General features: G+C 67.1%; 58 protein-coding genes and 1 tRNA gene (2 of these 59 only partly in view). 30 read left to right on the top strand and 29 right to left on the bottom strand.

What is annotated here, in order from left to right; genetic code table 11:
• The 4 genes from Ga0102493_RS15330 to Ga0102493_RS15315 all read right to left on the bottom strand — a co-directional run.
• Positions 1-208, bottom strand: the 5' portion of a protein-coding gene (locus tag Ga0102493_RS15330) for a nuclear transport factor 2 family protein (protein WP_034902607.1). It extends 203 nt beyond the left edge of the window; only the first 208 of its 411 coding nucleotides appear in the window; its start codon is at positions 206-208; the stop codon falls past the left edge of the window.
• Positions 209-231: 23 nt separating this feature from the next.
• The gene (locus Ga0102493_RS15325; protein WP_034902946.1) at positions 232-2,055 is read right to left on the bottom strand and encodes an AMP-dependent synthetase/ligase; all 1,824 of its coding nucleotides are present in this window, start codon (positions 2,053-2,055) and stop codon (positions 232-234) included.
• Between the two features lie 184 nt (positions 2,056-2,239).
• On the bottom strand, positions 2,240-3,973 hold the full coding sequence (gene ggt, locus Ga0102493_RS15320; protein ID WP_034902605.1) for a gamma-glutamyltransferase: 1,734 nt from the start codon (positions 3,971-3,973) through the stop codon (positions 2,240-2,242).
• 11 nt (positions 3,974-3,984) lie between these two features.
• A complete protein-coding gene (locus tag Ga0102493_RS15315) occupies positions 3,985-5,028 on the bottom strand; it encodes a quinone-dependent dihydroorotate dehydrogenase (RefSeq protein WP_034902602.1) in 1,044 nt (347 codons plus the stop codon).
• A gap of 386 nt (positions 5,029-5,414) precedes the next feature.
• On the opposite strand from Ga0102493_RS15315, the gene Ga0102493_RS15310 reads away from it, so the two are divergent.
• The 13 genes from Ga0102493_RS15310 to Ga0102493_RS15250 all read left to right on the top strand — a co-directional run bounded on the left by Ga0102493_RS15310 (position 5,415) and on the right by Ga0102493_RS15250 (position 15,690).
• A complete protein-coding gene (locus Ga0102493_RS15310) occupies positions 5,415-7,253 on the top strand; it encodes a DUF885 domain-containing protein (protein ID WP_034902599.1) in 1,839 nt (612 codons plus the stop codon).
• Positions 7,250-8,152 carry a helix-turn-helix domain-containing protein gene (locus tag Ga0102493_RS15305; protein ID WP_034902597.1) on the top strand — a complete coding sequence of 301 codons (903 nt, stop codon included), beginning with the start codon at positions 7,250-7,252 and terminating at the stop codon, positions 8,150-8,152. Before Ga0102493_RS15310 ends, Ga0102493_RS15305 begins: the two co-directional genes overlap by 4 nt.
• Before the next feature lie 116 nt (positions 8,153-8,268).
• Positions 8,269-8,709, top strand: coding sequence for an SUF system Fe-S cluster assembly regulator (locus Ga0102493_RS15300; protein ID WP_034902594.1), 441 nt, complete (start codon positions 8,269-8,271; stop codon positions 8,707-8,709).
• The gene (gene sufB / locus Ga0102493_RS15295; protein ID WP_034902591.1) at positions 8,706-10,223 is read left to right on the top strand and encodes a Fe-S cluster assembly protein SufB; all 1,518 of its coding nucleotides are present in this window, start codon (positions 8,706-8,708) and stop codon (positions 10,221-10,223) included. The genes Ga0102493_RS15300 and sufB overlap by 4 nt, the downstream gene beginning before the upstream one ends.
• Positions 10,220-10,714 carry an endonuclease domain-containing protein gene (locus Ga0102493_RS15290; protein WP_034902588.1) on the top strand — a complete coding sequence of 165 codons (495 nt, stop codon included), beginning with the start codon at positions 10,220-10,222 and terminating at the stop codon, positions 10,712-10,714. Before sufB ends, Ga0102493_RS15290 begins: the two co-directional genes overlap by 4 nt.
• On the top strand, positions 10,711-11,250 hold the full coding sequence (locus Ga0102493_RS15285; protein WP_034902585.1) for a hypothetical protein: 540 nt from the start codon (positions 10,711-10,713) through the stop codon (positions 11,248-11,250). The genes Ga0102493_RS15290 and Ga0102493_RS15285 overlap by 4 nt, the downstream gene beginning before the upstream one ends.
• Complete coding sequence (sufC, locus tag Ga0102493_RS15280; RefSeq protein WP_174544546.1) at positions 11,237-11,992, top strand: Fe-S cluster assembly ATPase SufC; 756 nt, start codon at positions 11,237-11,239, stop codon at positions 11,990-11,992. Before Ga0102493_RS15285 ends, sufC begins: the two co-directional genes overlap by 14 nt.
• On the top strand, positions 11,992-12,309 hold the full coding sequence (locus Ga0102493_RS15275; RefSeq protein ID WP_034902583.1) for a hypothetical protein: 318 nt from the start codon (positions 11,992-11,994) through the stop codon (positions 12,307-12,309). Before sufC ends, Ga0102493_RS15275 begins: the two co-directional genes overlap by 1 nt.
• The gene (locus Ga0102493_RS15270) at positions 12,306-13,079 is read left to right on the top strand and encodes a SufD family Fe-S cluster assembly protein (protein WP_034902581.1); all 774 of its coding nucleotides are present in this window, start codon (positions 12,306-12,308) and stop codon (positions 13,077-13,079) included. The genes Ga0102493_RS15275 and Ga0102493_RS15270 overlap by 4 nt, the downstream gene beginning before the upstream one ends.
• A complete protein-coding gene (locus Ga0102493_RS15265) occupies positions 13,076-14,302 on the top strand; it encodes a cysteine desulfurase (RefSeq protein ID WP_034902579.1) in 1,227 nt (408 codons plus the stop codon). The genes Ga0102493_RS15270 and Ga0102493_RS15265 overlap by 4 nt, the downstream gene beginning before the upstream one ends.
• A 30-nt stretch (positions 14,303-14,332) precedes the next feature.
• Positions 14,333-14,845, top strand: a complete 513-nt coding sequence (locus Ga0102493_RS15260) for an SUF system Fe-S cluster assembly protein (protein WP_051697816.1) — start codon at positions 14,333-14,335, stop codon at positions 14,843-14,845.
• Positions 14,845-15,204: a HesB/IscA family protein gene (locus Ga0102493_RS15255; RefSeq protein ID WP_034902578.1), complete on the top strand. Its 360-nt coding sequence runs from the start codon at positions 14,845-14,847 to the stop codon at positions 15,202-15,204. Before Ga0102493_RS15260 ends, Ga0102493_RS15255 begins: the two co-directional genes overlap by 1 nt.
• Before the next feature lie 6 nt (positions 15,205-15,210).
• The gene (locus Ga0102493_RS15250) at positions 15,211-15,690 is read left to right on the top strand and encodes a hypothetical protein (protein ID WP_034902575.1); all 480 of its coding nucleotides are present in this window, start codon (positions 15,211-15,213) and stop codon (positions 15,688-15,690) included.
• Positions 15,691-15,693: 3 nt separating this feature from the next.
• Here the strand turns inward: Ga0102493_RS15250 and Ga0102493_RS15245 are convergent, their stop codons facing one another.
• The 3 genes from Ga0102493_RS15245 to Ga0102493_RS15235 all read right to left on the bottom strand — a co-directional run bounded on the left by Ga0102493_RS15245 (position 15,694) and on the right by Ga0102493_RS15235 (position 17,830).
• Positions 15,694-16,635 carry a hypothetical protein gene (locus Ga0102493_RS15245; protein ID WP_034902572.1) on the bottom strand — a complete coding sequence of 314 codons (942 nt, stop codon included), beginning with the start codon at positions 16,633-16,635 and terminating at the stop codon, positions 15,694-15,696.
• A gap of 72 nt (positions 16,636-16,707) precedes the next feature.
• A complete protein-coding gene (locus tag Ga0102493_RS16060; RefSeq protein WP_069297571.1) occupies positions 16,708-17,115 on the bottom strand; it encodes a hypothetical protein in 408 nt (135 codons plus the stop codon).
• Positions 17,108-17,830: an EI24 domain-containing protein gene (locus Ga0102493_RS15235; RefSeq protein ID WP_034902569.1), complete on the bottom strand. Its 723-nt coding sequence runs from the start codon at positions 17,828-17,830 to the stop codon at positions 17,108-17,110. Before Ga0102493_RS15235 ends, Ga0102493_RS16060 begins: the two co-directional genes overlap by 8 nt.
• 131 nt (positions 17,831-17,961) lie before the next feature.
• Here Ga0102493_RS15235 and Ga0102493_RS15230 point away from each other — a divergent pair, with 131 nt between their 5' ends.
• Positions 17,962-18,969, top strand: coding sequence for an adenosine kinase (locus Ga0102493_RS15230; protein WP_034902566.1), 1,008 nt, complete (start codon positions 17,962-17,964; stop codon positions 18,967-18,969).
• 1 nt (position 18,970) lies between these two features.
• Here Ga0102493_RS15230 and Ga0102493_RS15225 read toward each other — a convergent pair whose 3' ends face one another.
• Positions 18,971-19,315 carry a hypothetical protein gene (locus tag Ga0102493_RS15225; RefSeq protein ID WP_051697812.1) on the bottom strand — a complete coding sequence of 115 codons (345 nt, stop codon included), beginning with the start codon at positions 19,313-19,315 and terminating at the stop codon, positions 18,971-18,973.
• Between the two features lie 38 nt (positions 19,316-19,353).
• Positions 19,354-20,634, bottom strand: a complete 1,281-nt coding sequence (purD, locus tag Ga0102493_RS15220; protein WP_034902560.1) for a phosphoribosylamine--glycine ligase — start codon at positions 20,632-20,634, stop codon at positions 19,354-19,356.
• Between purD and xseA the strand changes: the two genes are divergently transcribed.
• The 4 genes from xseA to Ga0102493_RS15200 all read left to right on the top strand — a co-directional run bounded on the left by xseA (position 20,633) and on the right by Ga0102493_RS15200 (position 24,209).
• Complete coding sequence (gene xseA, locus Ga0102493_RS15215) at positions 20,633-22,117, top strand: exodeoxyribonuclease VII large subunit (protein WP_034902557.1); 1,485 nt, start codon at positions 20,633-20,635, stop codon at positions 22,115-22,117. The two genes, purD and xseA, sit on opposite strands and share 2 nt — an antisense overlap.
• 24 nt (positions 22,118-22,141) lie before the next feature.
• Positions 22,142-22,345 (top strand): DUF2093 domain-containing protein, encoded by a 204-nt coding sequence (locus Ga0102493_RS15210; protein WP_034902935.1) that lies wholly within the window; start codon positions 22,142-22,144, stop codon positions 22,343-22,345.
• Positions 22,342-23,256, top strand: coding sequence for a M23 family metallopeptidase (locus Ga0102493_RS15205; RefSeq protein ID WP_034902554.1), 915 nt, complete (start codon positions 22,342-22,344; stop codon positions 23,254-23,256). Before Ga0102493_RS15210 ends, Ga0102493_RS15205 begins: the two co-directional genes overlap by 4 nt.
• Before the next feature lie 224 nt (positions 23,257-23,480).
• Positions 23,481-24,209 (top strand): esterase-like activity of phytase family protein, encoded by a 729-nt coding sequence (locus tag Ga0102493_RS15200; protein ID WP_051697810.1) that lies wholly within the window; start codon positions 23,481-23,483, stop codon positions 24,207-24,209.
• Positions 24,210-24,291: 82 nt separating this feature from the next.
• On the opposite strand, the gene rpmB is transcribed toward Ga0102493_RS15200, so the two are convergent.
• A complete protein-coding gene (gene rpmB, locus Ga0102493_RS15195; RefSeq protein ID WP_034902930.1) occupies positions 24,292-24,579 on the bottom strand; it encodes a 50S ribosomal protein L28 in 288 nt (95 codons plus the stop codon).
• A gap of 217 nt (positions 24,580-24,796) precedes the next feature.
• Between rpmB and Ga0102493_RS15190 the strand changes: the two genes are divergently transcribed.
• Both Ga0102493_RS15190 and Ga0102493_RS15185 read left to right on the top strand, forming a co-directional pair.
• Entirely contained in the window at positions 24,797-25,018 is a 222-nt protein-coding gene (locus Ga0102493_RS15190; protein WP_034902552.1) for a hypothetical protein, read from the top strand.
• Positions 25,019-25,099: 81 nt separating this feature from the next.
• The gene (locus Ga0102493_RS15185; RefSeq protein WP_034902927.1) at positions 25,100-25,528 is read left to right on the top strand and encodes a nucleoside deaminase; all 429 of its coding nucleotides are present in this window, start codon (positions 25,100-25,102) and stop codon (positions 25,526-25,528) included.
• Between the two features lie 10 nt (positions 25,529-25,538).
• Here the strand turns inward: Ga0102493_RS15185 and Ga0102493_RS15180 are convergent, their stop codons facing one another.
• The 16 genes from Ga0102493_RS15180 to Ga0102493_RS15105 form a co-directional block, all read right to left on the bottom strand.
• Positions 25,539-26,285 (bottom strand): SpoIIAA family protein, encoded by a 747-nt coding sequence (locus Ga0102493_RS15180; protein ID WP_051697808.1) that lies wholly within the window; start codon positions 26,283-26,285, stop codon positions 25,539-25,541.
• A 17-nt stretch (positions 26,286-26,302) separates the two neighbouring features.
• Positions 26,303-27,019 (bottom strand): ribonuclease T2 family protein, encoded by a 717-nt coding sequence (locus Ga0102493_RS15175; RefSeq protein ID WP_034902549.1) that lies wholly within the window; start codon positions 27,017-27,019, stop codon positions 26,303-26,305.
• Positions 26,997-27,428, bottom strand: coding sequence for a hypothetical protein (locus tag Ga0102493_RS15170; protein ID WP_034902547.1), 432 nt, complete (start codon positions 27,426-27,428; stop codon positions 26,997-26,999). The genes Ga0102493_RS15175 and Ga0102493_RS15170 overlap by 23 nt, the downstream gene beginning before the upstream one ends.
• Before the next feature lie 3 nt (positions 27,429-27,431).
• Positions 27,432-28,301: a carboxylating nicotinate-nucleotide diphosphorylase gene (nadC, locus tag Ga0102493_RS15165; protein WP_034902544.1), complete on the bottom strand. Its 870-nt coding sequence runs from the start codon at positions 28,299-28,301 to the stop codon at positions 27,432-27,434.
• A 202-nt stretch (positions 28,302-28,503) separates the two neighbouring features.
• Entirely contained in the window at positions 28,504-29,301 is a 798-nt protein-coding gene (locus tag Ga0102493_RS15160; protein ID WP_034902541.1) for a LytR/AlgR family response regulator transcription factor, read from the bottom strand.
• On the bottom strand, positions 29,298-30,593 hold the full coding sequence (locus Ga0102493_RS15155) for a sensor histidine kinase (RefSeq protein ID WP_034902539.1): 1,296 nt from the start codon (positions 30,591-30,593) through the stop codon (positions 29,298-29,300). Before Ga0102493_RS15155 ends, Ga0102493_RS15160 begins: the two co-directional genes overlap by 4 nt.
• Positions 30,594-30,734: 141 nt before the next feature.
• Positions 30,735-31,727: a M48 family metalloprotease gene (locus tag Ga0102493_RS15150; protein ID WP_034902536.1), complete on the bottom strand. Its 993-nt coding sequence runs from the start codon at positions 31,725-31,727 to the stop codon at positions 30,735-30,737.
• 5 nt (positions 31,728-31,732) lie between these two features.
• The gene (locus Ga0102493_RS15145) at positions 31,733-32,446 is read right to left on the bottom strand and encodes a DsbA family protein (protein WP_034902534.1); all 714 of its coding nucleotides are present in this window, start codon (positions 32,444-32,446) and stop codon (positions 31,733-31,735) included.
• A gap of 45 nt (positions 32,447-32,491) precedes the next feature.
• Positions 32,492-33,886: a M48 family metalloprotease gene (locus Ga0102493_RS15140; protein WP_051697806.1), complete on the bottom strand. Its 1,395-nt coding sequence runs from the start codon at positions 33,884-33,886 to the stop codon at positions 32,492-32,494.
• Between the two features lie 12 nt (positions 33,887-33,898).
• Complete coding sequence (locus Ga0102493_RS15135; protein ID WP_051697805.1) at positions 33,899-34,849, bottom strand: alpha/beta hydrolase; 951 nt, start codon at positions 34,847-34,849, stop codon at positions 33,899-33,901.
• Positions 34,850-34,857: 8 nt separating this feature from the next.
• Complete coding sequence (locus Ga0102493_RS15130) at positions 34,858-36,018, bottom strand: phosphatase domain-containing protein (protein ID WP_051697803.1); 1,161 nt, start codon at positions 36,016-36,018, stop codon at positions 34,858-34,860.
• A 72-nt stretch (positions 36,019-36,090) separates the two neighbouring features.
• Complete coding sequence (locus tag Ga0102493_RS16430) at positions 36,091-37,815, bottom strand: PAS domain-containing protein (RefSeq protein WP_034902532.1); 1,725 nt, start codon at positions 37,813-37,815, stop codon at positions 36,091-36,093.
• Between the two features lie 111 nt (positions 37,816-37,926).
• Positions 37,927-38,361, bottom strand: a complete 435-nt coding sequence (locus Ga0102493_RS15120) for a DUF2141 domain-containing protein (protein ID WP_081845588.1) — start codon at positions 38,359-38,361, stop codon at positions 37,927-37,929.
• Entirely contained in the window at positions 38,358-39,182 is an 825-nt protein-coding gene (locus Ga0102493_RS15115; RefSeq protein ID WP_069297570.1) for a sterol desaturase family protein, read from the bottom strand. Before Ga0102493_RS15115 ends, Ga0102493_RS15120 begins: the two co-directional genes overlap by 4 nt.
• 82 nt (positions 39,183-39,264) lie before the next feature.
• Complete coding sequence (locus Ga0102493_RS15110; RefSeq protein WP_034902529.1) at positions 39,265-39,792, bottom strand: MmcB family DNA repair protein; 528 nt, start codon at positions 39,790-39,792, stop codon at positions 39,265-39,267.
• Positions 39,793-39,884: 92 nt separating this feature from the next.
• Entirely contained in the window at positions 39,885-40,265 is a 381-nt protein-coding gene (locus tag Ga0102493_RS15105; protein ID WP_034902526.1) for a hypothetical protein, read from the bottom strand.
• 154 nt (positions 40,266-40,419) lie between these two features.
• Here Ga0102493_RS15105 and Ga0102493_RS15100 point away from each other — a divergent pair.
• Positions 40,420-40,496: transfer RNA gene (locus Ga0102493_RS15100), tRNA-Arg, on the top strand.
• 746 nt (positions 40,497-41,242) lie between these two features.
• On the opposite strand, the gene Ga0102493_RS15095 is transcribed toward Ga0102493_RS15100, so the two are convergent.
• Together Ga0102493_RS15095 and Ga0102493_RS15090 are read right to left on the bottom strand one after the other, a co-directional pair.
• Positions 41,243-42,292, bottom strand: coding sequence for a LacI family DNA-binding transcriptional regulator (locus Ga0102493_RS15095; RefSeq protein ID WP_034902523.1), 1,050 nt, complete (start codon positions 42,290-42,292; stop codon positions 41,243-41,245).
• Between the two features lie 162 nt (positions 42,293-42,454).
• Complete coding sequence (locus Ga0102493_RS15090; protein WP_034902520.1) at positions 42,455-43,654, bottom strand: M20 metallopeptidase family protein; 1,200 nt, start codon at positions 43,652-43,654, stop codon at positions 42,455-42,457.
• A 230-nt stretch (positions 43,655-43,884) separates the two neighbouring features.
• Between Ga0102493_RS15090 and Ga0102493_RS15085 the strand changes: the two genes are divergently transcribed.
• Complete coding sequence (locus tag Ga0102493_RS15085; protein ID WP_034902518.1) at positions 43,885-44,931, top strand: diacylglycerol/lipid kinase family protein; 1,047 nt, start codon at positions 43,885-43,887, stop codon at positions 44,929-44,931.
• A 15-nt stretch (positions 44,932-44,946) separates the two neighbouring features.
• Positions 44,947-45,891, top strand: a complete 945-nt coding sequence (locus Ga0102493_RS15080) for a hypothetical protein (protein ID WP_051697801.1) — start codon at positions 44,947-44,949, stop codon at positions 45,889-45,891.
• Between the two features lie 25 nt (positions 45,892-45,916).
• Here Ga0102493_RS15080 and Ga0102493_RS15075 read toward each other — a convergent pair whose 3' ends face one another.
• Entirely contained in the window at positions 45,917-46,480 is a 564-nt protein-coding gene (locus tag Ga0102493_RS15075; protein ID WP_150132498.1) for a DUF2141 domain-containing protein, read from the bottom strand.
• A gap of 264 nt (positions 46,481-46,744) precedes the next feature.
• Between Ga0102493_RS15075 and rpe the strand changes: the two genes are divergently transcribed.
• The 7 genes from rpe to dxs form a co-directional block, all read left to right on the top strand.
• On the top strand, positions 46,745-47,407 hold the full coding sequence (gene rpe / locus Ga0102493_RS15070; protein WP_034902902.1) for a ribulose-phosphate 3-epimerase: 663 nt from the start codon (positions 46,745-46,747) through the stop codon (positions 47,405-47,407).
• Positions 47,407-49,299 (top strand): heparinase II/III family protein, encoded by a 1,893-nt coding sequence (locus tag Ga0102493_RS15065; protein WP_081845587.1) that lies wholly within the window; start codon positions 47,407-47,409, stop codon positions 49,297-49,299. Before rpe ends, Ga0102493_RS15065 begins: the two co-directional genes overlap by 1 nt.
• 12 nt (positions 49,300-49,311) lie before the next feature.
• Positions 49,312-50,925: a bifunctional phosphoribosylaminoimidazolecarboxamide formyltransferase/IMP cyclohydrolase gene (gene purH, locus Ga0102493_RS15060; protein ID WP_034902515.1), complete on the top strand. Its 1,614-nt coding sequence runs from the start codon at positions 49,312-49,314 to the stop codon at positions 50,923-50,925.
• A 193-nt stretch (positions 50,926-51,118) separates the two neighbouring features.
• Entirely contained in the window at positions 51,119-51,313 is a 195-nt protein-coding gene (locus Ga0102493_RS15055) for a hypothetical protein (protein ID WP_034902511.1), read from the top strand.
• Positions 51,310-52,002: a peptide-methionine (S)-S-oxide reductase MsrA gene (msrA, locus tag Ga0102493_RS15050; RefSeq protein ID WP_034902508.1), complete on the top strand. Its 693-nt coding sequence runs from the start codon at positions 51,310-51,312 to the stop codon at positions 52,000-52,002. The genes Ga0102493_RS15055 and msrA overlap by 4 nt, the downstream gene beginning before the upstream one ends.
• A 69-nt stretch (positions 52,003-52,071) precedes the next feature.
• A complete protein-coding gene (locus tag Ga0102493_RS15045; protein ID WP_034902897.1) occupies positions 52,072-52,572 on the top strand; it encodes a Fur family transcriptional regulator in 501 nt (166 codons plus the stop codon).
• Positions 52,573-52,653: 81 nt separating this feature from the next.
• Positions 52,654-54,380 carry the 5' portion of a 1-deoxy-D-xylulose-5-phosphate synthase gene (gene dxs / locus Ga0102493_RS15040; RefSeq protein WP_034902505.1) on the top strand. Its footprint extends 208 nt past the window's final position, so only the first 1,727 of its 1,935 coding nucleotides appear in the window; it begins with the start codon at positions 52,654-52,656; the stop codon falls past the right edge of the window.

The raw sequence follows: 54,380 nt of genomic DNA, 5'->3' as shown, positions 1-54,380 counted from the left end.
GCCCTGCGAAGCGCGCGAAGAGCGGGCCGACGAGATCGCGCGTCACGGCTTCGAGGCCTTGGGCATGTTTCGACCATGCGCTCGAACCCATCACCCGCCATTCGATCGTTTCGTCGAACAGCGGTATGAAATCGGTCGGATCGCCCTCGGCGAGGCCGTCGAAAGCCTTTGCGATGAGTGCGCGGTTTGTCTCGGTCGGCTTGTCCATGGTTCCCCCTCTCGTCGGTTACGTCACCCCTTGTACATTCCGTCGATCCGGTCCTGATACCGTTCGCGGATCTTGTGACGCCTGATCTTCATGCTCGGCGTCATTTCCTCGTTCTCGATCGCGAAGGCCTCGTCCGCGAATTCGAACTTCCTCACCTTCTCGATCACCGAAAGATCGGCATTGGTCCGGTCGACCGCCTCGCGCACGGTCTTACGAAAGGCGGGGAGGTCCTGCAGCGCCTTAATGTCAAACTTCTCGTCATTGGCGCGCGCCCATTCCAGCGCCCATTCGGCATCGGGAACGATCAGGCCGACGACATAGGGTCGTTTGTCCCCGCTCACCATCGCCTGCGCGATCTCAGGCTGGAGCGTCAGCATCCCTTCGATCTTCTGCGGCGCGACGTTGTCGCCCTTGTCGTTGACGATGAGGTCCTTCTTGCGGTCGGTGATCCGGATCCGGCCCTTTTCGTCGATCTCGCCGATATCGCCGGTGTGGAGCCACGGGCCGCTATCGGGGTCCGCCGGGTCGGGCTTGATCGTGCGCGCGGTTTCGGCGGCGTTCTGCCAGTAGCCGTGCATGACGAGCTCGCCCCGGCACAGGATTTCGCCGTCTTCCGCAATGCGCACCTCGACCCCGCGCAGGGGCGGGCCGACCGTGTCCATCTTCAATCCGACCTTGGGCCGGTTGCAGGCGATCACCGGCCCCGCTTCGGTCTGGCCATAGCCCTGCAGCATGGTGAGGCCCATCGCCTCGAAGAAATTGCCGACTTCGGGGTTGAGCGGCGCCCCGCCCGAAACCATCGCCTTGATCCGTCCGCCGAATTTTTCGCGAATCTTGGGGCGCAGGGTTCTCTCCACCAGGAAATCGAGCGGTCGGTCGCGCAGGCGTTTCTTTCCTTCCTTCGAATGGTCGGCGATGCGCATCGCCGCATCCATCATGAAATTGGCGACTTTCCCCTGCTTTTCGACCTGTTTCATGATGCGGCTGCGCAGGACTTCGAACAGGCGCGGGACGACGACCATGATGGTGGGCCGGGTCTCCTCGATGTTCGAGGCGAGCTTTTCGAGGCCTTCGGAATAGAAGATCTCCGCCCCCACCCCGATCGGGAGATATTGCCCGCCGGTGTGCTCATAGGCGTGGGAAAGCGGGAGGAACGAAACGAAGCGTTCGTCGGTGATGCCGAAATCCTCGATCAGCACTTCGGCCGCGCCCGCCACATTGCACAGGATCGCGCCGTGATGCTGCATCACCCCGCGCGGCGCGCCGCCGGTGCCGCTCGTATAGATGAAGCAGGCCGTGTCCTCGCGCTTGATCGCGGCGATCCGCGCCTCGACCGCCAGCCGGGCGGCGGCGGCATCGCCTTGCGCCATGCTGTCCCAGTCGTGGTAGTCGAAGCTGCCCGCCTGCTGGCGGCGCAGGTTCTCCATTCCGATGACATGCTCGATCATGCCGGTCTGGCCGATCGCGCCGACCAGCGGGCCCAGCAGTTTCTCGTTCGAGACGATCACGCCCCTCGCGCAGGAATTGTCGAGGATGTGCGCGTGATCGCGGCGGGTATTGGTCGTGTAGGTCGGCACGGTGATGCAGCCTGCTGCCATGATCGCAAGATCGGCTATGCACCATTCGGGCCGGTTCTCCGAGACGAGCGCGACCTTGTCGCCATCTCCGAGGCCGATCCGGCGCAGGCTTTCTGCGAGCAGGCACACCCGCTCCGCGACCTCGCGCCACGTCAGCGTGCGCCATTCGCCCTCGATCTTCGCGCCGAGAAAGGGAGCATCGCCCTTTTCATCGGCGCGCTTCAGGAACAGCTCGACGAGATTGTTCGCGTTGTCGATGTCCTTGAGCAGCGGGTCGTCGGACGGTTTGCTCACGGTCTTCGAGGCGGAAGCCGACGGGTTCGTGGCGTGCACTTGGCTGAGCTCCTCATCCCCTGGTGGGGATTGTATAATCGGACCGCGCAGGGCCCCGTTTCTCCGGAGAATTAGGGACAGATTGCCGTAGCGGCAAGCTTGGCGCGGGCGGGACGGCGCTTCATTCGTAGCCCAGCTTCGGTTCGATCCGCGGATCGCGCGCGCTTTCCCAGCCATCGCCCGTGCGGCGCAGCGCATTGGCCTTTAGCGAGGGCGCAAAACTGCGGATCTGTTCGTGGCCCAGCGCTTTCAGCTGCTCTGTCATGCCGGTGAGCACGGTGTCCTCCTCGATGATGACGGTCGAGCCGAACGCCATGATGAGCGGCAGGCCGAGCGCTTCGGACGCGCTCATGCCAAAATCGACCACGCCGACGATCGAGCGCGAGACCTGCACCGGGATGGTCGGTCCGCCCGCCGCGCCGATGACGAGGACGATGTCCCCGTCGGCGTCATAGAGAACCGTCGGCGCCATGGACGAACGCGGCCGCTTGCCCCCCTCGACCCGGTTGGCGATGGGGACGCCGTCCTTTTCGGGGGTGAGGCTGAAATCCGTCAGTTCGTTGTTGAGATAGAAGCCGCCATGGAACAGGCCCGATCCGAACGCGCCCTCGATCGTGGACGTGTAGCTCACCGCATTGCCCTCGCCGTCGGCCACCGCGAAGTGCGAGGTGCCGTTTTCGGCCGGTTCGTCCCCGTCGGCGCGGGCCATAGGGGCGCCCGGCGGAGTGCCCGGCTCCGCGACCTTTAGCGCGCCTGCCGGATCGATCAGGGCCGAACGGCGTGCGAGATAGGCGGGATCGAGCAGTCCCTCGACCGGCACCTCCACGAAATCGCTGTCGGCGACATAGACTTCGCGGTCGGCATAGGCGAGCCGCTGGGATTCGAGAAAGAGATGCCAGAAGGTGACGCTCTGCGGGCCGAGCCGCGCAAGATCGAACCGTTCGAGCTGGGCGAGGATCTGCGCCACCGCGATCCCGCCCGATGACGGCGGGCCCATCCCGCATACGCGGTAGGCGCGATAGGGCGTGCAGACCGCCTCGCGTTCCTTCGCCGAATAGGAGGTGATGTCGTCGGCGCTCATCCTGCCGTCCTGCGGCGTTTCCTGCGCGACATGGGCGGCCAGCGCATCGGCCCGCGTGCGATAGAACGCGGCCGCGCCGCTTTCGGCAATCGCCTCGAGCGTGTCGGCTAGCTCGGGCACGGTGATCCGGGTGCCCACAGGCAACGGTTCGCCGTCGGCGCCGAAGAACACCGCCCGCGCCGCGGCGTCGCGGTCGGCGCGGCCCTCGGCCTCGTCCAGCGATCCGTTGAGGCGCCGGTTCATCACGAAGCCTTCGCGAGCGAGCGCGATGGCGGGCTCGAACAGGTCGCGCCACGGCAGCCTGCCATGTTCGGCATGGGCGCCCGCGGCGAGCGCGAGATTGCCCGGAACGCCCACGCTCAGGCCTGAGGTCACGCGGCTTTCGCGCGGGAGCGGCTTGCCGTCCTCGTCGAGGAAACGGGTCGGGGTCGCGGCCGCCGGGGCGGTTTCGCGTCCGTCGAAGGTCGTAACCCCATCTTCGCCCGCATGCACCATGAAGCCGCCTCCGCCGATGCCGGAGCTCTGCGGTTCGACCACGGTCAGCGCCAGCATCACCGCGATCGCGGCATCGGTGGCCGAGCCGCCTTTGGCGAGGATCGCTTCGCCCGCCGCCTGGGCGCGCGGATCGGCGGCGCTGACCGCGCCGCGCGCGGCTTGTGCCGCGGGAGCGGCAGGGGCGGTGTCGGGAGCCTCGAGAGTGGCGCATCCGCCCAGGGCAAGTGCTAGGGCTGGGCCAAGGACGAGTGGCGCGAGACGCTTGAGAAGATCGTTCATGGAGCGGTTCGCTATTCGCTTCCCACCGCCTCTGCAATGCTTGCAAAGCCGTCGCGGCGCATCAGCTTCTCGAGGCCCTTCGCGATCCGCCCGCCGAGGCCGGGCCCTTCGAACACCATTGCCGAATAGAGCTGGACGAGGCTGGCGCCCGCGCGGATGCGTTCCCAGGCGTGTTCGGCACTGGCGATTCCGCCGACCCCGACCAGCGGGATTTCGCCGCCCGTCGCCTGCCGGAATTCGCGCAGCCGCCTTAGCGCCAGCGCGCGAAGCGGCGCGCCCGACAGCCCGCCGGTCTCGCCCCGGTGATGCGAGGCGAGATCGGGCCGCGATACGGTGGTGTTCGAAACGATCAGCGCGCCCAGCCGCTTGTCGAGAGCGATTCGCGCGATCGCATCGACGTCCGCCGGGGTGAGATCGGGCGCGACCTTGAGGAAGATCGGCGGGAGCGCCGCGCCCGCGGCCGCTTCGTCGCGCGCCGCGATCACGGCGTCGAGCAGGGCGGCGAGCGCCCCCTCGTCCTGCAATGCGCGCAGGCCGGGCGTGTTGGGGCTCGACACGTTGACCGCGAGATAGGAGGCGAAAGGCGTGACGAGGCCCGCCATGGTGGCGTAATCGGCGATCCGGTCGGCAGCGTCCTTGTTCGCGCCGATATTGATCCCGACAATGCCCGGCCTGCTGCCGCGCGCCGCGAGCCGGTCAAGCGCCGCATCGGCACCCGCATTGTTGAAGCCCATCCGGTTGATGACCGCTTCGTCCTCGACCAGGCGGAACAGGCGCGGTCGCGGATTGCCCGCCTGCGGGAGCGGTGTGATCGAGCCGACCTCGGTGAAGCCGAAGCCGAGGCCTAGCAGCGAGTCTGGCACTTCGGCGTCCTTGTCGAAGCCTGCCGCGACCCCGACTGGATTCGGGAAGGTCAATCCCGCCACTTCGCTCGCCAGCGGTCCCGCACGGGCGGGAGCACGCGCCGGCATCGCCCTGAGCGCGCGAATCGCGAGCCGATGCGCCTGCTCGGGATCGAGCGCGAAGATCGCTGGCTTGAGAAGGTCGAACAGCATGTCGGCCGATCGCCTATGCCAGATCGCGCGGACCTGTCGAGAGCGCGGCCCGTGCGCAGTCCGATTCGCACCGGCAGGCCGTGGAGAAAATCCCGCCCCGTGAGCCCAAGAATTCAACATAAGTGGTGCACTTCGGGCAAATGGCAGCACGAGTTTGTCGTTTGCATACAATTATCGCCCGGCGCTTGTCTCTATACACCTTCGTGCGACCCGAAGGGCTCGGAGCAGCAATGCGAAGAGTTCCTCAACTCAGATGGGCGGCTCCTTAACCGGGGCCGCCCTTTTTTCGCCGTTTTGCAATAATCTGCGCTTTCGCTATGTCCCACCACCGACAGCCGGACACCGCCCTCGGGGCGCTGCCGTCCGGGCATAGGGAAAGGGACTTCATGCTTCGCACTTCGCTTCTCGCCGCCTCCGCCATCGCACTTGCCTCGGCAGGCGCCCCCGTGCTTGCACAGGACGCCGCCTCCGGTGGCACCCCCGTCAGCGCGACGGCTGCGGACGACGCCTGGACGGCGATCGCCGATGCCGAGACGATCGGCGACCTGTTCGAAGCCTATGACGAAGCTCAGCTGGCCATGAGCCCCGCGATAAAGGCCTATCGCGGCATCCGAGATGAGGATTACGGGCGCTGGGGCGAGGTTTCCGACGAGGCCGAGCGGCGCGAGGCACTGATGCTGCTCTATGCGGCGGCCCAGATGCGGGCGAAGTTCGATCCGGCGGCGCTCGATGAACAGGATGCGCTTTCCTACCGCCTGTTCGACCTCACCGCGCAGCGCAGCGCCATGCTCTGGCCGTATCGCGAACTCGGCTATGTCTTCGACCAGCGTTCCGGGCCGCATACCCGCATCCCGGCCTTTCTCATCAACATCCACCGGGTCGGCAGCGCGGAGGATGCGAAGGCCTATGTCTCGCGGATCGCGGGGATGGGCGAACAGCTCGACGCCTATGCCGCCGAAGCGCGCGAGCGGGCCGAAGCGGGCGTGATGCCGCCCGACTGGACCTATCCCTACATGATCTCGGACGTCGAAGGCCTGATCGCTGCCGGTGATGACAACGCCGTGCTCGAGGATTTCGGAAAGAAGATCGCCGCGCTCGATCTCGACGCGGACACGAAGGCACAGATGAAGGCCGAAGCGGCTGCCGCATGGAACGACAACGCCCTGCCGTCCTATCGCCGCCTGCTCGCCGAACTGAAGCGCCAGCAGCCGATGGCCCCGACCGATGACGGCGTGTGGCGCCTGCCCAATGGCGAGGCCTATTATGCCGCCCTGCTCAAGAACTACACCACGACCGACCTTTCCGCCGACGAGATCCACGAAATCGGCCTCCGGCAGGTCGAGCGGATCCACGGGGAGATGCGCGCGATCATGGACCAGGTCGGCTTCGAGGGGTCGTTGCAGGATTTCTTCGAATACACCCGCAGCGACGAACGGTTCTATTACGACACGCGCGAAGCCTATCTCGCCGATGCGCAGGCGAGGCTCGACGCGCTAGAGGCGAAGCTGCCGCAATATTTCGGGCGCCTTCCGCAAGCCGACATGATCATCAAGCCGGTCGAGGCCTTCCGCGAAAAGAGCGCAGGCAAGGCGTTCTACCAGAGCCCCGCCCCCGACGGGTCGCGTCCCGGCACCTATTACGTCAATCTCTACAACCTCAATGACATGTCGAAGAACGAGCTCGAGGCGCTCGCCTATCACGAGGGCATGCCCGGCCATCACCTCCAGCGCGCGCTCCAGACCGAGCTTGGCGACATGCCGCCCTTCCGCCGGTTCGGCGGGTGGACCGCCTACACCGAGGGCTGGGGGCTCTATTCGGAGGAACTGGGCAAGGACATGGGCTTCTACGAGGATCCCTATTCCGATTTCGGCCGGCTCGGCATGGAATTGTGGCGCGCCTGCCGCCTCGTCGTCGACACCGGCATCCATTCGAAGAAGTGGAGCCGCGAGGAAGCGATCCAGTATCTGCGCGACAACACGCCCAATCCCGAAGGCGACATCGTCAAGGCGATCGAGCGCTACGTCGTCTATCCGGGGCAGGCGACCGCCTACATGATCGGCAAGCTGAAGATCATGGAACTGCGCGACATGGCGATGCGTGAGTTGGGCGATGATTTCGACTATCGCGGGTTCCACGACACCGTCCTGCTGAGCGGGCCGGTGCCGCTTTCGATCCTTGAGGAGAATGTCGGCAAGTGGGTGGCGGACCAGAAGCGCGGCGGATGAGCGCAGGCGGCGGACGCGCGCCGCCCTACCGATACGAGTTCGCCCCGCCGCCGACCGGAATCGCGCGGCGGGTGAATACCTTCTACACCCTCGAAACCGAGGCCGGGCGGATCGAGGAGATGATGCCGGCCTATTCGGCCCAGATCTTCGTGTTCATCCGTGGGAGCGCTCACATCCGCTATGTCGGCGGAGGCGAGGGACGTTCGGAGTCGATCACGATCAATGCTCCGCTGCTGCGCGCCGCGCCCTTCGCGATCCAGGGCCCGGCGCTGATCGTGGGCGCGTCGCTGACCCCGACAGGCTGGGCCGCGCTGGCCGACCTGCCTGTCGACAAGGTGCATGATGCGACCTTGAGCGCAGGCGACATCCTGGGCGCCGATGCTCTCGCCCGGATTGAGCGGGCGATGGAGGGCGGCGCGGAGGCTGTGATCGCGGCGCTGGGGGAGGTGATCGGTGCGGCCGACAGGGGGCCTGTCGCAGCCCATATGCCCACGATCAAGGCGATCGCGGCCTGGCTCGCCGGCTCCTTCAACCCCGCTCTCGAAAGCCTGCACCGCTCCTCCCCCGTCGCTTCGCGTCAGCTCCAGCGCGTCAGCCGGCGCTATTACGGCGTCCCGCCCGCCCAGCTGGCCAAGCGGGTGCGCGCGATCAGGGCGGCGATGCTGCTCGCCAATCCTGACCTGCCCGAGCCGATGCGCGAAGAGGTGCTGGGCGCCTATTTCGACCAGGCCCACCTGATCCGCGACATCCGCCGCTTCACCGGGCGCAAGCCGAGCGACCTGGTCCTGAAGGGGCTGGCGCGCAGCACGCTCGACCCGGCGGCGCACGGCCCGGCCGCGGACCCGCTGCGTGCGACAGGGCGCGCGGACCTGCCAGTGGTCACGGGCCTCTCCCGCTAACGACTCGCAACAGGCAGTTCTTCATTGAAATCCGAGCGGATCGCTCGTATTTCCTAATCGGACCGGAACAGTCCGATTTGAGAACCGTTCGCAACCGCCACCCGCAGCAGGAGCCGATGCGCCTTTCCAACCTCGCCGATTACGCCGTCATCACCATGTCGCAGGCCGCGCGCCATTGCGGCGACGGACGGGTGAGTGCGGCTGAACTGGCGAGCGAGACGGGCCTTCCCGTGCCGACCGTGCAGCGGCTGGTGTCGAAATTGACCGCGGCGGGCCTGCTGCGTTCGGTTCGCGGGGCGCGCGGCGGTCTGCAACTCGCCCGCCCGGCCGCGGCGATCACCGTCGCCGATATCGTCGAGGCGGTCGAAGGCCCGATCGCGCTGACCGCCTGCATCGACCATGGCGATTGCGATTTCGAAGTCGGCTGCACCATGAAGCCGCACTGGCCGATCATCAACGACGCGCTGCGCGGCGCATTGGCCGACATCTCGCTCGCCCAGCTGCGCGACCCGCCGCCATCACCCAAGACAACCACGATCGAAGAGAAGGCCGCATGAGCGACAATATCCGCCTCGACCAGTCCGCCGAGCGTTTTGACACCGAAGAGGTGACCGACCGCGAAGCCCGCGACGCCGCCGCCCGCGCGGCCGAATACGAGCATGGCTGGCATTCCGACATCGACACCGAGTTCGCGCCCAAGGGCCTCAACGAGGACACGGTGCGCTTCATCTCGGCGAAGAAGGGCGAACCCGAATGGATGCTCGACTGGCGGTTGAAGGCGTTCCGGATGTGGCAGGACATGCCCGAACCCGACTGGGCCAAGGTCGGCTATCCCCCGATCGATTACCAGGACGCCTATTACTACGCCGCGCCCAAGAAGAAGCCGGAACTGGAATCGCTCGACGAGCTCGATCCCGAAATCAAGCGCGTCTATGACAAGCTCGGCATTCCCCTGGGCGAACAGGAAGTGCTCGCCGGGGTGAAGGGCGCGCGCAAGGTCGCCGTCGATGCGGTCTTCGATTCGGTCAGCGTCGCCACCAGCTTTCGCGAGGAACTGAAGCGCGCAGGCGTCATCTTCCTCTCGATCTCCGAGGCGATCAAGGAACATCCCGACCTCGTCAAGAAGTGGCTCGGCCGGGTCGTGCCGCGCAATGACAACTACTTTGCCTGCCTCAATTCGGCGGTCTTTTCCGACGGCACCTTCGTCTACATCCCCGAAGGCGTGCGCTGCCCGATGGAGCTGTCGACCTATTTCCGCATCAATGCGGAGAACACCGGCCAGTTCGAGCGCACCCTGATCGTCGCCGAAAAGGGCAGCTATGTCAGCTATCTCGAAGGCTGCACCGCGCCGATGCGCGATGAAAACCAGCTCCATGCCGCCGTGGTCGAACTGGTCGCGATGGACGATGCCGAGATCAAGTATTCGACCGTCCAGAACTGGTATCCCGGCAATGCCGAAGGCAAGGGCGGGATCTACAATTTCGTCACCAAGCGCGGGCTGTGCCAGGGCGATCGGTCCAAGATCAGCTGGACGCAGGTCGAAACCGGCAGCGCGGTGACGTGGAAGTATCCCTCCTGCGTGCTCAACGGAGAGGACAGCGTGGGCGAGTTCTACTCGGTCGCGGTGACCAACAATTACCAGCAGGCCGACACCGGCACCAAGATGATCCACAACGGGAAGAACACCCGTTCGACGATCATCTCCAAGGGCATTTCAGCCGGCAAGTCGTCCAACACCTATCGCGGCCTCGTCCGCGTCGGGCCGAAGGCGGACGGCGTGCGCAATTTCACCCAGTGCGATTCGCTGCTGCTGGGCGATGAATGCGGCGCGCACACCGTGCCCTATATCGAGGTGAAGAATCCGAGCGCCCAGATCGAGCACGAGGCGACCACCTCCAAGATTTCCGACGAACAGCTGTTCTACGCGATGCAGCGCGGCCTCGACGAAGAGGAAGCCGTGGCGCTGATCGTCAACGGCTTCGCCAAGGAAGTGATGCGCCAGCTGCCGATGGAATTCGCGGTCGAGGCGCAGAAGCTGCTGGCGATCTCGCTCGAGGGGAGCGTGGGTTGACCGACCGCAAGACACTCCAACTGCGCGATCCGTCCGAAGACACCGCCGCCCCCGCCATCAAGAAAAAGGGCCGCGGGTGGGAAATCTCTGAGAAGCGGCTCGACCAGCTTCACGCCCAGGCGCGCGAGATGCGGCGGCATTCGTCCGAAGCGCACAAGGCGCTCGCGGCGCGCTTCGCCAAGGCCGATCTCGGCCGGCACAAGTTCACTCGCCACGCGGTCGTCGGCTCGGCGATCGTCGATTTCAACTGCCACACGCTCGGCATGGCGGTCGACATCTTCGAGGAGGACGACACCGAAGCGCTCGCCACCCGCCGCGACAGGAGCCTCGAGGCGGTCGGGATCAAGGTCATGCGGGTCAGAGCATCGGAAGTGCTCGAGAACATGGACGGCGTTCTCGCCCGGATCACTGCCGGCATGCGTCAGCGCATCGCGGACAAGCAGGAGGCGCGCCGCAACCACAACTCCGTCTCAGGGAAAGGCCGCCGATGATCGCGTTTTCCGCCCTTTATCTGACGGCCGCGATGCTTTCGGACACACCCGCAAACGTCGCCGCAATTGCCGACGCAAAAACCTGGGTGGTGGAATATCCTCGCGTGATCCAGCCCTATGTCGAAGATTATCGCCGTTGCCTCAACTTGGCGAACCGGATCATTTCGGGTCGTCCCGATTTCGAAGAGCAGCATCGCGCCGACATCCCCCGCTGCGCCGATGTCCGGACACAGGCAGTCGTGGATTCCAACCGGACGCTCAACGGGGCGAGGACCACGATGACTGCCGATGAGGTCGATGCCTTGTTCGACAATATCGGTTTCATCCACGTCTCGCGCGGACGAGACGTGGACGACCAGCTGAGACGGACCTTCGTCAGGGCCGAACAGCGGGCCGAAGAATACGACGCGACCAGGCCCAAGGGCCTCGTGATCGAATTGCGCGATGCCTCGGAGGTCAAGAGCCGGCTCGAGATCGAGGGACGCGTTACCAATCAGACCAACCAAACCATGGAGGCTGGCAATGCTGGCTATTGAAAACCTAACCGCCGAAGTCGGTGGCAAGCCGATCCTCAAGGGCTTGACCCTCGAAGTCGCGGCCGGAGAAATCCACGCGATCATGGGCCCCAATGGCGCGGGCAAGTCGACGCTCGCCAACGTGCTCGGCGGCAAGCCGGGTTACGAGGTGACCGGCGGGACCGTGACCTTCAAGGGCAAGGACCTGTTCGAACTCGAACCCCACGAACGCGCCGCCTCGGGCTTGTTCCTCGGGTTCCAGTACCCCGTCGAGATCCCGGGCGTCTCCAACGTCCAGTTCCTGCGCGAGGCATTGAACGCCCAGCGCAAGTTCCGGGGCGAGGAAGCCGTTTCGGGCGGCGAATTCCTCAAGCTCGCCAAGGAGAAGGCGGGCCTGCTCAAGATGGACATGGAAATGCTCAAGCGGCAGGTGAATGTCGGCTTTTCGGGCGGCGAGAAGAAGCGCGCCGAAATGGTCCAGATGGGCATACTCGACCCTGACTTTGCCGTGCTCGACGAAACCGATTCGGGCCTCGACATCGACGCGCTGCGCGTGGTGGGCGACGGGATCAATTCGATCATGCGCAAGAGCGACAAGGGCGTGCTGCTCATCACCCATTACCAGCGCCTGCTCGACGTGGTGAAACCCGACCGGGTCAGCGTTCTGGCCGATGGCCGGATCGTGCGGACCGGCGGCCCGGACCTCGCGCTGAGGCTCGAGGAAGAGGGCTATGACACGGTGATGGAAGAAGCTGCCGCCTGATGCTGCTCGCCGCCGCCCTCCACCTGTCCGCGCCCGCCGTGGCCGGACCGCAGGCCGAAGAGATCCCCGAGATCGTCGTGCTCGGCCGGCTGCGCTCGCTCAGCGTGAACGTGGCGCAGGACCGGGAAGGGCGCTGGCACTGCGGGCTCGACCGGTCGACCGGGCGGGCGAAGCTCGATGAGGAGTTCTGCCGCGCGGTGACCAAATGCGTCCGCAAGGGTGCCAGGGGCGATGATGCGGTCGATGCCTGCATCCGCGACAGCCGCGGACGCCTCGTGCGGCAGGTCGAACGCGAATTGAAGAAAGGGTCATCATGACCGAAGCGACAACCCTCCCCACTCCCGCTCTGCCGACAAGGCGCGACGAGGCGTGGCGCTATGCCGATATCGACGCGCTCGGCCGGATCGGTACCGACGCGCTCGACAATTGGCGCGAGGTCTCGCTCGATGCGGGCGAAACGAAGCGCGAATGCATGATCGTCGGCTCCGGCGCGCCCGAACTCCACCGGATTCGGGTGACGCTGGGCGAAGGCGCGCGGCTTGAGCTGTTCGCGAGCAATGCGGGCAGCGATTACACCCGCGTCGAAGTCGAGGTGACGCTTGCCCGCGGGGCGCATTTCGAATTCGGCGGCGTGACGATCGGCGGCGGGGATGTGACCCGCGAATTCGTCACCACGGTGCGGCACGATCATCCGGAGGCGACCAGCAACCAGACCGTGCGGGCTGTCCACTGGGACACCGCCACCGGCAATTTCCTTGGCGAGATCAAGGTCGCAAAGGATGCGCAGAAAACCGACGCGGCGCAGGATTTCAAGGGCCTGCTGCTCGAAGCCGGGGCGAGCGCGAACGCCGTCCCGCAGCTCGAAATCTTCGCCGACGACGTCAAATGCGCGCATGGCGCGACCGTCGGCGAGCTTGACGAGACCGCCCGTTTCTACATGGCCGCACGCGGGCTTTCGCCCGAACTCGCGCAGCGCCTGCTGGTGCAGGCCTTCATCGCGGACGCCTTCGTCTCGCTCGACGACGAGGACCAGCATGCCCGCCTGCTCGATGCCGCGCTCGCAGCGCTGGAGGAAGCACCACGATGAATGCACCCGCGACCATAGACCGCGATCTGAAGGCCGATTTTCCGGGCATGTTCACGCCCGAGGGCGAGCCGTGGCATTATCTCGACACCGCCGCGACCGCGCAGAAGCCGCGCGCGGTTATCGACGCGATGGCGCGGGCGCTGGGCGAGGATTACGCGACGGTCCATCGCGGCGTCTATTCGCGCTCGGCGCAGATGACGCTGGGTTATGAAACCGCGCGGCGGCGGATCGCGGAGTTTCTCGGCGGCAGCGAGGATGAGATCGTCTTCACCCGCGGCGCGACCGAAGCGATCAATCTCGTCGCCAATGCCTGGGGCCGGGCGAACCTTAAAGCGGGCGACCGCATCCTGCTCTCGCAATTGGAACACCATTCCAACATCGTGCCCTGGCAGATGCTGGCCGAGGCGGTCGGAGCGGAAATCGACGTCTGCCCCCTGACCGAGGATCACCGGATCGACCTCGATGCGGCAGAGGCGATGCTGACGCCGAAGCACAAGCTCGTCGCGCTGTGCCACGTTTCGAACGTGCTCGGCAGCGTGCTCGACGCGCCGCGCGCGGCGGAACTGGCGCATGGGGTCGGGGCGAAACTGCTGCTCGACGGATGCCAGTCGGCACCGCACATGACGGTCGATGTGAACGCTCTCAACTGCGATTTCTACGTCTTTTCCGCGCACAAGCTCTACGGCCCGACCGGAATCGGAGCGTTGTGGACACGCGGCGACATCCTTGCCGACATGCCCCCTTGGGAAGGCGGCGGCGCGATGATCGACCGCGTTACCTTCGAAAAGACCACCTACGCTCCCGCCCCGCAGCGTTTCGAGGCGGGAACGCCGGCCATCACCGAGGCGATCGCCTTTGCCGCCGCCGCCGATTACGTCTCCGAAATCGGGATGGACGAAATCCACGCGCGCGAGGCGAAACTGGTCGCGAAGCTGCGCCGCGAACTCACCGCGATGAACGACGTGCGCGTGTTCGGACCAGAGGACAGCGCCGGGATCGTCAGTTTCGCGATTGGCGACATCCACCCGCACGATCTCGGCACGATCCTCGATGAAGCGAATGTCGCGATCCGCGCCGGGCATCATTGCGCGCAGCCGCTGATGGACTATCTCGGCGTTCCCGCGACCGCCCGCGCCAGTTTCGGCCTCTATTCGACCGAGGCCGATGTCGATGCGCTGCTCGCCGGCATCCAGCGCACCCGCAAGATTTTTGGCCAAACCTGATCTGGACAGAGAGCCTGAAGGACCAAGCTCATGACCGACACGAACGACAAACGCGAATATGTCGCCGCACCGTCCCCGAACGAGGACGTGATCGACGCACCCGAAGCGCCCCAAAAACCGCCGCGCGCGCGGGTCGAGGATGCAGTCGATCCCGATGCGACCCCGCAAAGGCGCGAGCGCGACTATCTCGAAGGCTTCCTCGCAGCGAAGCCGGCGGAAACCCCGGCAACGGGCGCGGGCGGCGAGCTGCAGGCCGCGGTGATCGAGGCCCTGCGCGAAATCTATGATCCCGAGATCCCGGTTAACATCTACGATCTGGGTCTTATCTACGGTGTAGAGGTCGACGATGAATGCGACGCGACCGTCACCATGACGCTGACCACGCCGCATTGTCCCGTGGCCGAGACGATGCCGGGCGAAGTCGAAATGCGCGTCTGCTCGGTTCCCGGCATCCGCGATGCCGAAGTCGAACTGGTCTGGGAGCCACCGTGGAGCCCGGAAAAGATGTCCGACGAAGCGCGCCTCGAACTGGGAATGCTGTGATGACGACTGAAACGAAAACCCGCCAGCTGCCCGCCGCCGTCACCCTGACGAAGGGTGCGGAGGCGCGGATCGCGCATCTCATGGAGAACGCGCCCGAGGAGGCGATCGGGGTCAAGCTGACGACTCCGCGCCGGGGCTGTTCAGGTCTCGCCTATTCGGTCGACTACGTCACCGAAGAACAGAAGTTCGACGAGAAGATCGAGACTCCAGGCGGCATCTTCTACATCGACGGGGCGAGCGTGCTCTATCTCGTCGGGTCGGTGATGGACTGGCAGGAGGATGATTTCACCGCCGGTTTCGTGTTCGAGAACCCCAATGCCAAGGGCGCTTGCGGCTGCGGCGAAAGCTTCATGGTCTGATCGCCCGTGGCGAAACCGGTCACGGTCGAACTCGCGACACATCTCGACTGCACGCCTGACGAAGCCTTTGCGCAGGTGCAGCGATCCGTCCTGCTCGATCATGTCGCCGCGCCGCTGATCCGCTTTGCACCGCGCGGAAGGCCTTTTCCCTTAACGTGGGAGCCTGGCGAATATCGCGCATCGCTGTCGCTGTTCGGTGTCATCCCGATCGGCTGGCAGGCGGTCGTCATCAGCCTGCCCGAACCCAGCGGCGATGTGCGCTTCGTGCGCGACAACGGATATGGCCCACTCATCCGGCGATGGGACCACTGGATCGCGATCGGGCCAGCTTCGGGCGGCGAAGGCACTCGCTATATCGACCAGGTGACGATCGATGCGGGACCCCTCACCCCGATCGTCGCCGCGTTCGCGCGTCTTTTCTATGCCCATCGCCAGCGCCGCTGGCGCGCGCTCGCCGCGAATCGCTTCGCCGCGCTCGAACGGTGAGGGTCAGCCTTCCTCGATGATCCGCGCGAGCAGGCGGCGTTCGAGTTCGTCGACCTCGCCATCCGCGTCGATCATCTTTTCCAGCCATTCCTGCTCGTGATCGGTGATCTCCGCCCCGGCTTCGGCGCGTTCGGCGAATGAGGGCCCGGCGTTCTTCCTGCCGAAGACCTTGCCGAAATGGTTGGCGGCATTCGGCACTTCCTTCGCCACCCGGCCCATGAAGCGCGCGACGTTCGGCTTGCTGTCGGCGATGAAGGCCTGGAGTTCGAGCGCGCGGTCATGGTCGAGCTGCGCGTTCTGCAGCGTGAAGCCCTTAAGATAGTTCGAAACCCCGTCGAGGAAGAGGTCGTCCCATTCGGGCGCGTTTTCCTCGGCCAGCGTTTCGTCCTTAAGGCGGAACAGCATTTCCGCGTCGAAGCGGCTGACCGCCGCCGGGCCGTGGCCGCCGCTCGCGAAGATCACGCGCCGGATGATGCGGCATTCGGCCGAAGCGATGTGTGTCGCACAAAGCGCCCCGCCGCAGCGGGTCGGGCCGATCCCGGTCAGCACTTCGCGCTCGACCTGGGCGAGGACGTAATCCTTGAGCCTTACCGGCGTGTTCTGCGCCCGCTCGACGATGCGCACGATCGTTTCGAGTTCGACGAGGTTTTCGACGACGCCGTCATGGTCGATCCGGTCGATCAGCCACTGCGCCTCGGCTTCGGAGCATTGCAGGCGCGGTTCGGTGCCATTGAGTACATATTCGCCGATTGCCTCGACGAAGAAGTCGCACCATTCCTCGTCCCGGTCGGTGAGGACGTCGTTGACTGCAAAGAGCGCCTCGGCCTCTTCGCGGGTGATGATGCCGTCGCCCCAGCCCTGCTGGCGCAGCGCGAGCAGTTCGGCCGTGGAAACCTGCCCGTCGGCCGCGGCGCGTTTGGCGAGTTCGGTGAAATGCGTCGTCATGGTCGGGTTCGTCCCCTGCGTGGCTTTGCGTGGGAGATGGCACGAACAGGCTTAAGACGGGGTTACCGCCGCTCAGCGCTTGCTTTCGACCGCGCGAATGCAGTCCTCTCGGGAGGTTGCGACCCCGCCCTGCCGCAACCGTGCCTCGACATGGGTCGCGACCGGGGTTCCCCCTTCGCGCATTGGGTAAAGATAGATGTCGAGCACGCAATCGGCGCTCGCGAATTGCAGCTTGCGCGCATCGCCTTCGACCGCCTGGATGCGCGGCTCTCCGAACCGGGCGAGCAGGGACCGACTGTCGGCGCCCATGATCCCTGCAATATCCCCACCCGGTTGGGGGCGGGGGGTGCGGAAAGGCTCGGCGGGCTGGGGCGCGGGACGCGCGCCGGCCGAGGGGAGCGGGACCGCCGCCCCTCCGGCGCAGGCCGAAACAAGCGCCAGTGCGGCGCAGGCGGAAAGCGGGCGCAGGCTGTCAGGCATCGGCAGGCTCCGTTCCCGCGCGCCGGGCGAGCGCGCGCTGGGCGAGGTGGGTCCCGGCGGCCGCGCCGACGACCGGGGCGAGGAGATTGGCGAAAGGCACCAACATCAGCGTCGCTATCGCCGCCCCGAGCGCGAAGCGCTGCGCTTTCGGAACGGGGTTCGCGGCGCAATCGGCCTCGTGTCGCAGCCACGCCATGTCGGTAAGCTCGCGCCCGAGCAGGACCGCGTTGACCAGCAGCAGGACTAGCGCGGGACCGATCCCGGTGATCCATAGCAGCAGCGCGATCGGCAGCGCGAGCGCGTTGAGCGCCAGCGCGCGGCCCGCGCCGCGCAGCGAATTGGCACGATCTCGCGCGAAGGGCAGAGGCTTCGCCCGCGCCGCCGCCTCGGGATAATGCCGCGCCTCGACCGCGGCGACGATTTCGTCGGCGAAGAATTGCAGCACGGCCAGCGCGACCACCCGGAACAGCAGCCAGAAGGCGAGGAGCGACAGGGCCAAAGCCGCGAAAGCCTGGGCCGGCCCCTCGTACCCGTCGGGCAGCAAAGCTTCGACCGGGCCGCTGCGAACGAACAGGCCGAGCCCCCACCACAAGGCCGCCGCCCCCGCGGCGAACACGAGCAGCGTGACGCCCACGCTTTTCGCCGCGACCCGGATCACCGCCGGGTCGGCGAGCTGGCCGAAGCCCTTCAGAAGAGAAGCGAACGCCGCCTGCATTGCCCGCGAGCGTTAGAGCGCGGCCCGGCGGTGTCAAACGGCTTGTGTCGCTTCCCCTTGGATTGCGCGACACGGCGGGCTAGGCGCTCTCGCACGCAATCTTCTGAACTGAAAGCAACGGGACATCATCTGTGACCGAACCGCGCTATGACGTGATCGCCATCGGCAACGCCATCGTCGACATCATCGCCTCGTGCGACGACGAGACGATCGAGGAACTCGAACTCAATCGCGGCGGGATGACGCTGGTCGATGCGCCGGGTGCGGACCGGCTTTACGAGGCGATGGGCCCGGCGACCGAAAAATCGGGCGGCTCGGCGGCGAACACGCTGGCGGGGCTTTCGCAGCTCGGCACGCAATGCGCGTTCATCGGCCAGGTCGCCGACGACCAGTTCGGCAAGGTCTTCGCGCACGACATCCGCGCGGCGGGGATCGATTTCGACACCCCGATGCGCCCCACCGACGGGACCGACACCGATCCGCCGACCGGGCGCTGCCTGATCTTCGTCACTCCCGATGGCGAGCGGACGATGAACACCTTCCTCGGCGCGGGCCAGTATCTGCCGGCCTCCGCGCTCGATGAAAGCCTGATCGCAAGCGGGGCGATCCTCTATCTCGAAGGCTATCTGTGGGATCCCGAGGAACCGCGCAAGGCGATGCGCCGCGCGATCGAGGTGGCCCGCGGGGCGGGGCGCAAGGTCGCCTTCACCGCCTCGGAAAGCTTCGTGATCGAGCGCCACGGCGACGATTTCCGCGATCTCATCGACAATGGCATGATCGACATCCTGTTCGTCAACGAAAGCGAGCTTGCGACGCTGACGGGCGAGGCGGATTTCGAGAAGGGTTTCGACATGGTCGCGCCCAAGGTCCCGTGCCTCGTGGCGACTCGTTCGGCCAAGGGCGCTGTCGCCGATGCGGGCGGCGTCCGGGCGAGCGTGGCGGCCGAGCCGGTGGCCAAGGTGATCGACACGACCGGCGCGGGCGACCAGTTCGCCGCGGGCTTCCTGTCGGGTTTCGCCAAGGGCGAGCCGCTCGAGAAATGCCTGCGCCGCGGCGCGATCGCGGCGGCCGAGGTTATCTCGCATTACGGACCCCGGCCCGAAGCCGACCTCCGGAAACTGATGGCCGAAAAGCTCTGATCTAGGGCTGCGGGCGGTAATCCTCGCGCCTGAGCGTGATCATGTAAGCCGCGATCTGGTCCACCTGCGCGCGGCTGAGGTCGAAATCCATCACCTCGGGATAATTGTGCGCGTCCATCAGCCAGTCGCCCAGCGTGTCCTCGGACAGGCCGGGGCGATTGGCGATCGCCTCGAAGCTGGGCGATTGCGGGTTGGGCGAGAGGAAGGGCGGTTCGATCGCGTGGCATCCGCCGCAGGCCGCCTCGACGAAAGCGGGCGGGTCGGGCTCCATCACCGCGTCGGATCCGGAGGCGGTCTGGCAGGCGGCGAGCGGCACGGCGGCAGCAAGGAGGGCGATGGTTCTCATGGCGGAAGGATAATCCCGTAAGGCCCGTTCGCCTAGCGTCATTCGCCCGATTGCCGTTCGCGCTCGATTTCCCGCCAGCCTATGTCGCGGCGGCAGAAGCCGGTCGGAAAAGAGACCCGGTCGACCGCTTCATAGGCACGGGTCTGCGCTTCGGTGACGCTCGCGCCGCTCGCGGTGACGTTCAGCACCCGCCCGCCATTGGCGATGAGCGCGCCGGCCTTTTGCGCGGTGCCCGCATGAAAGACCTTCGCGCCGTCGCTTTCGGCGTCACGCAGGTCAATGGGCCCGCCCTTTTCGGGTGTCCCGGGATAGCCTTTTGCGGCCATCACCACGGTCAGTGCGGTCTCGGGCGCGAAGTCGGCCCGCACACCTTTCAATTCGCCCCGTGCGCAGGCGAGCATGATCGCGGCAAGATCGCCGCGCAGCCGCATCATCAGCACCTGGCATTCGGGATCGCCGAAGCGGCAATTGTATTCGATCAGCTTGGGCCCCGCCTCGGTCAGCATCAGCCCTGCATAAAGGACGCCGACATAGGGATTGCCGTCCGCCGCCATCGTTTCGACCGTGGGGCGGATGATTTCCTCCATCACGCGGGTCTGGAGTTCGCGGGTGAGCACGGGGGCGGGCGAATAGGCGCCCATGCCGCCGGTATTGGGGCCGGCATCGCCCTCTCCCACGCGCTTGTGGTCCTGCGCGCTGCCGAAAGGTAGGATGAACGTGCCGTCGGTCAGCGCGAAGAAGCTCGCTTCCTCGCCTTCCATGAATTCCTCGATCACGACCTCGGCACCGGCTTCGCCGAACTGTCCGCCGAACATGTCGGCGAGCGCGATCTCGGCCGCATCGATGTCGTCGGCGATGACCACGCCCTTGCCCGCGGCGAGCCCGTCCGCCTTGAGCACGAAGGGCGGGGCGAATTTCGCGAGCGCGGTGCGCGCTTCGTCGAGCGCGGCGCTGCGGACATAGCCCGCGGTCGGGATTTCGGCGCGCGCGCACAGGTCCTTGGTGAAGCCTTTCGAGCCTTCGAGCCGCGCGGCGGCCTTCGACGGGCCGAACACCGCGATCCCCTCGTCGCGCAAACTGTCGGCGAGCCCGTCGACCAGCGGCGCTTCCGGCCCCACGACGACCAGCGCGACATCCTTTTCATGGGCGAACCGGGCGACGCTCATGTGATCGTTCACATCGAGCGCGACGCATTCGGCCTCCTCGGCGATTCCCGGATTGCCGGGGGAGGCGTAGAGCCTCGAAAGGCTCGGGGATTGCGCCAGCTTCCATGCTAGCGCATGTTCGCGCCCGCCCGATCCCAGCAACAGGACATTCATGGCTCGCACCCCTTCCGATACAGACGATACAGGCAATGCCGGGCTGGTAGCGCGCGCGCGTCAGGGCGACAACGCCGCCCCGCTTTCGATCACCGAGATTTCGAACCTTTTGAAGCGCACGGTCGAGGACCGTTTCGGCCATGTCCGCCTGCGGGGTGAGCTGTCCGGCGTGAAACGCGCCGCCTCGGGCCATCTCTATTGCTGTCTCAAGGACGACAAGGCCGTGCTCGACGGGGTGATGTGGCGCGGCAGCACGCAGCGCCTTTCCTTCGTGCCTGAGGACGGGCTGGAAGTGATCGCGACCGGCAAGCTCACCACCTATGCCGGGCGCTCGAAATACCAGGTCGTGATCGAGAGCCTCGAACTCGCGGGCGAGGGCGCGCTGCTGGCGCTGCTGGAAAAGACCCGCGCGCGGCTCGACGCCGAGGGCCTGTTCGCGCCCGAGCGCAAGCAGGCGCTGCCTTTCTTGCCGCGCACGATCGGGGTCGTTACATCTCCGACGGGATCGGTCATTCGCGACATCCTCCACCGCCTCGCCGACCGTTTTCCGAGCCATGTCGTCGTCTGGCCGGTGCTGGTGCAGGGGCAGGGCGCGGCCGAACAGGTGGCGAGCGCAATCCGCGGCTTCGACGCGCTGGCGCCGGGAGGCCCGGTGGCGCGGCCCGACCTCCTGATCGTCGCGCGCGGCGGGGGGTCGATCGAGGACCTGTGGAGCTTCAACGAGGAGATCGTCGTGCGCGCCATCGCCGATTGCTCGATCCCGACCATCTCCGCCGTCGGCCATGAAACCGACACCACGCTCGCCGATTTCGCCGCCGATCGCCGCGCGCCCACGCCAACGGCGGCGGCGGAAATGGCTGTGCCGGTGCGCCGCGACCTCGCCCTGACGCTCGCCGATTTTGCCAATCGCAAGCAGCGCGCGGTCTATCGCCCGGTCGAACTCGGGCGCGAACGGCTCGAAGCGCGCGCCCAGCGCCTGCCCCGGCCCGAAGAGCTGCTCCAGCCGCAGGCGCAGCGGCTCGACGAGGCCTCCGAGCGGCTGCGCCGCGGCCTGTTGGACCGCGCCGGGCAGGGGCGCGAACGGCTGGTGGGTGTCGCCTCGCGGCTTCATCCCAGCATGCTCATCCGTGCGCATGGCGATGCGCAGCGCAGGCTCGTCGCGACGCGGCTGGTCCCGGCGCTGGTCCAGCGGCCCCTGCGCGATGCGGGCGAACGGCTTTCCGCGCTGGCGCGGCTGGCGGAGCAGCTTCACCCTGAAAAGCCGCTTGCCCGGGGCTATGCCATCGTCCGCGCGGCTTCCGGTAAGGCGCTGACCCGCAAGGCGCTGGCCCAAAAGGAGGCGACGCTCTCGCTCCAGTTCGCCGACGGTTCGCTGACGGTCACTCCCGGACGATCAGCGGCCGGTTCAGGAGGCGGCAAGCCGCGTTCCTCCAATCCCGGATCCCCGGCGCCCGCTCCGCGACAGGACGATTTGTTCGGATAGGCAACCGCTGCTATGGAAGACCGCATGTTGATGTCCACCTCAGACAAGGCCGCAAGGCTCTATTACGGCCCCGCCAGTTTCCGCGTCCTGCGCCCCGGCCAGCACGTCGTGTGCGCGGTGACGGGCGAGATCATCCCGCTCGACGAATTGCGCTACTGGAGCGCAGAGCTGCAGGAGGCCTACGCCTCCGCCGAGATCGCGACCCGCCGCCTGCTCGGCCGGGCATGACCCTTCGCCCCATGCGCCGGTCGCTGCCGGTCGTCTCGGCCCTCGGAGCTGTCTTCCTGCCCGCCTTTTCCCCGGGCGAGGCCGCCGCCACGCCTGACCCGGTCGCAGCCGCTCCTTCCGAGGAGGCAGAGGATGCGCCCTTCCCGTCCGAAACCGGGAAGCGATTCGAGATCGACGGGGCGCTCATCCAAGGCGGTTTCCTGCGCGGGACCGCACCCGAGGGGGCCGAGCGCCTCGTTCTGGGCGACCAGCCGGTCGAAATCGCGCCGGACGGCAGTTTCTTCGCCGCCTTCGACCGCGACGCGCCCGAAGCGCTGGTGCTCAAGGCCGAACTCGAAGACGGTGCCTCCTTGCGCCGCGAACTCGCCATTTCCCCGCGCAAATGGGACATTGAACGGGTCAACGTGGACAAGCGCAGCGGCGGCGCGAGCGAGGCGTGGTGGCGCAAACGCAAGCCCGAATGGGAAGCGATCGTCGCCGCGCGCGCGAAGGAAACCGGGGCGGACGGCTGGCGGCAGGATTTCATCTGGCCGGTCAGGGGGCGCATTTCGGGCCGCTTCGGACGCCAGCGCATCTATCAGGGCGAGCCGGGCAGCTATCATTCCGGCATCGACATCGCGCCCGGAGCGGGCACGCCTTTCGTCGCACCCGCCGACGGCGTGGTGGTCCTCGCCCGCACCGGCTTCAGCCTCGAAGGCTCGCTCATCATCATCGATCATGGAATGGGGCTGAACAGCGCGTTCCTCCATGCGTCCAAAATCGCGGTGGAAGAAGGCGAGGCGGTCAGGCAGGGGCAGCATATCGGCAATGTCGGCTCCAGCGGGCGGGCGACGGGGCCGCACCTGCACTGGAGTCTCAAGTGGAAGGACTGGCGGCTCGATCCGCTGCTGCTTGCAGGGCCGATGGACTGACATGCGCCGCAAATGCGTGATCGCGGCGCTCGGCGTTGCCCTGATGTGCGCGCCGGGAACATGGCTGCGCACGCCGGTTCCGGATAACTCGCCCGCCAGCGTTTTGGTCGAACGGATCGCGGGGGCTTCCCCGACGCGCGACGGCGCCTGGCAGGTCGCGGGCGTTTGGCGTTACAGTGCGGACAGCCGCAATTTCGGCGGGTATTCGGCGCTTCTCGCTTTCGATGAGGACCGTTTCGCGGCCTTTTCCGATCGCGGGCACCGCTTTGTCTTCCCCCTGCCCCGGGCAGAGGACAGGACGCCCGTTTCGGGCGGAGGACGTCCCATCCGCCCTGGAAGACGAGCTCTGGGACATCGAATCGGCGACCCGAGATCCGGCGACGGGCCATTACTGGCTGGGCTTCGAGAATTTTCACGCGATCCTTCGCTACACGCCGGGGCATGCCCCTGACGCGATGCGCGTGCTCGAAGGAGAGGTCGGATGGCCGTCCAATGCGGGCGCCGAGGCGATGATCCGGCTGGCCGACGGGCGGTTCGTGGTGCTGCCCGAGGGCGGGGACGAGGGCCTGGTGTTCGCTTCCGATCCGGTCCTGGGTGCGAGCGCCGAGCCATTCGATTTCCGGCGCCCGGTCCCCGGCTATGCAGCGACCGACCTTGCCCAGCTGCCCGACGGGCGGGTGTTGCTGCTGATGCGCGACACGGTCTTCGCGATTCCGCCGTTCGAGACGCTGATCGCGATCGGGCCGCCCCCGCGTGCGGGCGAGGCGTGGACGCCCCGGCTAGCCCTGCGGCTCGATCCGGTCATTCCGAGCGAGAATTACGAGGGGCTGGCCGTACGCCCGCTGGAGGATGGCCGCGTGGCGGTCTGGCTGATGGCCGACGACAATCTTTCGGTCTTGCAGCGCACGCTGCTGGCAAAGCTGGTTTTCGACTCGTCCGCCGAACGCGACTGAGCGTTGGCGCGACCGGAAACGCAAGAAGGCGTGACGGGTCGCCCCGCACGCCTTCTTGCGATGACCGACCGTAAACGGCGGATCAGGCCGAAGCAGCCGCCTTCTTGAGCTCGCGCTTCACCTTAAGCGCGCGCGGCGAAAGCTTCTCGTCGTTGGTCTTGAGCAGCCAGTTGTCGAGCCCGCCATTGTGTTCGACCGAGCGCAGCCCGTGCGTCGAAACGCGGAACTTGAAGCTGCGGTCCAGCTTCTCCGAAAGCAGGGTGACGTTCTGCAGGTTCGGCAGGAAGACGCGCTTGGTCTTGTTGTTGGCGTGGCTCACATTGTGGCCAACCTGGCGGCCCTTGCCGGTCAGTTCGCAAATCCGCGACATGATATCTCTCGTTTCATCGTGTTGGCGGGCGAGCCTGCCGAGGCCTCGAAAACGATTCGGCCCCGCGAAAAACTCGGTTTGACCCGGAAAGCGGCGCGCATAACCACGGAGACCCCGATCGTCAAGGCGGAACATACCTTCGCCCGGCCACGTTGATGCCACGATTACGAAGGGCGCGCACCTTTAACTACGCGCCGAAGACTATGGAGGACTTCCCATGAAACGCATCATTGCAACCACTTTTGCCGCCACCGCCGCGCTCGGCCTCGCCGCCTGCGACGTCGAACAGACCGAGGAAGGCGACATGCCCGAAGTCGAAGGCGGGAACATGCCCGAATATGACGTGGAAGGCCCCGATGTCGATGTCGGCACAGAGGAGCAGACTGTCGAAGTGCCAACGGTTGATGTAGACCCGGCGGACGATGGTGAAGCCGAATAGGAAAGCCGCGATGCGGCCCGTGACCGCGTGACGGGGTTGGATACGGCCGGGGCAGCGCCCCGCTGGCCGATCCCCGATCCGATGCGGGCCGCCTTGCAGGCAGCTCACGAAGCGGCGCGGGCCGGGGAAGTCCCGGTCGGCGCCGCTGTCGTGCGCGGCGCACAGGTGATCGCGATTGCCGCCAACGCGACCCGCTCGCCCCCCGATCCCACCGGCCATGCCGAAATCCGCGCCCTGCGCCTGGCGGCCGAGGCGATCGGGGACGAGCGGCTGACGGGCTGCGATCTCTATGTCACTCTCGAACCCTGCGCGATGTGCGCGGGCGCCATTTCCCATGCCCGCATCGCCCGCCTCTATTACGCCGCGAGCGATCCCAAGGGCGGCGCCGTCGAACACGGCGCGCGGGTTTTCGAGCAGAAGCAATGCCTCCACCGACCCGAGGTCTATTCCGGCATGGGGGAAACCGAGGCGGCGGAACTGCTGAGGGGCTTCTTCAGGGAGCGGCGCTGACCGCGCGGCCCTAGCCGCGTAGCCAGCGGAGCGCCTCCTCCTCCTCGTCGAGGTCGAAGGTTCGCATCTCTGGCTTCACCAGCGCACCCATCGCGCCTGCCATTGCCCTCAGCCAATCCGGACCGCCGACCACGGCATAGCGTTCGACCCGGTTCAGCAGATCGAGTTTGGTCCCCCAGACCTTGCCGCTCAGGGCCGAATCCGAATCGAAGCCGTGCCACTTGCGGATCACCACTATCAGCTTCGAACATTCCGGGCGGCTCAGCTTTGCCTGGGCCATCGCTAGGATGCGTTCCGATTCCTCGCGGTCGAGCCGGCCGACCAGTTCGAACCCGGCGATATCCTCGCCAAGGTCGAGCTCGTTCACCGCGCCGCCATGCGGGTGGTCGTTCTCTCCCAGCACCCATGCGCGCGCGGCATCGATCTCGTCCTCGTCATAGACCGCGTAGCTGACACCCGGCAGCAGCGCGCTTTCGAGCCGGGCGGCGCTGCGCATCCATTCCTCGTCGGAAACTAGCGCGATCCGGTCGAGCGAATAGATCCAGCGCAGCAAAGCGGGGATGTGGACCAGTTCCTCGCTCATCGCCGAAAACGACCAGCTGGCGAGCGAGACGAGGTCGATGAGGACATTGCCGCCCTGGCCCTGCCCATGGTGTTCCTTTGCGAATTCGACGAAGGCGCGTGCATCATCCTCGTGGAATTCGCCATAGACCGCGATGCGGTGCGCATTGGGTCCGATTTTCTCGATATCGATCATTGGCTTTCTCCCGTCCCTTAAAGCCCCCGCCAGATCCAGGCCGACGCCGCATTCCCTGCGCCGAAGCGGCGGGCATCGCAGCGAGACGGCCGGAAGTTCCCGTCATAGCAGAGCCGGATTTCCTCGAGCCAGCCGCGTTCGTTGAGCTTCACACCCACATCGGCAGGCGACCATCCGCGATTGGCCTGCGCGAAGGCGTCGCGGATGCGGCCGGCGGTGAGGCCGTCCTCGCCGCTGATTCTGTCGTAATCGGGGATGCGCAGGCCACCGAAAAGGATGCGCGTGACGCGGAAATATGTGGCCGGGCGCCGCGCCATGCACGATCCGTGCTTGGCCCATTGCCGCGCGGCGAGCCGGGCTGAGGGCATCACGCACATCTGCGCGCGGATTTCAGCCGGGGTCGGTTTCGGTCCGCTCGCGCACCATTGCGGCCAGCGCCCTCGCGCGCCCTGCGGCCACAGGCCATGCACGACGAGGCCGAACGTACCCCGCTCGCCCGAACACTGGAAGCGGTGCCCGCGTTGCCCTTCGCGCGGGCGGCAGAATTCCGGCGACCAGCTGAGCGCGAGGGTATAGCCGGTCAACGGCATTTCCAGGCGCGGGCCGTCCGGCGCGATGGCTGGGACCGAACGGATCGCGGGCGCGCGGCACTGATAGGCCTGCGCCTGGGCGGCAGGCGGAAGGGCCAGTGCCGCCAGTAGCAGCAGCGCCCTACTCGAACACCGCCGGATCATCGCTCTTCCTTGCGAACCAATCATTCGCCGCGCGCGTATAGAGCAGCGCCACCGCGACCAGCGAAATCGACTGGCCGGCGAGCACGCCCGGCAGGGCATACAGCATCGGCAGGTTGGAAAGGATCAGGACGACCTTGACCCCCGCCATCGCGGTGATGAAGCCGCGCGCGAACCGGCTCGCCCAGAGCCACACCGCAAGGATCGGGATCAGTTCGACCGTGAACCATGCCGAACTCGCCACGATCGTCCAGTCGCGGTTCCATTCGAAGCCGAGGCCCAGCGAGCGCAGGATCTCCTCCTGCGCGGGCAGGTCCCTCAGCGCGGCGGCGAGATTCCAGGCGGCGAGCCCCAGCAGCACCGCGGCGAAGGCATGGACAGCCAGCGGGCGCGGTCCCCTGACGGTTCGCATCTGTCAGGCCGGCTCGAAATCGAGGCCGATATCGGCGGCGGGCGCGCTTTGGGTGAGGCGCCCGACCGAGACATAGTCGACCCCGCTCGCCGCCCTGGCGGCGATGGTCGAAAGGTCGATGCCGCCGCTCGCCTCGCTCGCCGCGCGTCCGGCGATGATCGAAACCGCTTCGCGCAGCGTTTCCGGGTCCATGTTGTCGAGCAGGATGTGATGCGCGCCAGCCGCCAGCGCGGCTTCGATCTGGTCCAGTCGGTCGACCTCGCAGATGATGGGCCTGACCCCCGCCTCGGCCGCACGGCGGACCGCCTCGCCGACCGATCCGGCGACCGCGACGTGGTTGTCCTTGATCATGGCCGCGTCCCACAGCCCCATGCGGTGGTTCTCGGCGCCGCCCATCCGGGTTGCGTATTTCTCGAGCGCGCGCAGGCCCGGCAGGGTCTTGCGCGTGTCGAGCAGGGTGCAGGTCGCGCTCCCGGCTCGCATCGCGGTGACATAGGCGCGGGTCATGGTAGCGATGCCGGATAGGTGCTGGACCGTGTTGAGCGCGCTCCTTTCGGCGGTGAGCAACGCGCGCGCCTTGCCCGAGAGGCGCATGAGCTCGCTCCCGGCCTCGACCGCGTCGCCGTCCGCGACCAGCGTTTCGATGGTGCAATCGGGATCGAGCGCGCGGAAGAACGCCTCGGCCAGCGGTAGGCCGGCGACGACGATCGCGTCGCGGCTGTCCATGACGCCCGAAAAACGCGCCTCGGCCGGGATGACGCTGTCCGAAGTGACATCGCGCCCGCCACCTTCGACGCCCTCACCGAGATCCTCGGCAAGGGTGTTTCGGACGAAGCGATCGAGGTCGAAATCGGGCAGGGTGAACTGGTCCATCTCCGACCCCTAGCCGTTCGCATAGAGCGAAGTCGAGATGCGCCGCGCGCGCGTCTCTAATGCGCTCGACACGAACGGGAGAGGGATGCGCCATAGCATCGGACCCGCAAGGGTCCGCAAGGCCGACCTGCCGCCCGCGGCGGGCGCAGCTCTGCTGCGCGCCTGGCGAGGACGCAGCCCCGACGGGGCTGTGCGAAACAAATCAGTGCACGAAGCGCGCCACCACGTCGCGATAGGAGCGCGAGACCTTCACCTCGGCGCCCGAATCGAGCACGAGGAAGCATTCCCCGTTGGTGTGTGGCTTGACCTGCCTGACCTGGTCGAGATTGACGATGGTGGAACGGTGCACGCGCTGGAACTTGCGCGGATCCAGCCGCCGTTCGAGATCCTTCATCGTCTCGCGCAGGATCAGCGAATTGTCGCCGGTATAGATGCACATGTAATCGCCCGCGGCCTCGATATGCTCGATCGAATCGACTTCGACGCGGAAGATCTGGCCGCGGTCCTTGACGTTGATGAGCTTTTCGAAGCGGTCGCCTGCGGTGCCATCGGCATCGGTGAACTCGGCCGCCCGATCAGGGGCGACTTCGGCCAGCACGTCGAGCAATTGCTCGGCATCCTCGGTCGATTTCTTCTGCGCGATGCGTTCGCGGACCCGCTCGATCGTATCGGCGAGGCGGACCTCGTCGACCGGTTTCATGAGATAGTTGACCGCGTTCGCCTCGAAGGCGCGGATTGCGTGTTCCTCGTAGGCGGTGACGAAGACGAACAGCGGCGGCTCGATCTCCATCACGCCCTTGACCACGGAAAAGCCGTCGAAGCCGGGCATCTGGATGTCGAGAAAGACGAGGTCGGGTTTCTCGGTCTTGATCTTGCGGATCGCCTCGCGCCCGTTCGAGCAGGTGTCGATCACCTCGACGTCCTCGAAGGCCTGGAGGCGGACCTGGAGGCCCTGAATGGCGAGTTTTTCGTCGTCGACGAGGATGGTGCGAATGGTCATGCGGAAGTTCCGATCGTGCGTTGGGGGTTTAAATCGATGACGTTGTCCGCCGTGCCGCTGCGGGGGGCATCGGGCACGGAGGCCGTGTCGGCTCGGGAATTTCCGGTCGCCTGGCTTGAACGCGCCGGCGCGCTGGCGGTTTCGTCCTGCGGGGTGAAGGGAATCTCGATCACCACGGTGAACCCGCCGCCCGGCTCCGAACGGGTATCGAAGATGTGGGAGGCGCCGTAGGCCTGGATCAGGCGGTTGCGGATATTGGCAAGGCCGACCCCGGTCGAGACCGGCCTGCCGCTCTCGCCGGCGGCGCCCTGGGCCGCGCGGATCCTGTCGGCCTGCGCGGCATAGTCGAGCAGGTCGTGCTGGACCGGCACGTCCATGCCCGGCCCGGTATCCTCGACCGTCATGCGCAGACGGTCGCCGATCACCTTGGCGGTGAGCGCAATGCGCGCCCCTTCTTCCTGCGGGCTGACGGCGTATTTGACCGCATTCTCGACCAGCGGCTGGAGCAGCATCGAGGGCAGGATCGCGGACAGCGCCGTCTCCTCGATATCGAAATGAGTCCGCAGCCGCTCCTCGAAGCGCATGCGCTCGATGTCGAGATAGAGGTTCAGCGTCTCGACCTCCTGGGCAAGCGTGACCTGGCTGCCCGGCTCCATGATGAGCGTGTGGCGCAGAAAGCTTGAAAGCCGCGTGAGCATCGCGTTGGCGGGTTCGGTCTGTTTGAGCAGCACCAGCGTGCTGATCGAATTGAGCGTGTTGAACAGGAAATGCGGGTTGAGCTGGTAGCGCAGCATGGCGAGCTGCGCGGCGGTGGTCTGCGCCTCCAGCCGTTCGAGCCGGTCGGCCTGCTGTTCCACGGTCAGGAAATAGTTGATCGCGTAATAGAGCGCGCTCCACCCGCCGAGCAGGGTGAGCGGGATGTAGGAGAGGCCGATGAAGCGCTGGGCGAAGCTGGTTTCGCGCGCGGCGCCGTAATAGATCCCCTGCACCCAGGCATCGATCGAGGTGTGAAAGATCACCGCGATCATCAGGACCAGCGCGGTCACGCCCCAGGTGACGATCGGCTGGCGATTGATGAGCTGGCGGTAGATCACCGACAGGATGCAGCTGATCGAGAAACCGGTGATGGTGGTGACGAGAATCAGCGCGAGCAGATCGAACGGCTGGTCGTTGGCAAAGGCGATCACCGCGCGCAGCAGGAAAGCGCCGCCCCAGCCGGCAAGCTGGAGGTTCCAGAAGGCGCGGTTCTTGCTGGCGAAGAACGGCGCTGGCTGGATCGCGAGAACGGACATGATTGGCCCATGTAGACCATTTTGGCGCAGATAGCAGGGGCTTTCGGGAACCATGGGCGCGCGCGCCGAACCGTTCGGCGCACCGGGCGGGGCGAAAGCGGGTTTGAAGGGCGCGGTGAAAGGCGGCGCCTGGCCGCCGGGTCAGCGCTCCTTGTCGGGATCGATTCCGCGCTTGAAATGCGCCGACCAGTCGGCCTTGCCCTCGCGCGCCATCAGCTCGCGGATGAGCGGGATCTCGGCGGCGATGACTTCGGCGCGTTCGTCCCAGCCGTCATGCGTGCGGGCACGGAACAGGCCGCCATCATGCTTGCGCCCCCAGGTTTCCATGAAACGGATCGCGGCTTCGGGGTCGTAGCCCGCATTGGCGAGCAGCCAAGGCATCAGCCGGTCGGCCTCGCGCTCGGTCCGGCGCACATGGCGGCGCTTGCGCTTGTTGCGGTCGAGCCATTCGCTGTGGGCGAGGAAATTGTGCGCCAGTTCGTGCGCGACGACCCCCGCGAAGACCGCTTCCTCGTAGGAGAAGGCGGGAAATTCGATCCCGATCACGACCCGTTCCCCGTCGGCGACGGCGCGGCGGCCGCCGCCCATCAGTTCGAACCGAGTGGCGCAGACGTCGACCGGGGTCACGCGCGCCTCTCCGCCATCGGCGAAGCGGACCGTGATCCCGCCATGTTCGGCGAGCATCGCATCAACATGGTCGTGCGCGCGCTTCAGCCGCCGCCAGTCCTTGCGGCTGCCAGAGGGCCATTCATTGGGATCGAACCGTTCGAGCGCCACGATCTCGCGGTTGCGCGCGAATTCGCCCGACAGCGCCGCGGGCGAGCCGCGCGCGGCTGTCTCGACCGCGAAATCGCCCTCGAAGCCAAGCGCCGCGCGCGCGATCTTCGGCGAACCGTAGCTGGCAAGGTCCTGCAATTGCAGGCCGATCGAGGGGATCACGCGCGGGCAGAATTCGGCATTGCCGCGGATGATTGTCCAGCCGACATCCTGCAGGCGCTGATCGGCATCCTGGAACCGCGCGATCGCCGCGCGCTCGGCGTCGAGGTCGACGCCCCCGATGTCGGGCTCCGCGGCAAGCGGCGTGGCAAGCCCTGCCCAGCCGGCGAGGAGCGCGGCGAGAACGATCCCCCGCATCGCGCTCAGCCTTCCGCTCTCGTCCCGGCTTCGCTCACGGCCTTGCTCAGCGCATCGTAGCCGACCGCGCCGCTGATCGTCGCATCGCCCGTCACGAAGGCTGGCGTGCCGTTAAAGCCGAGCGCGCGGGCGAGGCTGAAATTGCGCGCGAGTTCGACCGAGACCGCGTCCGACTGCATGTCGGCGCGCGCGCGTTCCATGTCGAGACCGATTTCCCGTGCGACCGCCTCGGCGCTTTCCGGTCCGGCCGGGCCGCGCGCGAACATGGCGTTGTGAAAGGCGGCGTATTTGCCCTGCATGGCGGCGGCGAGCGCCATGCGCGCGGCCGCTTCGGAGCCTTCGAATTGCGGCATTTCGCGCAGCACCACCTTCAGTTCGGGATCATCCTCGATCAGGCGGGCGACATCCTCGAGGCTCGCTTCGCAATAGCCGCAATTGTAGTCGGAAAACTCGACCAGCACCTTCGAGCCCTGCGGGTTGCCGAGCACTGCGCCCGGGAAGGGTTCGTAGACTTCATCGCCAAGCTCGGCGAGGCGTTCGCGCGATTGTTCGGCTTGGTAGGCCTCGGCTATTTCCTGCAGCATGCTCGGATTGGCGAGGAGGTATTCGCGGGTGCGGCTGTCGGCCAGCCCCGCATAGGACCAGATCGCCGCCCCGAGAAACCCGAAGACGAGCGCGATGAGCGCGGTGAGAAGCGAGTTGCGAAAGCTGGCGGACATGATCTCGAGCGATGTTTGAAAGGGTTCGGGAGGGCGGCGGCGCGGCTAGCGCGAATCGCGCAGCCGTTCGAGAGCGGAGCGCGCCTGCAGGGCGATGTCCTGCGCGCGGATCCAGTCGGGCGTGCCGCGCGGCAGCGCCGCCTCGGCGGCCTGCGCGCTTCTCAGCGCTTCGGGATAGCGGCGCGCCATGACCTGCTGTTCAGCGCTGGCGAGGCGTGCACGGGCGATGTCGCCGCGCGCGGCATAAACCATGCCCAACTGGTACCACGCGAATGGATTGAGCCTGTCGCGCCCGACCGCCGCGCGCAGGACGCGCTCGGCCTCGGCGTAATTCGCCTCGTCCTCGGTCGCGATCAGCGCGTGGCCGAACATCGAGGCGATGAGCGGCTGGTTCAGCGTCAGCTCGGTCGCGCGGCGCAGGGGGACGAGCGCTTCGTCGGGGCGCCCGGATTCGAGCAGGACCTGCCCCTCGAGCTCGAGGAAATAGGGATTGTTCGGCTCCATCGCGAGCAGCGCATCGGCTTCGGCGAGCGCTTTCTCGACCCGGGCGTCCTTGTGCCAGGCATAGGCCCGCGCATAGCGCGCCGCGACGCGCATATCGCTGGGCGGATAGGCATTAAGGGTTCGCTCGGGCTCGGCGAGATAGCCGTAGAGCTTGGCCTGGACCCGCTCGAAACGCTCCTGCAGTTCCCGGTCTTCCGGCGCGTCCCAGGCTTCGTCCTGCTGGAGCAGGCCGCGAAGGGTCTGGATGCGGTCGCCCGACAGCGGGTGGGTGCGGCCATAAGCGGCCTCGTCAGCCTGGCTGTAGCCGCGCCTTATCTCGAAATTGCGGAGCTTCTCGAAGAAGGAGATCATGCCCTTCCCGGTGATCCCGGCGCCCGACAGGTAACGCGCACCGGCAAGGTCGGTGGAAGCTTCCTGGTTGCGGTTGAAGGCCAGGAAACTGCCCATCGCGGCCTGCTGACCCGCCATCATGGCGCCCATCGCGGCTTCACCCGCCCCTGCGAGCGCCGCGCCGACGCCGAGCAAGAGCGAAAGGATCGTGATGCCCTGCGCCGCCTTCACTCGCTCCTCGAAACGGACCACGTGGCCTGCGGTGATATGGCCGAGTTCGTGCGCGATCACGCCCTGAACCTCGTTCGCGGTGTCGGCGACCGAGAGCAGGCCGGTGTGGATGTAGACCACCTGTCCGCCCGCGACGAAGGCGTTGATCGAGGGGTCGTTGATGAGGACGATCTCGACGTTCTCGGGCTCGAGCTCGGACGCTTCGACCAGCGGGCGCGCCATGTCGGCGAGCAGCGCCTCGGTCTCGGCATCGCGCAGCACCGATTGCGCCGCCGCCTGCGTCGCCGCCAGCGCAAGGCTCGCAAGGAAGGCGAGCGCGTAAGCGAGCGGGCGCCAGGGGGCAGCTCGATATGACAGGGCCGGGAGGAGCGACATCGTGCGCGGGTTCTAGCGTGTTTGCGCCTGAACGGAAACTGAAAGCGAGCCGGTGCCCGCGGCCTCGCGGGCGAAGCGCACGATCCTTTGCGCGACGTCGCGCCGCCAGCGCCACGGCGCGGCGAGCGCGAGGAGCGGATCGTTGTGGTTCGCCTCCCGCAGGAAAAGCGTTTCGACCGGGCCGCCGGCCGCCTCGATCCGGCGGGCGAGTTCGCGGCTGTTGCGGGGCTTCACGAGATCGTCCGCCTCGCCATGGACGAGCAGGACGGGCGGGGCATCGCCGGTCACATGGGTCACGGGCTGGGTGGCCCCGGGATCGGGCGCAGCGCCGAACGCGGCTTGCGAGGAATCGCTCTCGAAGGGGTAGAAATCATACGGCCCGGCAAGACCGACCACGCCCGCGATCGCGTCCTGCGGCACACCCGCCTGCGCGAGCCAGCGCCGCTCCAACGCGGCCATCACGACATTGTAGGCCCCAGCCGAATGACCCGCGAGCACGATCCTGTCGGGATCGCCGCCATGGCGCGTGATGTTTTCGTGGGTCCAGCGGATCGCCGCGGCCGTGTCCTCGACCATGGCGGGATATTCCCCACCCGGAACGAGGCGATAGCCCGCCAGCACGACGACGAAGCCCTCCGGCACGAAGGCCCGCCCGACAAAACCGTAATCCTCCGGATCGCCCGATTTCCAGCTGCCGCCATGGACGAACAGCAGGACCGGGCGCGGCCTGTCGTCAGCAAGGCCCTCGGACACCTGGCAGGGGCCCCAGACGACGACTTTCTGATGCGGGTCGGGGCCCGTGGAGGCGATGCCGCGACGGCACGCATCGCGATCCTCGCCCGCGATGCGATCGATCGTGTCGAGCACGGCCGGGCCATTGCGCATGATCGCGACCTGCAGCGCCGCCCCGCCCAGCAGGAGGACGCCGAGCAGGATTCCGAGGCTCCACCACACTTTGCGCATTCTCCTTCTCACCCCGCTTCCGGCTCGCCTGGGCCGCTGCGGGGCACCTGGCCCTCGCTCGCCGTGCGTACGAGACCTTCGACCCCGCCTTCGAAATCGAGCCCGGCGGTTTCGAGAAAACGTGCCGCCGCGCGGTAGTCGCTCCCGGTCCAGAACGGCACCCCCGCCGCCTCTATCGCCGCCTTAGCGCGATGTTCCCCATCGGTCAGCGGCGCGCCCGCGACTTCGCGGATGAAGACCGCCGCGATGCGATCGGGATGGGCCTCGGCGATTGCGCCGAAGGCGAGGAGGTCGCGCTGCGTGTCGTCGCCGATCAGGGCGAAGCGGAGCTGCGGGAAAGTCGAGATTATGCGCCGGATCGCCTCGAGCTTGTGCGAGCCGTGCCCCTCCTTGCCCAAGGTGCGGCGATTGAATCCCCAGTCGCGCAGCATGACCGGACCCAGCGGCAGGCCGCGCTCGCGCTTGAAGGTGACGAGATAGGAAAACAGGTTCCACGGGCTCGAGGAGACGTAGAAGACCGGCCGCACCCGCGCCTGCGGGGCGATGGCGCCGATCGCCCCGCCCGCCTTTTCGGTCCCGTGCGTCCCGTGCGCAGACCCGCCAAGTGCGGTGAAGAAGCCGGTCGCGCCGGGGACGAGCACGCGCTCGCTCGGCATCTGGGCGAAGACCCGCTTCCAATTGCGGGCAATGGCGCGGAAATTGCCGGTGATCCCGGTTTCGAGGATGGTGTCGTCCACGTCCGAGATGATCCCCATGCGCGTCTCGCCTCCGGGCGCGAGGATATAGGCCGGCGCCTCGCCCGGCTCGCCCCGGTCGGGGCAGCGCCAGCGCAGGGTCGCGTGTTCCCACCGGGTGCGCGGGGCGGGCGGGCAGGCGGGTGCAATCGGCAGGTCGAACCGCACGAAGCCCTCGGGCCCGGTCACGCCCTCGCCGCGGATCACTTCGCCATTGGCGCAGTCATATACGATTTCGACTGACAGGCCCGGCACCTCGCGCGAGGCGTATTCGCCCAGCATCGTTGCGAAATCGCGCCAGAAGCTGCGCGCCTCGAAGACGGGTTCGCGCGCACGGATGGCGCGGGCACCCAGATAGAGATGCTCGGCGTTGCGATAGCCGAAAAACGGCTGCACGCGGACAGGGCCGCGCCGTGAGAACAGGCCGAGCAGCATTGCCGGCGATCTAGCCGCCCCGGGCGGCAAGGCCAAGGGGCGATGGCGGGGCCTTTCGCGGAGCGGGGGGTTCTACCCGACCATTTTCCTCGCCGCGCGCTCGATCAGGGGCACGTCCTCCTCGATCTCGCCGAGCAGGTGGACCGTCCCGGTCTCGTCGCGGCGGATCATCAGGAGGCCGAATTCGGGCCCGTCGGGCGACAGGTCCTCGAACATCAACGCTTCGAGCTCGCGCAGCTTTTCGGCGAGCGCCTCGCGCACGGCCTTTTCGGTCTCGACGGGCTTGCCCGCTTCCTCGCGGCGCAGGCGGCGTTCGGCCTGGACGACGGCCTTGAGGCCGCCCTCCACTTCGCCGAGGAAGCCCGCTAGCGCCCCGCGTTCGAGGCCGATTCGGTGGGCGTGGGAAAGGACGGCGGCATATTCGGTGAGCCGGGTCTTGTCGTAATCGCTGCCGAAGACGAGCTTGACCACCGGGGTCATCGGGGCGCGGTCCTGTATCGTCAGTCCGCTTTCGGCTACCAGCTCGGCGAATTCCTCCGGCGCGTCCTGGGCCGCGAGCGAGACGTCATAGGCGCGGCCGACCGCGGCATAGAGCGCGGTGCGGCTGCGATCCTCGCTCGCGCTCGCATTGCGCGCAAGCTCGCGGGCCGAGGCGAGGCAGTCGTGAAGGCCGCCATCCATCGGCAGGTCGGCAAGGTCGGGCTCAGCCTCGTTCCAGTCCTGCTCGGGTGCGCTGAAATCGCCGCCGTGGAAATTCTCGGGGTTGTAATCCTCGGGGTCGAAATGCTCGGCTTCGAGATCGATCGCCTTCTTGGCCGGGGCCTCGATGTAATCGGCGAGCGAGGCGAAGTTGTAGCTGACGTCGTCCTCGTCCTCTTCGTCGGGATCGTCGAGCGCATACTGGCCGAAATCGGGCATCGGCAGCTCGCGGCGCTGCGGATCGGCGAAATCTGGATCGATCTCGAAACCTGCGCCCAGATCGAGCACGCCCCCATCTTCGCCCCCGGCGTCTTCGCCATCTGCTTCGCCGGCGAAGACGTCGTCCTCATCCGTTTCCGAAGCGGGGGAATCCGCCCATTCGACCAGCGGATCGGCCGCGTGCACGCGCGGTTCGTCCTCACCGTGCGCGGTGCCTTCGTTCTCGAGCGCCTGGTCGATCTCGAGCAGGAGTTCGTCCGAAGTCAGCGCGTCCGCCATCTCCTTCCAGTTGATGACGCCATAGATGAAGTCGATCGTCTCGCCATCGCTCGAAAACGGAAGCAGGATACCGCGATAGAGGATTGAGCAGCCGCGCTGGTTCACGAATTCCGCTTCGAAGCCGATCGGGGCCTCGTTGGCGAGGATCTGCATGTAATGGTCGGTGATCCTGCTCAGCAGCGAGCGCGGCGGGACATCGGCGAGCGTCCGGATCGGACCTGCCGCGCCGCATTCCTCGCCCAGCCGGTCGCCGAGATATTGCACCACCGGATCGTCGATTCCGCCGGTGAAGTCGAGCAGCACGCTGTTGGGGCCGAAATCGGTCAGTTCCTCGGGCGACAGGTCCTCGATCGACGGGAATGTCTTTTCTTCGAGCAGGCTCGCCCAGTGATTGTAGGCGCGCACCTGCATGCGGCGCTCGTCCTGGCCGATCGCATGGGGAGGGACATCGCCGGACCGTTCGCTGTCATCGCCTTCGGACGAAGCCCGGTCGGCCGTTTCCTCGCTCGCGGCGTCGGCCCGTGCGTCGGATGGGCCGGTCGCCACCGGATCCGTCTCGCCCGGTTCGCCGGATTCGAACATGCCCCGCAGATTGTCCATTGCCCGTTTCCGCCCTTTCATAACGGCTGTTTCGAGCCGTTCTGGCGTTACGTGGTAAACATTGCGTTAAGTGCCGCGGGCAAAATCGGGGGCCGCGCGCCAGACCGGGGCTTACAGGAAATAGCGCATCGTGATGGCGATGTCCTGCCGCCCGGTCTTGTGCTCGAACACGGCGTCGCGGAATTTCGGCGGGGCCATCCTTACCGGCGCATCGCGCGAAAAGCCGTAGCCTTCCTTGGGCATCATGCCGAGCGCGCGGTCGGCCTTGCCGTTATCGTTCTCGTCATGCAGCAGCGCGACGGCGTATTTGCCCGGTTCGACCCCTGTGAAGCGGATAGTGACCGCTTCGCCCGCCTTGACGACCGTCCGGTGCGAGGCGGGATCCTTGATGCATTTGGGAAAGATCTTTTCCTCCGTCGTCATGCAGGCGCGCACCGTGCCCTCGGCGGAACGCAGGCCGGTGACGGTGATGACGACCTCGTCCGCCGCTGCGGGCAGCGCCGCGAACGCGCCGGTCGTCGCCGCCAGGATCGTGAGCGCTCTCACGATGCCTCGGGTCCGCGCGGCGGAGCCAGCGGAGCGGTTTTCGGGGCGACCGTGGCAGGCGCCGGCGCGCCCCGGCGCGCACCTGTGATGCGCCGCGACAGGCCCCGATCGGTCCCGCACAAATGGTCCCAGAACCGGAAATAGAGCCCGAAATTGCATCTGTAGTCCTCGTGATGCTTCTCGTGATGGCTCGCCGTTATCAGCCAGTGTCCCAACGCCGAGTGAACGAGGCGCCGGGGAAATATCTCCCAGCCCATGTGATTGGTCACGCCCATGATCGTGGCGATGCCCAGAACCACGCCGAGCATCGCGATATGGATCGGTACGATGAAGACAAGGAGGGGAATGAGGATCGCCCCTGTGAGCGATTCGACCCAGTGAAAACTCATCGCGGTCCAGGCGGTCGGCGGGCGGCTCTTGTGATGGACGGCGTGGGCGATGCGAAACAGGCGCGGTTCGTGCATGGCGCGGTGGGTCCAGTAGAACCACGTGTCCTGCACGAACAGATAGACGAAGGCCGAAAGCGGCAGATACCACAGCGGCAGCGCGGTGAAATCGGTGTAGACCTGGGTCCAGCCGAGATTGCGCCAGCTCCACAGCATCAGGCCCGCAGGCGTGCCGTAGATCGCCGCTGCGGTGAGCGACCACGCGATCTCGCGCCGGATCTGCGACCGCTGCTGGGCATAGAGGCCGGGGCGCACCCGCTCGGTCAGCCAGGAAAACAGCCCCGAGGCGAGGAAATAGCGCAGCGCCACCATCACGCTCGTCGCGAAGCTGGCAAACAGGAGAGCGACGAGAAGCGGCGTATCGGACCCGGGCATCGGGAGGGTATGGCCGATTTGTCCGCGCCGGGACAGCACCTTTGTGCGCCCCCGGCAAAATCGCCCGCGCAGCCCGGGAGCCTCAGGCGATCTCGCCGCCGAATTCGCTGCAATGCGCGTCCATGAGCACCGTGTGGCGCCGCATCGCGACCCGGGCGAGCCGTTCGATCTCGACCTTGCGCCGGGCGGCGGCGAGCGAATGGAGCGGGGCATGACGCAGGATCTCCGCGTCATAGCCGTCGGCGACGATGATCCCGCAGCAATCGGGCCGGTAGGCTTCGCCTTCGAGCGGGGAGCGGTCGAGCCCGGGCGGAACGCCCCAGAAGAAGCGGTCGCAATAGTCGAGGTAATCGGGCCACTTGCCATCGCCGAGAAGATCGCCGCGCGAGATCTTGATCTCGACGATCACCACCAGCCCCTTGGCATCGACGCCCATCAGGTCGGCGCGGCGGCCGTTCCTCAGCGGCATTTCGGGCAGGCACCAGATGCCGTTGCGGGCGAACAGGCGAGCGATCCCGCGCGCCACGTCGGACGCGATCGGGCCGGCTGGATCGTCGGCTGGATTGTCGGCTGGAGCAGAATCGGAAAGGCTTGCGATCGGGTCGGTCATGCCCGATTGCTGGAACAGAATGGGAACGCAGTCAAGCCGCCCGCCGTGTGGTCACGCTGTTTGGCGACAGGGGCCGCTCGCGCTGCGAGCGATCAGTCCCGATCGACCACGGCCAGCACGGCGTCGCGCGCGGCGTGGAATTCCCGCCACAGCGCCAGCGCCGGGACGGCGGCTTCCTGCCCGCGCTCGGTCAGGGTCCTGAGCGCGGCAAGGCCGGGCCGCATCATCGCGTCGATATCCTCGATCCCCTGCCAGGCCAGCTCGCGCTGCCATTCGCTCGCTTCGCCCAGCTGTGCGGAAAAACCGGCCACCGCGCCGCTTGCCGCTTCGGGGGCGAGCCCGGCGAGCGAAGCCAGCTGTCCGGCCTGCTCGTGAAGGTCACTCCAGCGCCTTGCAAGCGAGCCGAGCGGTTCTTTCGCGGCCTGCGCGCTTTCGCGCATCGTGCGGATCTGGTCGGGGGGAAGAGCAGACATGATGCACGGCATAGACGGCCGGGTATTGCCGATTGGTTAAGCTGGACCGTGCGTGGCTTGCGGCGAAATCCGCGACCACGATTATGCTGGCGAAGCGCAGCCCGGCTTGCTAAGCGCCCGGGCAAAGCCAATGCCAGCCCCTGGCGGCATCTGCGCACCCGTAGCTCAGCTGGATAGAGCGCTGCCCTCCGAAGGCAGAGGTCACAGGTTCGAATCCTGTCGGGTGCGCCAGCTTTTTCATAAACTTAATTGAAAATGCGTTGGCTTTTTGAGGCCGTGCTCCGGTGAATTGCCTTGCGAGCCCAATACCAGGCTCGTTTCTGTGCAGCCTCGAGTATCGTACGGTATGTACTCACTTTAGACACTCGGGCAGGTGGCGAAGCTATGCTGACGCGCGCTGTGGCCACGAAGCAGAAGCGAGTCGAGCCATACCGTAATGACGACATATGGGCCGGAAGCGGGCGGTCTGCTCTTGCGACAAAAACGACCATGACCGGACCGTGCGCTAGCGTTTAGAGTTTCGGACGCCCTAAGGCGTCGGAAAGTCGACGGTGCCCGAACCCGCGGGCCGCAAGCGGTGAGCTATGGGGATTTCGATTCCGGACCGGGCTGGGCGTCTGCTGACGGTGCCGATAAGCGGACGGGTCTGGGAGCAGCCCGTCCGACTTTAAAGTGACAAGGCAGCCGCGGGACGCCGGCTCGTCCGATTCTGGCGATGGGACGTCTGCTTCTGGACGGACGATATGCAGACGTCCTTCTCCCCGGAAGCGCGGTTGCGGTGAGGTCTGGCGGTGTCGAGCCGTGCCGAGTCACGACGCAAGCATCCCGGATGGGGCGATGGGGCATGGCGGGCCGCGCGGCAGATAGCGGCGTTCGATGGTCTCGATGATGATCGTGGTCCCGCCGCAGCAGGGGCATTGCCTAGGTTCGCAGGAAGGATTGTGCGCGGTCGAAAGGCGGCCGCGCGTGCGGTGGCTTCAGACCGCCCGCGGTGCGCGTGCTATGGTCGCGCGGGGCATGAAGACATGCGCGGCGGATGCGATCGCCGGGGTCAGCGTGCCCTGCGGCCGAATTGCGCCGCCGCCCTCACCCGCCTCGATCAGCCGCATGCAGGCCCCCGCGAACAATGCGCCCAGCGGCTGGTGCAGGGTCGAGATCGGTGGATGGCTGCGGGCAAGGCCGGACGTGTCCTCGAGCGCGAGCAGCGACAGGTCGCGCGGCACGGCAAGGCCCAGTTCGTGCGCGACCTGCAGCACGCCGAGTGCGACCGCCTCGGTCCCCGCGATGATCGCGGTCGGCCTTATCGTCGGCGCGAGCCAGCCGCGCGCGAGATCGATCGCGCCGGCAAGGTCGCGCGGCTCTTCCGAGACGAAATGGCGGTGCGCGCGGCTGCCCGCCTCGGCGAGCGCACGGCGATAGCCTTCGATCCGGCGGCGCGAGCGGACGATGTCGCCGTCGCCGGCGATGAAACCGACCTGGCGGTGCCCATGCTCGATCAGCTTGGCGGTAGCCGCTTCGCCGAAGCCCGCCTCGTCGAGGCCCGGCAGGACGCGGCCGTGTTCGTGCCGTTCGGCGAGGCACGCGGCCGCCAGCCCGCGCCTTTCGAGCATGTGGTGAAATTCCGCCCGCTCGTCGAGCGGGGGGAGCAGCACGATCCCGTCGGGCGTGAGCGATGTCAGCGCGGATGCGAGATCGCGCTCCTGCGATATCTGCTTAAACATCAGGTGGTAGCCCTGGCCGCTGCAGGCGGCGAGCCCTTCGAGCAGCATCCGGTCGAGCGGGAGGCGCCCGGCAAGCTCGCCAGCCGTTCCACCCTCAATCGCCGCGAGCAGAAGATAGCTGCGCGCCCCGCCCATCCGCCGCGCCGCCGCATTTGGGACATAGCCGAGCGTCTCGATCACCTGTTCGACGCGGGAGCGGGCCGATCCGCTGACATTGGGACTGCGGTTGATGACGCGCGAGACGGTCTGGCGCGAAACCCCCGCTTCGCGCGCCACGTCCTCGATGGTGATGTTGCCCCGGCCCATGGCAACGAGCCTCTTTCCTTTGCGACCTTGATAGGCCGATACCTTACAAAGGTTAGGAAATTAAGCCGGGCTGATCGTTCACACCGGCTTAATTCGGCCCGGTGGGCGCAATCGAAGCGTAGCAGCGGCTCCTGTTCGGGCCGAACGCGGCCCGAGCGCCGATCAATCGAACCCCCGCGCAAGGAATTCGAGCGCGCACCCCGCGAGCATGGCCGCGCCATTGGGCAGGGCGCTTTCATCGACATGCATGCGCGGGGAATGGATCGCGCAGCACTGGCTCCAGTCCTCGCCATCGGGGGCGACGCCGAGGAAGAACATCGCGCCGGGCACCTGTTCGAGGACATAAGAGAAATCCTCAGCCCCCATGATCGGCGCGGCGAGGTCGCGCCAGCCTTCCTCCCCGCCAAGGGCGCGGGCGACTTTTTCCCCCAGCGCGACCGCGCGCCGGTCGCAGATCGTCACCGGAAAGCCGGGAATGATCGCGCAGTCCGCCTCGACCCCGTGGGCGCGGGCGGTGTCGGCGGCGGTCGCGGCGACGAGCCGGTGCGCCTTTTCGCGGTGTTCGGGCGAAAGCGTGCGGATCGTGCCGGCCAGCATCGCTTCGTCGGGGATGACGTTGTGCGCGGTCCCGGTGTGGATCTGGGTGACCGTCACCACCACCGCGCTCGCCGCGTCGAAACGGCGGGTCACCATCGCCTGCAACGCGCCCACGATCGCGGCTGCCGCAGGGACCGGGTCGGCGCAGTCATGCGGCATCGAGGCGTGCCCGCCCTTGCCGCGCACGATGATGGTGAACTGGTCCGCCGCCGCCATCAGCGGCCCCGGCTTTCCCGCGAGCACTCCGTGCTGCGCATTGGGCATGATGTGCAGCGCAAACGCCGCGTCGGGCAGCGGGTCGATCAGCCCGTCCTCCAGCATGAAGCGCGCGCCGTGATGGCCTTCCTCGCCCGGCTGGAACATGAAATCCATCGTCCCGGCGATCTCACCGCGCCGCGCGCACAGCATCCGCGCGGCACCCGCGAGCATAGCGGTGTGCGTGTCATGCCCGCATGCATGCATCCGGCCCGGGATCGTGGAGGCGAAATCGGCCCCGCTCTTTTCCTCCATCGGCAGCGCGTCCATGTCGCCACGCAGGAGCACGCGGCGTTCGCCCGGCTTCCCCCCGACCAGCGTCGCGACGGCTCCCGTGGTCGAAGGGCCGCTGCGCCATTCGAGCGGCAGGTCCGCCAGCGCCTCGCGCACCTTGGCCATGGTCTTCGGGCAATCGAGACCGAGTTCGGGTTCGGCGTGGATCGCGCGGCGCAGCGAGACGATGCCGGGAGCGAGCGCGCGGGCGGATTCGAGAAGATCGGGGGCGAGCATGGTGCGATCCTATGCCGCCCGGGCGCGGCGATCCAGCCCCCTGGCGCTTTGGTTGTCCGCGCGCCTCGTCCCGGGCCGCCCGCGCGTCCGTTCACCCCGCGGGGTTCGCGCCCGGGCTTGCAATTCGCAGGGGCGCACCGATGTGTCCGCGCAACGTCGTTCGCATTGTTACAATCGCGGGTAAACATGGCAGTGGCATGGACGCTGCCTCACGTTTATAGGGGCCGGTCATGGCAACCTCGATCTACGAATTCGCGCAGCTTCCGCGCCGTGATGCCGCACCGGGCGAGCGTCCTGTGCGCTCGCGCGGGCGGCGCGTGCGCGCGCCGGGCGAGGCGCCGGTCGTGGGCGTGATCTACAATCCGCGCAGCCATCGCAATCGCGGGGCCGACCTCGACTGCTCGATCAGCCCGCATATCCATATCGCCCAGCCCGGCGACCGCAGCCAGCTGCTCGAGGCGCTTGCCGATCTTGCCGCGCGCGACATCGACCTGCTCGTCATCAATGGCGGCGACGGGACGGTGCGCGACGTGCTGACCTGCGGCGCGCCCCTGTTCGGCGCGGACTGGCCGCCGATCGCGGTGCTGCCCAAGGGCAAGACCAATGCGCTGACGATCGATCTCGGCGTGCCCAAGGACTGGAGCCTGCAGGCCGCGATCGAGGCGCTGGATACGGGCGGGACCGTGCGGCGGCGGCCGATCGCGATCGAATCCCTCGACGATCCGGCCTCGGCCCATGTCTTCGGCTTCATCTTCGGCGCCGGCGCCTTCACCACCGCGACCCGCGCGGGGCAGGTCTCGCACCGGCTCGGCGCGTTCAATTCGCTCGCGGTCGGTGCAACGGCGCTGTGGGCGCTCGCCCAGTCGCTTTTCGCCACCCGGAGCAATCCGTGGCGCAAGGGCGCGCGCATGACGATCCGGCTGGGCGCGAGCGGCGCGCCGCTGGGGCACAGCGGCAAGGGCGATCCCGAATATCGCCAGGCGCTGTTCGCCTCGACGCTGGAAAGGCTGCCTGCCGGGCTCGTCCCGTTCGGCCGGCTGCGCCACGGGCTGAAGCTCGTCGCGGTCGACCAGATCTCGCGCCTCACAACGCTCAGCGTGCCCGCCGTGGTGCGGGGGCGGTCCGTCAGTGGCCTGCGCGAAAAGGGCATCCACCAAATCGCCGCCTCGCATTTCACGCTCGAGATCGAGGATCAGTTCATCCTCGACGGGGAAGCTTTTCCGGCGGGCAATTATCGCATAGGCCAGGGGCCCGAACTCGAATTCGTCACCCCCTGAGGCCGGAGACAGCGTATGGCGGCCGAGGCCGGGCCGCGTGCGGCTCCCGACAGGTCGGTTCCCGATGACGACGCGCTGGCGGCGCGGATCGCAGCCCGGCTGGACGCGCCGGTCGATCCGGCCGTGCGCGCCTTCGCTGCGGCGCTGGGCGAGGAAGCGGGCGCGCGGGCGGTGCTGTTCTACGGGTCGAACTTGCGCACCGGATCGCTCGAAGGGGTGCTCGATTTCTACGTCCTGATGCCGGGAGCGGGGGCGGGCGAGGCTCGGGTCTGGCCGCGGGTGAGTTATCGTGAACGCTCGCATGAACCCGAAGCCCTGCGCGCCAAGGTCGCGACCATGCGGCTCGCGACCTTCGCCGAGGCGGCCCGCGCAGAGCGGCTAGACACGACGATCTGGGCCCGCTTCGTGCAGCCGAGCGCGCTGGCATGGGCCGCCGATGCCGCCGCTCGGGGCGACGTGACCGCCGCGATCACCGCCGCGGCGATCACGGCCGCGCGGCTCGCAGTCGCGCTCGGGCCGCAGGCGGGCACGGCGGGCGATTACTGGCGCGCGCTTTTCCGGGCGACCTATCGCGCCGAATTCCGGGTCGAGAAACCGGGGCGCGAGAACGATATCCTCGCGGTCAACGCGGACCATTTCGAAGGGCTTCTCCCGCTCGCGCTGGAGGCAGCGGGAATCGGCGTGGAGAAGGAGGGCACGCGGATCGTGCCCGCGATGGACCCGCGCGAACGGCGCGACGTGCTGCGCTGGTGGAAACGGCGCGAAAGGCTCGGCAAGCCATTGAATTTCGTGCGTCTCGTCAAGGCGAGCGCGACGTTCGAAGGCGCGGCGCGATATGCTGCGTGGAAGATCGAGCGCCATACCGGGATGCCGGTGGAGATCACGCCTTTCCGCGAACGTCACCCGCTGCTCGCCGCGCCGGGAGTGCTGTGGGCGCTGTGGCGGCACCGTCGGCGCTAGGGCCCTCGCCGCCGCCCGAGTCCCATCAGTCCATGTACCGCATCTCGATCGACAGGCGCGTGACGCCGTCGCCTGCGCTGAACGTCGTATCCTCGAGCGCGGGCGGGCGCGGAATGCCGAGGAAGGTCCTGATCACCGGATCGCCCGACATGCCCGCGCCATCGGTCGAAAAATCCTTCTCGCGGTTGCCGTTCGCATCGTGCTGCACCGCGATCGCGTATTTCCCGGCGCGCGGCAGGGGCACGCACGCATAGGTCACGCCCCTGTTCGGCCTCATGTCGATGCGGTGAATGTAGCGCCGCGAGCGCAGCCAGTCGCTGTCCTTGGCGAAATAGGTCCGCACGAACAGGTTGCCGCTGCCCGAGCGCAGGCCGGTGATGCGCAGGCGCACGGCAGGCCCCTTGCCCGGAGCGCATTGGGTCATGTCGTTGTCGATCTTGACGCCATAGGCCTGCTCGGCCGCGGCGGGCGGCGCGAAACCGAAGGCGAGCGCCCCCGCTCCGCCGAGCGCCGCGATGGCGGCGACGAGCGGGCGAGTGCCCTTGCGAAAGTGCGCCGAACGCGTGGAAATACCCCGTGAAATCATCATCTGCCCTGCCTGTGAAAATCCGTGCCGGCGGGCCGTCTTTTCCCGCGCCCGGCGCCCTGCCCTGTCATGCGGGCTCTGCGAACATGCATCGTTCCTGCCAGCGTCGGCGTGAATTGTGCCTTAACCGCGACCTTTACCCGATCTGGCGCCCGGTAAGCCCCGCCTTGGGGGATGATGGTGGAAAAGCCCGTTTGCCATGTTGTCGCCCGATTCGCCCCTCCGGTAATGCGAAGCTCGCGCGAGAAAGGGCGCGCCGCACACATTATGCCAGCACCTCTCATCTCTCCCTCGATCCTGTCAGCCGATTTCGCCCGGCTGGGAGGGGAGGTGCGCGCGATCGACGAGGCCGGGGCGGACTGGATCCATGTCGATGTCATGGACGGCCATTTCGTGCCCAACATCACGATCGGCCCCGCCGTCGTGAAGGCGCTGCGACCGCATACCGACAAGCCTTTCGACGTCCACCTGATGATCGCGCCGGTCGACCCCTATCTCGAAGCTTTCGCCGAGGCCGGGGCCGATATCATCACCGTCCATCCCGAGGCCGGGCCGCACATCCACCGCACGCTGCAGGCCATCAGGGCGCTTGGCAAGAAGGCGGGCGCGGTGATCAATCCCGGCACGCCTGTGGAGGTGCTCGACAACCTCATGGACCTCGTCGACCTCGTTCTCGTGATGAGCGTCAATCCCGGCTTCGGCGGGCAGAGCTTCATTTCCTCGCAGCTCGCCAAGATCGAAAAGGTGCGCGCGATGATCGATGCGACGGGGCGCGACATCCACCTCGAGGTCGATGGCGGGGTCAATCCCGAGACCGCGCGGCAATGCGTCGATGCGGGAGCCGACGTGCTGGTCGCCGGCTCGGCCACGTTCAAGGGCGGGGCCGGACAATACGCCGCCAATATCGCCGCCCTCAAGGGGGAGGCGTGATGGAAAGCCTCTTCGCGGGCCAGAAGGCGCCTTCGCCCGATGAGATCGAGGACCGGGCCGCCGCCGAGACCGAGGAGCCGGCCTTGCCCCTCGCGCAGCGGGCAGAGCCGGGCGTGCAGACCGACGCCGGGCAAGCGGAGCAGGCCTCTGCCCCGCCGGAAACCTCGCGCGCGCTCGCCCTCTCCGATGTGATCGCTCCCAAGGCGCGCGCCGGGGAGACGCTGATCCGCATGGCCTATCGCCTCGGCGTGCCCCGCCAGGCGCTCGCCGCACCGTTTCGCCGCGCCTCGCCGCTGCGCGTGCTGGCGACGGTCGAAGCCGCCGCGCCGGGCGACAGGGCCGCAGGGACCGCATTGAGGGCAGGGCATTTCCTCGTCCAGGGGGTCAAGCAGCCGATCGCCAGCCTCGATTTCACAGGCTCCACGCGCCTGTCGCCGGGGATCGAGCGGGCGATCCACTCCTTCTCCTGGCTCGCCGATCTCGCCGCCAGCGCGCCGCGCGCCGATTGCGTGCCCGTGGCCGAGCGGATCGCCAAAGCGTGGCTCGACGCCCACCGGACGCCCGCGCGCGGGACTCCGTGGGAAGTCGAGCTTGCCGGGCTGCGCCTAATGGCCTGGCTGGTCCATGCGCCGCTGGTCCTGTCGGGGAACGATCCCGGGCTCAAGCCGCGCCTGCTCGAGGCGATCGACGACACCGCCGACTGGCTCGACCGCAAGGCGGCCTCGGCCGGGGCCGGGCTGGGACAGGTCGCGGGCTGGGCGGGCGTCACCGCAGCGGGGCTGCTGCTGCCCGAAGGCCGCCCGCGCCGCCTTTATGGCGAGGCCCGCCTGATCCGCGCGCTGGGCGACATGGTGGGCGAGGATGGCGGCGTGCTCGCCCGCTGCCCGGCCGCGCAGATAGAGGCGATCCGCCTGCTGACCGACCTCATCGCCTGCTACGAGGCGGCCGAGGTCGAGGCCCCGCAAGCGCTGTTCGTCATGCGCGAACTGCTTGTGCCGCCGCTGCTCGCGCTGCGCCACGGAGATGGCGGGCTGGGCAGCTGGCAGGGACAGGGCGCGGTCGATGCGCACCGGCTCGCCGCGCTGATCGAGGCAACCGGCGTGCGCACCCGCCCGCTCGCCGAAGCGGGGCATTGGGGCTTTCACCGGCTGCGCGCACGCGACACGCAGGTCCAGATCGACGCCGCGCCGCCGCCGCGTGCGCGCCATGCGCGCTGCGGCTGCGCCTCGACGCTCGCCTTCGAACTGTCGGACGGAGCGGCGCGCGTGATCGTCAATTGCGGCGGCGCGGCGCTTGCCGGGGGTCAGGTTCCGGCGCGGATCGGGCAGGGGCTGCGCGCCTCTGCCGCCCATTCGACTCTGGTGCTCGACAATGCCAATTCGACCGCGGTCGAACTCCACGGCAAGCTCGGGCGCGGGGTCGAGACGGTCGAGATCGAGCGCCGCCTGCTGGGCGATGAGGGCCTGGACGGCGTCCGGATCGAAGCGAGCCATGACGGCTACGAAGCGCGCTTCGGCCTGACCCACCGCCGCGTCCTTTCGCTGCGCGCGGACGGGACCGAGCTTGCGGGCGAGGACATCCTCGTTCCCGCTGGGCGCAAGGGCAAGCGCGGCAAGATCGGCTTTGCGATCCGCTTCCATCTCGGCAAGGGGGTCGAGGCGCGTCTGTCGGAAGACGGGCGCGGCGCGAGCCTCCTGACCGCGGACGGGAAGCTCTGGCAATTCCGCCTGCGCGGCGATAGTGCCGCGGCGGGCGATATCGCTCTCGCCGTCGAGGACAGCCTGTGGGTCGATGGCGAGGGGCGCCCGCATCCGACCGAGCAACTCGTGATCGAGGGGCTGACATCGCGCGGCGGGGGGCAGTTCTCCTGGCTGCTGAGAAAGACGGGGTAGCATTTCGTGAGCATGGCGAAGATCAATCGGGCGCTGCTTTCGGTGTCCGACAAGACCGGCTTGGCCGAACTGGGCAAGGCTCTGAGCGCGCGCGGGGTCGAACTGGTGAGCACCGGCGGGACCGCGCGCACCCTGCGCGAGGCGGGGCTGGACGTGCGCGACGTGTCCGATCTGACCGGCTTTCCCGAGATGATGGACGGGCGGGTCAAGACGCTCCACCCCAAGGTCCATGGCGGCCTGCTTGCCCTGCGCGACAATGACAAACATCGCGCCGCGATGGCGGCGCACGATATCGGCGCGATCGATCTTGTCGTGGTCAATCTCTACCCCTTCGAAGCGACGGTCGCGAAAGGCGCGGACCGGGCCGAGATCATCGAGAACATCGATATCGGCGGGCCTTCGATGGTCCGTTCGGCGGCGAAGAATCACGGTTCCGTCACCATCCTCACCGATCCGGCCGATTACGGCGCGCTGGTGGAGGAGATGGAGGCCAATGACGGCGCGACCTCCGATGCCTTCCGCATCCGCATGGCCGGCAAGGCCTATGCCCGCACGGCCGCCTATGACGCGGCGATCGCCAGCTGGTTCGCGTTCGGGGACGCTTTCACCAACCCGCTCGGGCCGGAAGCGTTGCAGGCGACGCCTTTTCCCGCGACCATGCCGCTCGCATTCCACCGTGCCGACACGCTGCGCTACGGCGAGAACCCGCACCAGCAGGCCGCGATCTATGTCCCGCAGGTGACGTCGGGCGGCGTCCCGCAGGCGAGGCAATTGCAGGGCAAGGCGCTCAGCTACAACAACCTCAACGATGCCGACGCCGCGCTCGAACTGGTCGCCGAATTCACCGGGCAGGCACCGGCGGTGGTGATCGTCAAGCACGCCAATCCCTGCGGCGTCGCGCAAGGCGGCTCGCTGCTCGAGGCATGGGAAGCGGCGCTCCAGTGCGACAGCGTCTCTGCCTTCGGCGGGATCGTCGCGGTCAACACCGAGCTCGACGCAGCCACCGCGGAGGCGATCGCGGAAATCTTCACCGAGGTCGTGATCGCTCCCAAGGTGAGCGAGGCGGCGCGCGAGGTCTTCGCCAAAAAGAAGAACCTGCGCCTGCTCGAATGCGGGACGCTGCCCGATCCGCGCCGCGGCGGCTTTGCCATGAAGACCATCGCGGGGGGCATGCTGATCCAGTCGCGCGACGACGGCGCGGTGAGTGCTGAAGACCTGCGCGTCGTGACCAAGCGCGCTCCCAGCGAGCAGGAATTGAAGGACTGCCTGTTCGCCTGGACCGTCGCGCGCCATGTGAAATCGAACGCGATCGTCTATGCCAGGGACGGCGCGACCGCCGGGATCGGCGCGGGCCAGATGAACCGCCGCGATTCGGCGCGGATCGCCGCGATCAAGGCGCGCGAGGCGGCGGAGACATACGGCTGGGAAGAACCGCGCACGAAAGGCAGCGCGGTCGCGTCCGACGCGTTCTTCCCCTTCGCCGACGGGCTGCTGGCGGCAGCCGAGGCGGGGGCGAGCGCGGTGATCCAGCCGGGCGGCTCGATTCGCGACGAGGAAGTGATCGCCGCCGCCGACGAGGGAGGGCTCGCGATGGTCTTCACCGGAATGCGCCACTTCCGGCACTGATTGTGCCCTCAAGCTTCGCTGATTGAGGGAGGTCCCCGCATCCATCGGGCCCGCCGGGGCGTAGCTTCTGTCGACGTTCCAAAGAATGGTCGGAGCAGAACGAAGTCCAACGACGCGTTCACCGGATTGCAAGCCATCCTGCCGCATAACGCGCTTGCACAGGAAACGACCGAGACGACGAAAGACCCCTCCCATGCGCCTCTTCGCCAACGACCTCTACCGCAATTTCGCCATCGGTTTCGCCATCGCCGCGATCGGCGTGGGCATCGCGAACGCGCAAGCTCTGGGGAGCGAGATCGCCCCGCCCGCCTACGCGGCCGAGCCCCATGAGACGCCCCGGCCCGCCCCCGAATTCGTGATCGCTCCCTTCCCCGGAGAGGCCGATTGAAGCGCGTCCTCGCGCCTCTTGTCGCCGCTGCCCTCGCGATAAGCGGCTGCGCGGTTCCGGCACTCGCCGCCGAGGAGCCGGTGAACGCCCCCGCCGCCAAGCGCATTGCCAAGGAAGGCGCAGGCCTCAGGACCGCGATCTTCGCGGGCGGGTGTTTCTGGGGTGTCGAGGGCGTCTTCAGCCATGTGAAGGGCGTGAAATTCGCCGTCGCCGGCTATCACGGCGGCACGTCGAAGAACGCGAAATACCGGGTCGTCACCACCGGCATGACGAACCACGCCGAATCGGTGAAGATCACCTACGACCCCTACGAGGTGCGCTATGACGAATTGCTGCGCATCTTCTTCTCGGTCGTTGCCGATCCCACGCAGCTGAACCGCCAGGGCCCGGATGTCGGCTCGCATTACCGCACCGCGCTCGTGCCGACCAGCAAGGAACAGGAATCGGTCGCGAAAGCCTATCTCGCCCAGCTCGAAAAGGCGGGGATTTGGGATCGCCCGATCGTCACGAAGATAGAAAAGCAGCGCGGCTTCTACCCGGCGGAGGGGTATCATCAGGACTTCATGGCGAAGAACCCGCGCCACAGCTACATCCTGCGCTGGGACCGGCCCAAGGTCGAAGCGCTGAAGGCGATGTTCCCGCGCGATTACCGCGCCGACTTCCTGCGCGACGGCCCGCCGGACGCCTAGGCAGCCTACTGCGCAACGCCGGTCACAAGCCGCTTGGCGAAGCGTGCGCGTGAAGCCTATATGATCATCATGGCACAGCACGCACACACCCATGCGCCCGGCGCCCACGAGCCCGGCAATCACGCGCATGTCGAGCATACCGGCGAGAGCCTTGTCGCCGCCGCGCGCGCCGCGCTGACGGAGAGCGGCGAACAATGGACGAGCATGCGCGAATCCGTATTCGCCGAACTCGCGCGGCACGACCGCCCCGTCTCGGCCTATGACATCGCCGACAATCTCTCGACCGCCCGCGGCAAGAGGGTCGCGCCGAACAGCGTCTATCGCATTCTCGACTTGTTCGTGGCGAACAACCTTGCGATGCGGGTCGAAAGTTCTAACGCCTATCTCGCCAACAGCCATCCGGGCTGCGAACACGACTGCATCTTCCTCGTCTGCGACGAATGCGGCGAAGCCACGCATGTCGACGACGAGAATGTCAGCCAGACGCTGCGCGCGCTGGCAAAGTCCGAAAGCTTCAAGGTCGAGCGTCCGGTGCTCGAGATCCGCGGGCTGTGCGCCTCCTGCGCCTGAGGCGCGTCCCCTTCCCAATGTCCTGTTGCAACGTCAACGCGTTCATCGACAGGCCCGATTCGACTCTGTAAAGCTGGATATATGACCAACTCACCTGTCACCCCGCTGCTCGACCAGGTTCCGACTCCGAACGAGCTTCGCAAACTCAAACCCGAACAATTGCGCCAGCTTTCCGACGAATTGCGCGCGGAAATGATCGACGCGGTCAGCACGTCGGGCGGGCATCTCGGTTCGGGGCTGGGCGTGGTCGAACTGACGGTGGCGCTGCATTACGTCTTCAACACGCCCGAAGACCGGCTGGTCTGGGATGTCGGCCACCAGTGCTATCCGCACAAGATCATCACCGGGCGGCGCGACCGCATCCGCACGCTGCGCCAGGGCGGCGGGCTGTCGGGCTTCACCAAGCGGTCGGAAAGCGAATACGACCCGTTCGGTGCGGCGCATTCCTCGACCTCGATCTCGGCCGCGCTGGGCTTTGCCATGGCGAACAAGCTGTCGGGCAAGCCGGGGCGCGGGATCGCGGTGATCGGCGACGGCGCGATGAGCGCCGGTATGGCCTATGAGGCGATGAACAACGCCGCTCAGGCGGGCAACCGGCTCGTAGTGATCCTCAACGACAACGACATGTCGATCGCGCCGCCCGTCGGAGGCCTGTCGGCCTATCTCGCGCGGATGGTCTCCTCGAGCGAATATCTGGGGCTTCGCAGCCTCGCCAGCCGCGCGGTCAAGAAAATGAGCCGCCGGATGCACGATGCCATCGGCAAGGCCGAGGAATACACCCGCGGCATGGTCACTGGGGGCACGCTTTTCGAGGAACTCGGCTTCTACTATGTCGGCCCGATCGACGGGCACAATCTCGACCATCTCGTGCCCGTTCTGGAAAACGTGCGCGACACCTCCGAAGGCCCGGTCCTGATCCATGTCGTGACCACCAAGGGCAAGGGCTATGCCCCGGCCGAGGAAAGCGCCGACAAGTATCACGGCGTGCCTAAATTCAACGTCGTCACCGGTGAAAAGCAGAAGGGTTCGGCAGGGCCACCCGCCTACCAGAACGTCTTCGGCGATACGCTCGCCGACCTTGCTGACAGCGACAAGCGGATCTGCGCGATCACCGCGGCCATGCCGTCGGGCACCGGCATCGACCGCTTCGCCAAGCGGCATCCGGAACGCAGCTTCGACGTCGGGATCGCCGAACAGCACGGCGTGACCTTCGCCGCCGGCCTTGCCGCGCAGGGTATGCGGCCCTTCGCCGCGATCTATTCGACCTTCCTCCAGCGCGCCTATGACCAGGTCGTCCATGACGTGGCGATCCAGAACCTTCCCGTTCGCTTCGCGATCGACCGCGCCGGGCTGGTCGGCGCGGACGGATCGACCCATGCGGGCAGTTTCGACATCACCTATCTCGCGACCCTGCCCAATTTCGTGGTTATGGCCGCCGCCGACGAGGCGGAACTGGTCCACATGACCTACACCGCGGTCGAACACGATGAAGGCCCCATCGCGTTCCGCTATCCGCGCGGCAACGGGGTTGGCGTGCCCATGCCCGAAACCCCGCAGAAGCTGGAAATCGGCAAGGGCCGCATCGTTCGCGGCGACGCGAACAAGCCTGCAAAGGTCGCGATCCTCTCGCTGGGCGCGCGTCTCGAAGAGGCGAAGAAAGCCGCCGACACGCTCGAGGCCAAGGGGCTTTCGACCACCATCGCCGACATGCGTTTCGCCAAGCCGCTGGACGAGGACCTGATCGCCAGGCTCGCGCGGAGCCACGAAGTCGTCGTCACGATCGAGGAAGGCGCGATCGGCGGTCTTGG

The sequence above is a fragment of the Erythrobacter litoralis genome, assembly GCF_001719165.1.
GTDB lineage: Bacteria > Pseudomonadota > Alphaproteobacteria > Sphingomonadales > Sphingomonadaceae > Erythrobacter > Erythrobacter litoralis.
The sequence above is the reverse complement of the archived record's forward strand: the minus strand, read 5'-3'. Positions and strand labels throughout refer to the sequence as shown.

Excerpts from the sequence above, each read along its gene's own strand:
- Ga0102493_RS15090 (WP_034902520.1), bottom strand. The coding sequence starts at position 43,654 with ATGCTCGCCCCCGATCTTCTCGAATCCGCCCGCGCGCTCGCTCCCGGC.
- rpmB (WP_034902930.1), bottom strand. The coding sequence starts at position 24,579 with ATGTCGCGGATTTGCGAACTGACCGGCAAGGGCCGCCAGGTTGGCCAC.
- Ga0102493_RS15160 (WP_034902541.1), bottom strand. The coding sequence starts at position 29,301 with ATGACCATTCGCACCATCCTCGTCGACGACGAAAAACTCGCCATTCAG.
- Ga0102493_RS15305 (WP_034902597.1), top strand. The coding sequence starts at position 7,250 with ATGAGCGCAGGCGGCGGACGCGCGCCGCCCTACCGATACGAGTTCGCC.
- Ga0102493_RS15155 (WP_034902539.1), bottom strand. The coding sequence starts at position 30,593 with ATGTCCGTTCTCGCGATCCAGCCAGCGCCGTTCTTCGCCAGCAAGAAC.
- Ga0102493_RS15275 (WP_034902583.1), top strand. The coding sequence starts at position 11,992 with ATGCTGCTCGCCGCCGCCCTCCACCTGTCCGCGCCCGCCGTGGCCGGA.
- ggt (WP_034902605.1), bottom strand. The coding sequence starts at position 3,973 with ATGAACGATCTTCTCAAGCGTCTCGCGCCACTCGTCCTTGGCCCAGCC.
- xseA (WP_034902557.1), top strand. The coding sequence starts at position 20,633 with ATGGCTCGCACCCCTTCCGATACAGACGATACAGGCAATGCCGGGCTG.
- Ga0102493_RS15080 (WP_051697801.1), top strand. The coding sequence starts at position 44,947 with ATGGCGGCCGAGGCCGGGCCGCGTGCGGCTCCCGACAGGTCGGTTCCC.
- Ga0102493_RS16060 (WP_069297571.1), bottom strand. The coding sequence starts at position 17,115 with ATGCCTGACAGCCTGCGCCCGCTTTCCGCCTGCGCCGCACTGGCGCTT.
- Ga0102493_RS15145 (WP_034902534.1), bottom strand. The coding sequence starts at position 32,446 with ATGTCCGCCAGCTTTCGCAACTCGCTTCTCACCGCGCTCATCGCGCTC.
- purH (WP_034902515.1), top strand. The coding sequence starts at position 49,312 with ATGGCGAAGATCAATCGGGCGCTGCTTTCGGTGTCCGACAAGACCGGC.
- Ga0102493_RS15205 (WP_034902554.1), top strand. The coding sequence starts at position 22,342 with ATGACCCTTCGCCCCATGCGCCGGTCGCTGCCGGTCGTCTCGGCCCTC.
- Ga0102493_RS15235 (WP_034902569.1), bottom strand. The coding sequence starts at position 17,830 with ATGCAGGCGGCGTTCGCTTCTCTTCTGAAGGGCTTCGGCCAGCTCGCC.
- sufB (WP_034902591.1), top strand. The coding sequence starts at position 8,706 with ATGAGCGACAATATCCGCCTCGACCAGTCCGCCGAGCGTTTTGACACC.
- Ga0102493_RS15130 (WP_051697803.1), bottom strand. The coding sequence starts at position 36,018 with ATGCTGCTCGGCCTGTTCTCACGGCGCGGCCCTGTCCGCGTGCAGCCG.
- Ga0102493_RS15095 (WP_034902523.1), bottom strand. The coding sequence starts at position 42,292 with ATGGGCCGGGGCAACATCACCATCGAGGACGTGGCGCGCGAAGCGGGG.
- Ga0102493_RS15075 (WP_150132498.1), bottom strand. The coding sequence starts at position 46,480 with ATGATGATTTCACGGGGTATTTCCACGCGTTCGGCGCACTTTCGCAAG.
- Ga0102493_RS15200 (WP_051697810.1), top strand. The coding sequence starts at position 23,481 with ATGAGGACCGTTTCGCGGCCTTTTCCGATCGCGGGCACCGCTTTGTCT.
- Ga0102493_RS16430 (WP_034902532.1), bottom strand. The coding sequence starts at position 37,815 with ATGGACAATCTGCGGGGCATGTTCGAATCCGGCGAACCGGGCGAGACG.
- Ga0102493_RS15170 (WP_034902547.1), bottom strand. The coding sequence starts at position 27,428 with ATGCGAACCGTCAGGGGACCGCGCCCGCTGGCTGTCCATGCCTTCGCC.
- Ga0102493_RS15285 (WP_034902585.1), top strand. The coding sequence starts at position 10,711 with ATGATCGCGTTTTCCGCCCTTTATCTGACGGCCGCGATGCTTTCGGAC.
- Ga0102493_RS15115 (WP_069297570.1), bottom strand. The coding sequence starts at position 39,182 with ATGCCCGGGTCCGATACGCCGCTTCTCGTCGCTCTCCTGTTTGCCAGC.
- Ga0102493_RS15150 (WP_034902536.1), bottom strand. The coding sequence starts at position 31,727 with ATGCGGGGGATCGTTCTCGCCGCGCTCCTCGCCGGCTGGGCAGGGCTT.
- Ga0102493_RS15245 (WP_034902572.1), bottom strand. The coding sequence starts at position 16,635 with ATGACGACGCATTTCACCGAACTCGCCAAACGCGCCGCGGCCGACGGG.
- Ga0102493_RS15225 (WP_051697812.1), bottom strand. The coding sequence starts at position 19,315 with ATGAGAACCATCGCCCTCCTTGCTGCCGCCGTGCCGCTCGCCGCCTGC.
- rpe (WP_034902902.1), top strand. The coding sequence starts at position 46,745 with ATGCCAGCACCTCTCATCTCTCCCTCGATCCTGTCAGCCGATTTCGCC.
- Ga0102493_RS15310 (WP_034902599.1), top strand. The coding sequence starts at position 5,415 with ATGCTTCGCACTTCGCTTCTCGCCGCCTCCGCCATCGCACTTGCCTCG.
- Ga0102493_RS15185 (WP_034902927.1), top strand. The coding sequence starts at position 25,100 with ATGCGGGCCGCCTTGCAGGCAGCTCACGAAGCGGCGCGGGCCGGGGAA.
- Ga0102493_RS15300 (WP_034902594.1), top strand. The coding sequence starts at position 8,269 with ATGCGCCTTTCCAACCTCGCCGATTACGCCGTCATCACCATGTCGCAG.
- Ga0102493_RS15135 (WP_051697805.1), bottom strand. The coding sequence starts at position 34,849 with ATGCGCAAAGTGTGGTGGAGCCTCGGAATCCTGCTCGGCGTCCTCCTG.
- Ga0102493_RS15105 (WP_034902526.1), bottom strand. The coding sequence starts at position 40,265 with ATGTCTGCTCTTCCCCCCGACCAGATCCGCACGATGCGCGAAAGCGCG.
- Ga0102493_RS15175 (WP_034902549.1), bottom strand. The coding sequence starts at position 27,019 with ATGATCCGGCGGTGTTCGAGTAGGGCGCTGCTGCTACTGGCGGCACTG.
- nadC (WP_034902544.1), bottom strand. The coding sequence starts at position 28,301 with ATGGACCAGTTCACCCTGCCCGATTTCGACCTCGATCGCTTCGTCCGA.
- Ga0102493_RS15255 (WP_034902578.1), top strand. The coding sequence starts at position 14,845 with ATGACGACTGAAACGAAAACCCGCCAGCTGCCCGCCGCCGTCACCCTG.
- Ga0102493_RS15055 (WP_034902511.1), top strand. The coding sequence starts at position 51,119 with ATGCGCCTCTTCGCCAACGACCTCTACCGCAATTTCGCCATCGGTTTC.
- Ga0102493_RS15190 (WP_034902552.1), top strand. The coding sequence starts at position 24,797 with ATGAAACGCATCATTGCAACCACTTTTGCCGCCACCGCCGCGCTCGGC.
- Ga0102493_RS15045 (WP_034902897.1), top strand. The coding sequence starts at position 52,072 with ATGGCACAGCACGCACACACCCATGCGCCCGGCGCCCACGAGCCCGGC.
- sufC (WP_174544546.1), top strand. The coding sequence starts at position 11,237 with ATGCTGGCTATTGAAAACCTAACCGCCGAAGTCGGTGGCAAGCCGATC.
- Ga0102493_RS15085 (WP_034902518.1), top strand. The coding sequence starts at position 43,885 with ATGGCAACCTCGATCTACGAATTCGCGCAGCTTCCGCGCCGTGATGCC.
- Ga0102493_RS15260 (WP_051697816.1), top strand. The coding sequence starts at position 14,333 with ATGACCGACACGAACGACAAACGCGAATATGTCGCCGCACCGTCCCCG.
- Ga0102493_RS15065 (WP_081845587.1), top strand. The coding sequence starts at position 47,407 with ATGGAAAGCCTCTTCGCGGGCCAGAAGGCGCCTTCGCCCGATGAGATC.
- Ga0102493_RS15180 (WP_051697808.1), bottom strand. The coding sequence starts at position 26,285 with ATGATCGATATCGAGAAAATCGGACCCAATGCGCACCGCATCGCGGTC.
- Ga0102493_RS15140 (WP_051697806.1), bottom strand. The coding sequence starts at position 33,886 with ATGTCGCTCCTCCCGGCCCTGTCATATCGAGCTGCCCCCTGGCGCCCG.
- Ga0102493_RS15270 (WP_034902581.1), top strand. The coding sequence starts at position 12,306 with ATGACCGAAGCGACAACCCTCCCCACTCCCGCTCTGCCGACAAGGCGC.
- Ga0102493_RS15265 (WP_034902579.1), top strand. The coding sequence starts at position 13,076 with ATGAATGCACCCGCGACCATAGACCGCGATCTGAAGGCCGATTTTCCG.
- Ga0102493_RS15210 (WP_034902935.1), top strand. The coding sequence starts at position 22,142 with ATGTTGATGTCCACCTCAGACAAGGCCGCAAGGCTCTATTACGGCCCC.
- Ga0102493_RS15315 (WP_034902602.1), bottom strand. The coding sequence starts at position 5,028 with ATGCTGTTCGACCTTCTCAAGCCAGCGATCTTCGCGCTCGATCCCGAG.
- Ga0102493_RS15110 (WP_034902529.1), bottom strand. The coding sequence starts at position 39,792 with ATGACCGACCCGATCGCAAGCCTTTCCGATTCTGCTCCAGCCGACAAT.
- purD (WP_034902560.1), bottom strand. The coding sequence starts at position 20,634 with ATGAATGTCCTGTTGCTGGGATCGGGCGGGCGCGAACATGCGCTAGCA.